At 70.1% G+C, this 53,965-nt stretch carries 58 protein-coding genes, 1 pseudogene and 1 riboswitch (2 of these 60 running past the window's edge); of the genes and pseudogenes, 32 read left to right on the top strand and 27 right to left on the bottom strand.

Features of this window, described 5'->3' with window-relative positions; all coding sequences use genetic code 11:
* The 6 genes from OC550_RS12140 to bioB all read right to left on the bottom strand — a co-directional run.
* Nucleotides 1–626 carry the 5' portion of a LysM peptidoglycan-binding domain-containing C40 family peptidase gene (locus OC550_RS12140; RefSeq protein WP_262106022.1) on the bottom strand. It extends 244 nt beyond the left edge of the window, so the window shows 626 of its 870 coding nt (coding positions 1–626); it begins with the start codon at nt 624–626; its stop codon lies beyond the left edge, outside the window.
* A 3-nt stretch (nt 627–629) separates the two neighbouring features.
* A riboswitch (cyclic di-AMP (ydaO/yuaA leader) is annotated at nt 630–801 on the bottom strand.
* Nucleotides 802–860: 59 nt separating this feature from the next.
* Nucleotides 861–1,664 (bottom strand): dethiobiotin synthase, encoded by an 804-nt coding sequence (gene bioD / locus OC550_RS12135; RefSeq protein WP_262106021.1) that lies wholly within the window; start codon nt 1,662–1,664, stop codon nt 861–863.
* A complete protein-coding gene (locus OC550_RS12130) occupies nt 1,661–2,731 on the bottom strand; it encodes a cytochrome P450 (RefSeq protein ID WP_262106020.1) in 1,071 nt (356 codons plus the stop codon). Before OC550_RS12130 ends, bioD begins: the two co-directional genes overlap by 4 nt.
* Entirely contained in the window at nt 2,728–3,936 is a 1,209-nt protein-coding gene (locus tag OC550_RS12125) for an 8-amino-7-oxononanoate synthase (protein WP_262106337.1), read from the bottom strand. The genes OC550_RS12130 and OC550_RS12125 overlap by 4 nt, the downstream gene beginning before the upstream one ends.
* 8 nt (nt 3,937–3,944) lie before the next feature.
* Entirely contained in the window at nt 3,945–5,249 is a 1,305-nt protein-coding gene (locus tag OC550_RS12120; RefSeq protein WP_262106336.1) for an adenosylmethionine--8-amino-7-oxononanoate transaminase, read from the bottom strand.
* A gap of 82 nt (nt 5,250–5,331) precedes the next feature.
* Nucleotides 5,332–6,468 carry a biotin synthase BioB gene (bioB, locus tag OC550_RS12115; RefSeq protein ID WP_262106019.1) on the bottom strand — a complete coding sequence of 379 codons (1,137 nt, stop codon included), beginning with the start codon at nt 6,466–6,468 and terminating at the stop codon, nt 5,332–5,334.
* 70 nt (nt 6,469–6,538) lie between these two features.
* On the opposite strand from bioB, the gene OC550_RS12110 reads away from it, so the two are divergent.
* A complete protein-coding gene (locus OC550_RS12110) occupies nt 6,539–7,237 on the top strand; it encodes a TetR/AcrR family transcriptional regulator C-terminal domain-containing protein (RefSeq protein WP_262106018.1) in 699 nt (232 codons plus the stop codon).
* A 138-nt stretch (nt 7,238–7,375) separates the two neighbouring features.
* Here OC550_RS12110 and OC550_RS12105 read toward each other — a convergent pair whose 3' ends face one another.
* From OC550_RS12105 to OC550_RS12095, 3 genes are all read right to left on the bottom strand, one after another.
* On the bottom strand, nt 7,376–7,522 hold the full coding sequence (locus tag OC550_RS12105; RefSeq protein WP_262106017.1) for a hypothetical protein: 147 nt from the start codon (nt 7,520–7,522) through the stop codon (nt 7,376–7,378).
* Between the two features lie 228 nt (nt 7,523–7,750).
* Nucleotides 7,751–8,824, bottom strand: coding sequence for an alkene reductase (locus OC550_RS12100; protein WP_262106016.1), 1,074 nt, complete (start codon nt 8,822–8,824; stop codon nt 7,751–7,753).
* 102 nt (nt 8,825–8,926) lie between these two features.
* Entirely contained in the window at nt 8,927–9,643 is a 717-nt protein-coding gene (locus OC550_RS12095; RefSeq protein ID WP_262106015.1) for an MIP/aquaporin family protein, read from the bottom strand.
* A gap of 46 nt (nt 9,644–9,689) precedes the next feature.
* Here OC550_RS12095 and OC550_RS12090 point away from each other — a divergent pair, with 46 nt between their 5' ends.
* The 4 genes from OC550_RS12090 to OC550_RS12075 are packed head-to-tail and all read left to right on the top strand — an operon-like array spanning nt 9,690 to nt 12,532.
* Nucleotides 9,690–10,373, top strand: a complete 684-nt coding sequence (locus OC550_RS12090; protein ID WP_262106014.1) for a helix-turn-helix domain-containing protein — start codon at nt 9,690–9,692, stop codon at nt 10,371–10,373.
* A gap of 50 nt (nt 10,374–10,423) precedes the next feature.
* Complete coding sequence (locus OC550_RS12085; RefSeq protein WP_262106013.1) at nt 10,424–10,843, top strand: arsenate reductase ArsC; 420 nt, start codon at nt 10,424–10,426, stop codon at nt 10,841–10,843.
* 26 nt (nt 10,844–10,869) lie between these two features.
* Nucleotides 10,870–11,844: a thioredoxin-disulfide reductase gene (trxB, locus tag OC550_RS12080; RefSeq protein WP_262106012.1), complete on the top strand. Its 975-nt coding sequence runs from the start codon at nt 10,870–10,872 to the stop codon at nt 11,842–11,844.
* Between the two features lie 25 nt (nt 11,845–11,869).
* Nucleotides 11,870–12,532 carry a three-helix bundle dimerization domain-containing protein gene (locus tag OC550_RS12075; RefSeq protein ID WP_262106011.1) on the top strand — a complete coding sequence of 221 codons (663 nt, stop codon included), beginning with the start codon at nt 11,870–11,872 and terminating at the stop codon, nt 12,530–12,532.
* A 73-nt stretch (nt 12,533–12,605) separates the two neighbouring features.
* Here OC550_RS12075 and OC550_RS12070 read toward each other — a convergent pair whose 3' ends face one another.
* The gene (locus tag OC550_RS12070) at nt 12,606–12,959 is read right to left on the bottom strand and encodes a helix-turn-helix transcriptional regulator (RefSeq protein ID WP_262106010.1); all 354 of its coding nucleotides are present in this window, start codon (nt 12,957–12,959) and stop codon (nt 12,606–12,608) included.
* A gap of 128 nt (nt 12,960–13,087) precedes the next feature.
* Between OC550_RS12070 and OC550_RS12065 the strand changes: the two genes are divergently transcribed.
* Nucleotides 13,088–14,482 carry an FAD-dependent oxidoreductase gene (locus tag OC550_RS12065; protein ID WP_262106009.1) on the top strand — a complete coding sequence of 465 codons (1,395 nt, stop codon included), beginning with the start codon at nt 13,088–13,090 and terminating at the stop codon, nt 14,480–14,482.
* 72 nt (nt 14,483–14,554) lie between these two features.
* On the opposite strand, the gene OC550_RS12060 is transcribed toward OC550_RS12065, so the two are convergent.
* Nucleotides 14,555–15,736: a ParA family protein gene (locus OC550_RS12060; RefSeq protein WP_262106008.1), complete on the bottom strand. Its 1,182-nt coding sequence runs from the start codon at nt 15,734–15,736 to the stop codon at nt 14,555–14,557.
* A 154-nt stretch (nt 15,737–15,890) separates the two neighbouring features.
* Between OC550_RS12060 and OC550_RS12055 the strand changes: the two genes are divergently transcribed.
* Nucleotides 15,891–16,820: a LysR substrate-binding domain-containing protein gene (locus OC550_RS12055; protein ID WP_262106007.1), complete on the top strand. Its 930-nt coding sequence runs from the start codon at nt 15,891–15,893 to the stop codon at nt 16,818–16,820.
* A gap of 146 nt (nt 16,821–16,966) precedes the next feature.
* On the opposite strand, the gene OC550_RS12050 is transcribed toward OC550_RS12055, so the two are convergent.
* The 4 genes from OC550_RS12050 to OC550_RS12035 all read right to left on the bottom strand — a co-directional run bounded on the left by OC550_RS12050 (nt 16,967) and on the right by OC550_RS12035 (nt 21,646).
* On the bottom strand, nt 16,967–18,337 hold the full coding sequence (locus OC550_RS12050; RefSeq protein ID WP_262106006.1) for an MFS transporter: 1,371 nt from the start codon (nt 18,335–18,337) through the stop codon (nt 16,967–16,969).
* Nucleotides 18,334–19,410, bottom strand: a complete 1,077-nt coding sequence (locus OC550_RS12045; RefSeq protein ID WP_262106005.1) for an MBL fold metallo-hydrolase — start codon at nt 19,408–19,410, stop codon at nt 18,334–18,336. The genes OC550_RS12050 and OC550_RS12045 overlap by 4 nt, the downstream gene beginning before the upstream one ends.
* 213 nt (nt 19,411–19,623) lie before the next feature.
* Complete coding sequence (locus OC550_RS12040; RefSeq protein WP_262106004.1) at nt 19,624–20,733, bottom strand: CapA family protein; 1,110 nt, start codon at nt 20,731–20,733, stop codon at nt 19,624–19,626.
* A 172-nt stretch (nt 20,734–20,905) separates the two neighbouring features.
* On the bottom strand, nt 20,906–21,646 hold the full coding sequence (locus tag OC550_RS12035; RefSeq protein ID WP_262106003.1) for an N-acetyltransferase: 741 nt from the start codon (nt 21,644–21,646) through the stop codon (nt 20,906–20,908).
* Between the two features lie 716 nt (nt 21,647–22,362).
* Here OC550_RS12035 and OC550_RS12030 point away from each other — a divergent pair.
* Together OC550_RS12030 and OC550_RS12025 are read left to right on the top strand one after the other, a co-directional pair.
* Nucleotides 22,363–22,743, top strand: coding sequence for a VOC family protein (locus OC550_RS12030; protein WP_262106002.1), 381 nt, complete (start codon nt 22,363–22,365; stop codon nt 22,741–22,743).
* Between the two features lie 60 nt (nt 22,744–22,803).
* On the top strand, nt 22,804–23,364 hold the full coding sequence (locus OC550_RS12025) for a GNAT family N-acetyltransferase (protein ID WP_262106001.1): 561 nt from the start codon (nt 22,804–22,806) through the stop codon (nt 23,362–23,364).
* Between the two features lie 66 nt (nt 23,365–23,430).
* Here the strand turns inward: OC550_RS12025 and OC550_RS12020 are convergent, their stop codons facing one another.
* Genes OC550_RS12020 through OC550_RS12010 form a run of 3 tightly spaced genes read right to left on the bottom strand, consistent with a single transcriptional unit; the run spans nt 23,431 to nt 27,578 of the window.
* On the bottom strand, nt 23,431–24,930 hold the full coding sequence (locus OC550_RS12020) for an acetyl-CoA carboxylase carboxyltransferase subunit alpha/beta (RefSeq protein WP_262106000.1): 1,500 nt from the start codon (nt 24,928–24,930) through the stop codon (nt 23,431–23,433).
* A gap of 1 nt (nt 24,931) precedes the next feature.
* Nucleotides 24,932–26,155, bottom strand: coding sequence for a CaiB/BaiF CoA-transferase family protein (locus tag OC550_RS12015; RefSeq protein WP_262106335.1), 1,224 nt, complete (start codon nt 26,153–26,155; stop codon nt 24,932–24,934).
* A gap of 58 nt (nt 26,156–26,213) precedes the next feature.
* Entirely contained in the window at nt 26,214–27,578 is a 1,365-nt protein-coding gene (locus OC550_RS12010; RefSeq protein ID WP_262105999.1) for an SLC13 family permease, read from the bottom strand.
* A 137-nt stretch (nt 27,579–27,715) separates the two neighbouring features.
* Between OC550_RS12010 and OC550_RS12005 the strand changes: the two genes are divergently transcribed.
* From OC550_RS12005 to OC550_RS11995, 3 genes are all read left to right on the top strand, one after another.
* Entirely contained in the window at nt 27,716–28,417 is a 702-nt protein-coding gene (locus tag OC550_RS12005) for a FadR/GntR family transcriptional regulator (RefSeq protein WP_262105998.1), read from the top strand.
* A gap of 63 nt (nt 28,418–28,480) precedes the next feature.
* Nucleotides 28,481–28,969 carry a DUF3237 family protein gene (locus OC550_RS12000; RefSeq protein ID WP_262105997.1) on the top strand — a complete coding sequence of 163 codons (489 nt, stop codon included), beginning with the start codon at nt 28,481–28,483 and terminating at the stop codon, nt 28,967–28,969.
* A 54-nt stretch (nt 28,970–29,023) separates the two neighbouring features.
* Entirely contained in the window at nt 29,024–29,623 is a 600-nt protein-coding gene (locus OC550_RS11995; protein ID WP_262105996.1) for a MarR family winged helix-turn-helix transcriptional regulator, read from the top strand.
* Here the strand turns inward: OC550_RS11995 and idi are convergent.
* Complete coding sequence (idi, locus tag OC550_RS11990; RefSeq protein ID WP_262105995.1) at nt 29,575–30,153, bottom strand: isopentenyl-diphosphate Delta-isomerase; 579 nt, start codon at nt 30,151–30,153, stop codon at nt 29,575–29,577. The genes OC550_RS11995 and idi overlap by 49 nt on opposite strands.
* A gap of 39 nt (nt 30,154–30,192) precedes the next feature.
* Between idi and OC550_RS11985 the strand changes: the two genes are divergently transcribed.
* Genes OC550_RS11985 through OC550_RS11960 form a run of 6 tightly spaced genes read left to right on the top strand, consistent with a single transcriptional unit; the run spans nt 30,193 to nt 35,466 of the window.
* Nucleotides 30,193–31,281: a polyprenyl synthetase family protein gene (locus OC550_RS11985; protein WP_262105994.1), complete on the top strand. Its 1,089-nt coding sequence runs from the start codon at nt 30,193–30,195 to the stop codon at nt 31,279–31,281.
* Nucleotides 31,281–32,231: a squalene/phytoene synthase family protein gene (locus OC550_RS11980; RefSeq protein ID WP_262105993.1), complete on the top strand. Its 951-nt coding sequence runs from the start codon at nt 31,281–31,283 to the stop codon at nt 32,229–32,231. The genes OC550_RS11985 and OC550_RS11980 overlap by 1 nt, the downstream gene beginning before the upstream one ends.
* A gap of 50 nt (nt 32,232–32,281) precedes the next feature.
* Nucleotides 32,282–33,877, top strand: coding sequence for a phytoene desaturase family protein (gene crtI, locus OC550_RS11975; RefSeq protein WP_262106334.1), 1,596 nt, complete (start codon nt 32,282–32,284; stop codon nt 33,875–33,877).
* Entirely contained in the window at nt 33,877–34,242 is a 366-nt protein-coding gene (locus tag OC550_RS11970; RefSeq protein WP_262105992.1) for a lycopene cyclase domain-containing protein, read from the top strand. Before crtI ends, OC550_RS11970 begins: the two co-directional genes overlap by 1 nt.
* Nucleotides 34,239–34,592, top strand: coding sequence for a lycopene cyclase domain-containing protein (locus tag OC550_RS11965; protein WP_262105991.1), 354 nt, complete (start codon nt 34,239–34,241; stop codon nt 34,590–34,592). Before OC550_RS11970 ends, OC550_RS11965 begins: the two co-directional genes overlap by 4 nt.
* Nucleotides 34,582–35,466, top strand: a complete 885-nt coding sequence (locus tag OC550_RS11960) for a prenyltransferase (RefSeq protein ID WP_262105990.1) — start codon at nt 34,582–34,584, stop codon at nt 35,464–35,466. Before OC550_RS11965 ends, OC550_RS11960 begins: the two co-directional genes overlap by 11 nt.
* Here OC550_RS11960 and OC550_RS11955 read toward each other — a convergent pair.
* The 3 genes from OC550_RS11955 to OC550_RS11945 are packed head-to-tail and all read right to left on the bottom strand — an operon-like array spanning nt 35,409 to nt 39,168.
* Nucleotides 35,409–36,911 (bottom strand): SDR family oxidoreductase, encoded by a 1,503-nt coding sequence (locus OC550_RS11955; protein ID WP_262105989.1) that lies wholly within the window; start codon nt 36,909–36,911, stop codon nt 35,409–35,411. The genes OC550_RS11960 and OC550_RS11955 overlap by 58 nt on opposite strands.
* Complete coding sequence (locus tag OC550_RS11950; protein WP_262105988.1) at nt 36,908–37,675, bottom strand: glycosyltransferase family A protein; 768 nt, start codon at nt 37,673–37,675, stop codon at nt 36,908–36,910. Before OC550_RS11950 ends, OC550_RS11955 begins: the two co-directional genes overlap by 4 nt.
* Complete coding sequence (locus OC550_RS11945; protein WP_262105987.1) at nt 37,675–39,168, bottom strand: deoxyribodipyrimidine photo-lyase; 1,494 nt, start codon at nt 39,166–39,168, stop codon at nt 37,675–37,677. Before OC550_RS11945 ends, OC550_RS11950 begins: the two co-directional genes overlap by 1 nt.
* Before the next feature lie 138 nt (nt 39,169–39,306).
* Here OC550_RS11945 and OC550_RS11940 point away from each other — a divergent pair, with 138 nt between their 5' ends.
* Nucleotides 39,307–40,110, top strand: a complete 804-nt coding sequence (locus OC550_RS11940; RefSeq protein ID WP_262105986.1) for a tryptophan-rich sensory protein — start codon at nt 39,307–39,309, stop codon at nt 40,108–40,110.
* A 67-nt stretch (nt 40,111–40,177) separates the two neighbouring features.
* On the opposite strand, the gene OC550_RS11935 is transcribed toward OC550_RS11940, so the two are convergent.
* Nucleotides 40,178–40,675 carry a hypothetical protein gene (locus OC550_RS11935; protein ID WP_262105985.1) on the bottom strand — a complete coding sequence of 166 codons (498 nt, stop codon included), beginning with the start codon at nt 40,673–40,675 and terminating at the stop codon, nt 40,178–40,180.
* A gap of 178 nt (nt 40,676–40,853) precedes the next feature.
* Here OC550_RS11935 and OC550_RS11930 point away from each other — a divergent pair, with 178 nt between their 5' ends.
* The 4 genes from OC550_RS11930 to OC550_RS11915 are packed head-to-tail and all read left to right on the top strand — an operon-like array spanning nt 40,854 to nt 44,880.
* Nucleotides 40,854–41,450, top strand: a complete 597-nt coding sequence (locus OC550_RS11930; RefSeq protein WP_262105984.1) for a Dps family protein — start codon at nt 40,854–40,856, stop codon at nt 41,448–41,450.
* Between the two features lie 28 nt (nt 41,451–41,478).
* A complete protein-coding gene (locus tag OC550_RS11925) occupies nt 41,479–42,504 on the top strand; it encodes an acyl-CoA dehydrogenase family protein (RefSeq protein WP_262105983.1) in 1,026 nt (341 codons plus the stop codon).
* A complete protein-coding gene (locus tag OC550_RS11920; RefSeq protein ID WP_262105982.1) occupies nt 42,498–43,961 on the top strand; it encodes a bifunctional PIG-L family deacetylase/class I SAM-dependent methyltransferase in 1,464 nt (487 codons plus the stop codon). Before OC550_RS11925 ends, OC550_RS11920 begins: the two co-directional genes overlap by 7 nt.
* Nucleotides 43,954–44,880, top strand: coding sequence for a glycosyltransferase family 2 protein (locus tag OC550_RS11915; protein WP_262105981.1), 927 nt, complete (start codon nt 43,954–43,956; stop codon nt 44,878–44,880). Before OC550_RS11920 ends, OC550_RS11915 begins: the two co-directional genes overlap by 8 nt.
* A gap of 90 nt (nt 44,881–44,970) precedes the next feature.
* Here the strand turns inward: OC550_RS11915 and OC550_RS11910 are convergent, their stop codons facing one another.
* Nucleotides 44,971–45,273 (bottom strand): hypothetical protein, encoded by a 303-nt coding sequence (locus tag OC550_RS11910; RefSeq protein ID WP_262105980.1) that lies wholly within the window; start codon nt 45,271–45,273, stop codon nt 44,971–44,973.
* Nucleotides 45,274–45,356: 83 nt separating this feature from the next.
* Between OC550_RS11910 and OC550_RS11905 the strand changes: the two genes are divergently transcribed.
* Nucleotides 45,357–45,596 (top strand): hypothetical protein, encoded by a 240-nt coding sequence (locus OC550_RS11905; protein ID WP_262105979.1) that lies wholly within the window; start codon nt 45,357–45,359, stop codon nt 45,594–45,596.
* An 84-nt stretch (nt 45,597–45,680) separates the two neighbouring features.
* Here the strand turns inward: OC550_RS11905 and OC550_RS11900 are convergent, their stop codons facing one another.
* Together OC550_RS11900 and OC550_RS11895 are read right to left on the bottom strand one after the other, a co-directional pair.
* Nucleotides 45,681–46,115: a DoxX family protein gene (locus OC550_RS11900; protein ID WP_262105978.1), complete on the bottom strand. Its 435-nt coding sequence runs from the start codon at nt 46,113–46,115 to the stop codon at nt 45,681–45,683.
* A 140-nt stretch (nt 46,116–46,255) separates the two neighbouring features.
* Nucleotides 46,256–47,452 carry an MFS transporter gene (locus tag OC550_RS11895; RefSeq protein ID WP_262105977.1) on the bottom strand — a complete coding sequence of 399 codons (1,197 nt, stop codon included), beginning with the start codon at nt 47,450–47,452 and terminating at the stop codon, nt 46,256–46,258.
* A 114-nt stretch (nt 47,453–47,566) separates the two neighbouring features.
* Between OC550_RS11895 and OC550_RS11890 the strand changes: the two genes are divergently transcribed.
* On the top strand, nt 47,567–48,640 hold the full coding sequence (locus OC550_RS11890) for an enoyl-CoA hydratase/isomerase family protein (RefSeq protein WP_262105976.1): 1,074 nt from the start codon (nt 47,567–47,569) through the stop codon (nt 48,638–48,640).
* Between the two features lie 209 nt (nt 48,641–48,849).
* A complete protein-coding gene (locus OC550_RS11885; protein ID WP_262105975.1) occupies nt 48,850–49,083 on the top strand; it encodes a hypothetical protein in 234 nt (77 codons plus the stop codon).
* 87 nt (nt 49,084–49,170) lie between these two features.
* Here OC550_RS11885 and OC550_RS11880 read toward each other — a convergent pair whose 3' ends face one another.
* Nucleotides 49,171–49,632, bottom strand: coding sequence for an SRPBCC family protein (locus OC550_RS11880; RefSeq protein WP_262105974.1), 462 nt, complete (start codon nt 49,630–49,632; stop codon nt 49,171–49,173).
* A 225-nt stretch (nt 49,633–49,857) separates the two neighbouring features.
* On the opposite strand from OC550_RS11880, the gene OC550_RS11875 reads away from it, so the two are divergent.
* The 6 genes and pseudogenes from OC550_RS11875 to ureG form a co-directional block, all read left to right on the top strand.
* Complete coding sequence (locus tag OC550_RS11875; protein WP_262105973.1) at nt 49,858–50,160, top strand: urease subunit gamma; 303 nt, start codon at nt 49,858–49,860, stop codon at nt 50,158–50,160.
* A 12-nt stretch (nt 50,161–50,172) separates the two neighbouring features.
* Nucleotides 50,173–50,475: pseudogene (locus tag OC550_RS11870) on the top strand (urease subunit beta); the annotation flags it as partial.
* Between the two features lie 275 nt (nt 50,476–50,750).
* Complete coding sequence (ureC, locus tag OC550_RS11865) at nt 50,751–52,463, top strand: urease subunit alpha (protein ID WP_262105972.1); 1,713 nt, start codon at nt 50,751–50,753, stop codon at nt 52,461–52,463.
* A gap of 90 nt (nt 52,464–52,553) precedes the next feature.
* Nucleotides 52,554–53,027: an urease accessory protein UreE gene (gene ureE / locus OC550_RS11860; RefSeq protein WP_262105971.1), complete on the top strand. Its 474-nt coding sequence runs from the start codon at nt 52,554–52,556 to the stop codon at nt 53,025–53,027.
* On the top strand, nt 53,008–53,721 hold the full coding sequence (locus tag OC550_RS11855) for an urease accessory protein UreF (RefSeq protein WP_262105970.1): 714 nt from the start codon (nt 53,008–53,010) through the stop codon (nt 53,719–53,721). Before ureE ends, OC550_RS11855 begins: the two co-directional genes overlap by 20 nt.
* 223 nt (nt 53,722–53,944) lie before the next feature.
* Nucleotides 53,945–53,965: the 5' portion of an urease accessory protein UreG gene (gene ureG / locus OC550_RS11850; protein ID WP_262105969.1), read on the top strand. It continues 594 nt past the right edge of the window; 21 of the gene's 615 nt are visible here — the first part of the coding sequence; its start codon is at nt 53,945–53,947; its stop codon lies beyond the right edge, outside the window.

Raw genomic sequence — 53,965 nt, 5'->3', positions numbered from 1 at the left:
CCGGAGCAGTCCCAGCCGGCCGGGGTGTTACCGCCCCAGACGTAGGGGGTGCCGACCATCGACTTGGCGATGCCGGCCAGGCCGGAGGTGGCGGAAGCCGGGGAGATCTCGGCGCTGGCCAGGGAGACGTTCATGCTCCCGGCCGGGGCGGCCTCGACCTGCGGGGCCGGAGCCTCGGCAGCGGGGGCCTCGGCGGCGGGGGCCGGGGCAGCCGGAGCGGCGTCGGCGGCGGCACCGGAGAGGGCGATAACGTCACCGGGGTAGATGACGGAATCCATGCCCAGGCCGTTCGCGGCGAAGACGTCTTCCAGGGCCACGCCGTGCTGGCTGGCGATGGCACCGAGGGTGTCGCCCGGCTTGACGGTGTGGGAGGTGGCGGGGGCCTCGGAAGCAGCGGCTTCGGCGGCACCGGCCGGCGCCACGTAGGCGGCGGAGTGGTCGGGGGCGCTGCCTGCGGCGTTGGCGGCGGGCATGCCCGCACCGAGCATCAGGCCTGCACCGGCGGTGACAACGGCGGCGCCGCGGCCGACCTTGCCAGCGTTGGCGGAAACGGACTTGGTGGCCTCGCTGATGAGGAAGTTGCGGGCCGGAGTAGCGCGGTGGCGCGCCGAATTGTTCGTGAACACAGTTGTGCCTCTCCCAATGCCTACGAGGTGAGCTGTCGGGTTCGGATGGGAGTCACCCGGCCGTGGAGCAGTACGGAACGTACTCCTCGGCTTAACCCCAAGGGCTTCATGGAAGCCCGAAAAACTTGGGTCCCCCGCCTCTGCCAGCGGTTACTGAACGGGGCTCGAATTGTGGTGGCAGAGTTAGGCAATCCACTCGAGCTGGCCGGGTAGGGGCCCGACGCTTCGATAACACTACATAACGGTTTGGTAACCACCAACTCGGATCCGGGCAGTTGTGGACAACGTCACATTCACATTATGTTCATCCACAGTTGGTTCTTGATCGAGCAAGTCGGCCTTGACTAGGGACGATGCTCCCGCCGGTACGGCACCAAGGAAGGGGGTATTAAGACCGTAGAAAAATTTGAGATTGTCCGTTTCAACGGGTTCGGGATCGGACGGCCAGCAGCCGATCACGAGGCCGGCCACCGGCAGCTTTCGGGTACGCAGGGCCTCGAGCGTGAGCAGCGTGTGGTTGAGGGTTCCCAGGCCGCTGCGGACAACGACGATGGTCGCCGAGTCGTCCGGGAAGCAGGCGGCCAGGTCCGCCAGGGTGTGCCCTTCGCCGTCCAGCTCGACCAGCAGCCCGCCGGCGCCCTCGACCAGCACATGGGAGGCCGTTTCGGCCTCGGCCCGGATGCGCCGGACGTGGTCGTCCAGGCCGGGCAGGACCGCCCCTTCCCGGCGCGCGGCCGCGGGCGGGGCCATCGGGTGGAGCAGCCGGACGCCCTCCGAGACCCGGTCCACGCCGGAGAGCCTGCGCACCTCGTCGATGTCGCCGGGCTCATCCGGAGCCACGCCCGTCTGCGCCGGCTTGTAGACCGCCACCGTCCCGTCCCGGTAACCGGACAGGGCTGAGGCAAGCGCCGCCGTCGTCCTGGTCTTGCCCACGCCGGTGTCCGTGCCCGTGACGAAGATGATGCGCGGCAGCCCCCGGATTCCGGTGGCGATGTCCGGGTCGAGGGGCTGTGCGGCGGAGTGTGTAGGGATGGTCATGGGGATTCGGGCTCCTGCCGGACGACGACGGTATGCGGGCTCTGGAAGGACAGCAGGCGCAGCCACGCGGGGTCCCGCCCGTGCAGCCGCACCCTGGGCAGCGCGCGGGCCGTCTCCTCGAGCACCAGCGTGGTCTCCAGCTCGGCCAGCTTCGCGCCGAGGCACCGGTGCAGCCCGTGGCCGAACGCCAGGGAGTAGGCCGTTCCACCCGCGTCGGGTGCGTGGTGGCCGCTGAGTTCCAGCACGATCTCGGCTCCGGCGGGCAGCATGGTGCCGTCCAGCTCGGTGGCGCGGGCGGCGGCGCGGCGCCAGGTATGGACCGATGATTCGGTCGCGAGCACCTGCCGAACCAGGTCCCGGGCGGAACCGCCGGCCGCGAGCAGCTGCCACCGGTCCGGGTGCTGCAGCGTGCGGTAGAGCGTGGTGGCGATCAGCTGGGCGGTCGTTTCCTGCCCGGCGATCACCAGGAAGTAGCCCAGCGAGCAGATTTCGGCGGGCTTGAGGCCCGCGCGATCCAGCACGCCGAACAGCGTGTCCGTGCCCCGGGCGGCGGCGACTTCGCCGCGGAGCCAGGTGTAGAACTCCGCGGCGCTCCCGGCCAGCGCCGGCTGGCGGTCGGCGTCCGGCCAGCCCCAGAACAGTTCCAGCGAGTCGCGGCTCCAGCGCTTCAGCGTGTCCAGATCCGGCAGGCCGGTTCCGATCAGCTCCGCCATCACCACGGGCGGGACGTGCTTGGCGACCACGTCCGCCAGGTCGACCGGCCCGCCGTGCAGCGCCGCTGCGGCCTCGGCGCAGCGCTTTTGCGCCAGCTCGCGCACCCGGGGAGTGACCGCTGCGACCTTCGCGGGGGTGAAGAAGCCGGCGACCAGGCGGCGCACGCGCAGGTGCGCCTCGCCGGTCGCGGAGGCAAGCACCGGCGGCAGCGCGAAGCGGGCGCGGCTGAGGATGCGCAGCGCTGCCGGGGTCAAGGGAACGACGGCGGTGAGCGCGTTAGTCGGGAGGAAATCTTCCGTGCGGCGCATGACCTCGCGGACCTGCGCCGGATCGGTGACGACGTGGAAGTTCATCGGACCGCCTGGGCTGCCTGGACCGCCGGTGCCAGCCCGGCCGCGACCAGCCGGGCCGTGACCAGCTCGGCGGCCCTGCTGGTCTCCTCCGCGGTGAAGTCTGCGCGGGCGGTCAGCCGCAGCCGCGAGATGCCGTCCGGCACGCTGGGCGGCCGGAAGCAGCCCACCAGCACGCCGGCCGCCTCCAGCTCCGCCGCGATGGAGGCGGCGCGCTCCGGATCGCCGCCCGGGACGGACTGCACCGCGCCGGCTGCCTGCGGGACGCCGCAGCCCAGCGCCAGGACGGCGGCGTTCGAGAGGACCCGGCCCGCCAGCTGCGGCTCGGCCGCGATGATCCGGCAGGCCTCCGCCGCCGCGGCCGCCGAGGCCGGGGCCAGCCCGGTGTCGAAGATAAAGCTGCGGGCCGTATTAACCAGATGGCCGCGGAGCGCGCCGGAGCCCAGCACGGCACCGCCCTGGGCGCCGAGCGCCTTGGACAGCGTCGCCGTGAGCACCACGTGGTCGGCTCCGGCCAGCCCTGCGGCATGCACCGCGCCGCGGCCCCCGCCGGCAACCCCGATCCCGTGCGCCTCGTCGACCACCAGCAGGGCGTCGTGCTCTGCGCAGAGCCGGGCAGTTTCGGCCAGGTCGGCGGCGTCGCCGAGCACCGAGTAGATGGACTCGACAACGACGACGGCGCGCGGCTGCGTGCGCGCGGCCAGCATGGTCCGCAGCGCGGCCAGGTCCCCGTGGGGGAAGACTTCGACCGGCGAACGCGAGAGCCGGGCGGCATCGATCAGCGAGGCGTGGCTGTGCTCGTCGCTGAGCAGCAGCGTGCCCGGGCCGCCGAGGGCCGTCAGCACGCCGAGGTTCGCGGCGTAGCCGCTGGAGAAGGCGAGGGCGGCCGGCTGCCCGGTCAGCCGGCACAGTTCGGCCTCGAGTTCGGCGTGGACGGGCAGGGTCCCGGTGACCACGCGAGACGCCCGCGCGCCGGTGCCGTAGCGGTCGATGGCCCCGATCGCCGCAGCCTTCAGCCGCGGGTCCGTCGAGAGGCCCAGGTAGTCGTTGGAGGCGAGGTCGAGTACCGGGCGGGCCGTGGGCCGACTGGCCTCGGGCGGGGCGGAACCCGAGGGCGCCGGGCCCGCGGCGCCGGTCCGGACGGCCGCCTGCCGGACGATCCCGCGCCGGCGCCGCACCCGGGCCTGGTCCTCCAGCCACCGCTGCATGGTGCCCATCAGCCGTGCACCTCTGCAATGGCGGCGGTGATTCCGGCCCCGATGGCGGCGACATCGGCCGCGGAGGAGATGTAGGGCGGCATGGTGTAAACCAAGTCCCGGAACGGGCGGACCCAGACGCCGCGTTCCAGCGCGGCCCGGGTGAGGGCGGAGACGTCCACGGGCCCGTCCAGCTGGACCACGCCGACGGCGCCGAGCACGCGCACCTCGCGCACGGAATCCAGTGCGGCGGCCGGGGCCAGCCCGGCGGCCAGGCTCTGCTCGATCCCGCGGACCTGCTGCCGCCACCCGTTGGCCTCCAGCAGGTCCAGCGATGCGGAGGCGACCGCACAGGCCAGCGGATTCCCCATGAAGGTCGGCCCGTGCAGCAGCGCCCGGAACTCCGAGTCCGTGATGGCCGAGGCGACCCGGGCGGAGCAGAGCACGGCCGCCAGCGTGAGGTAGCCGCCGGTCAGGGCCTTGCCCACGCACATGATGTCCGGCGAGACCCCGGCCCATTCCGCAGCGAAGAGCCGGCCCGTGCGGCCGAAGCCGGTGGCGATCTCGTCGAAGACCAGCAGCAGGCCGTGCTCGTCCGCCACCCGCCGCGCCGCACGCAGGCACTCCGGGGCGTAGGCGAACATGCCGCCGGCACCCTGCAGGACCGGCTCCACGATGATTCCGGCGAGCCCGCCGGCCTGCCGGGCAACGGTCTCCTCGAGCGCGGCGATCCAGCCCGCCACCTCCGCCGCATCGGCGACCAGATCGCCGTCGTTATTCAACCGCGCCGCGGGCGGACGCGGCAGGAACTCCTGCTGCGCCACCAGCCCGGGAAAGGCCGAGTGCATGCCGTCCACCGGATCGCAGACGCTCATGGCCGCAAAGGTGTCACCGTGGTAGCCGCCGCGCAGCGCGAGGAAGCGCTGCCGCTCCGGCCGCCCCGTCGCCGCCTGGTACTGCACGGTGAGCTTGAGCGCCACCTCCACCGAGACCGAGCCGGAGTCGGCGAGGAACACGTGCTCCAGCGGCTGCGGTGCGAGCCGGACCAGCTGCTCGGCCAGCCGCACCGCCGGCTCGTGCGTCAGCCCGCCGAACATGACGTGGCTGAACCGCTCGGACTGCCGCCGCAGCGCCTCGTCCAGCACCGGGTTGCGGTAGCCGTGGATCATGGACCACCACGAGCTCATCGCGTCGACGGCCTCGAAGCGCTCGCCGTCGTCCGCCTGCAGCCGCAGCCGGACGCCGGCGGCGCCCTCGACGGCGTAGGGCGCCGGGCCGTCCAGCGGGGCATAGGGGTGCCAGAGCAGGCCGCGGTCGCGCCGGATGGTTTCGGCGCCGGAAGCCGGCGTAGCGGTAAGAACGGTGCCGGGAACGACGCCGGCGGGGGACTGCACTGCCACGGCGCGCCTAGGCGTTCGGTGCGAGCTGGGTTCCGGCGCCGCGCCGGCGGATCGTGACCGGGGCGACCGCTGGATCGTCAAGGTCCGCCGCTGCCGAGGCGGGCTCGGACGCCGGAGCCGCCGCGCCGCCGTCGTGCTTCTCCTCCGCCGGTACCGCGGCACTGTCCGCGCCGAGCACCACGAAGCCGTTGTCCGAGATCATCTCGAGGTCGGCCTTCGCGGCCTGCCCCTCGCTGGTGAGGTAGTCGCCGAGGAAGAGGGAGTTGGCCACCTGCAGCGCCAGCGGCTGGAGCGAGCGCAGGTGCATTTCGCGGCCGCCGGCCATGCGCAGCTCCGTGTCCGGGCAGGCGAAGCGGACCAGCGCGAGGATGCGCAGGCAGTGCGCGGGGGTGAGCAGCCAGGTGCCCTCGAGCGGCGTGCCCTCGAACGGCATCAGGAAGTTGACCGGGATGGAGTCGGCGTCGAGGTCGCGCAGCGCGAACACCGCGTCGATCAATTCCTCGTCAGACTCGCCCATGCCGACGATCAGGCCGGAGCATGGGGAGAGCCCGGCGCCCTTGGCGTGTTCCACGGTGCGGACCCGGTCGGCGTATTCATGCGTGGTGCAGATGTCCGCGTAGTTGGACTCGCTGGTGTTGAGGTTGTGGTTGTACGCGTCGACACCGGCGGACTTGAGCCGGTCCGCCTGGCCGTCCTTGAGGATGCCCAGGCAGGCGCAGACCTCGACCTGCGGGTGCTCGTCCTTCAGGCCCTCCACCATGCCGGCCACCCGGTCCACGTCCCGGTCCGTGGGCCCCTTGCCGCTGGCCACCAGGCAGACGCGCGAGGCGCCGGCGCGGATGCCGGTCGCCGCCTGCTCCGCCGCTTCCTCCGGCTTGAGCCACGTGTACTTGAGGATCTGGGCCGCCGACCCCAGCCGCTGCGAACAGTAGGTGCAGTCCTCCGGGCAGAGGCCGGACTTCAGGTTCACCAGGTAGTTCACCTTGACGGTGTTGGCGAAGTGGGCGCGGCGGAGCCGGGCCGCGGCCGACACCACGTCGAGCAGTTGGTCGTCCGTCGAGTGCAGGATGGCGAGGGCTTCCTCGCGGGTCAGGGTGCCGCCGTCCAGCTGTTTCGCGGCCAGGTCGCTAAAGTTATTGAACACCGTTCAAGTATTGGAAGGGCCAGCGGCCGTGTCAAGACAATATTGAACAGTGTTCAGGAGCGGGGCGAATATGACGCGGCATGATGGACTGGAGCCCGCCGCTGCGGCGGATACGACCCAACAGGAGGACCCGATGGCGCTGACCCGCCGGCAGATCGAGGACGCGGCGATGGAGATCCTGCGCAGCTACGGACTGGCAGACCTGTCGATGCGGCGGCTCGCCCGCGACCTCGGCGTGCAGCCCGGGGCGCTGTACTGGCACGTCAAGAACAAGCAGGAACTGCTGGGCGTGCTGGCCGCGCAGATCCTGGCCGCCGTGCCGGAGCCGGACGGCGGCCGTCCCGACGGCCTCGACGACCAGGCCGTCGGCGCCGTCGGCGCCGTCGGCACTCCGGGGGCCGGGTCCTCCGGCGACGGCCGTGAGCCCGTCCGGCAGCTGGCCCTGGACATCCGGTCGGCCCTGCTGTCCGTGCGGGACGGTGCGGATGTCGTCTCGCTGGCGCAGGCGATGACCCCGGAGGCGCTCCCGGCCATCAGCACCCTGCGCCGGCTGCTCGAGCGCGGGGGGCTGAGCGCGCAGCACGCGGCCTGGGGCGCGCGCACGCTGACCCACTGCATCCTGGGCTCGGTGGCGGAGGAGCAGACGCATGCCGACCTCGCCGCCGCCGGCCTGCTGCCGGAAGGGGCGGAGCGAAACAACGACGACGAGGCGTTCCTCTTCGGGGTGGACGCTGTCCTCGCGGGGCTGGGTCTGGCCGGCCGATCCTGAGCCGCTTCGGCGCCGCACGGTTGCCTGGGTCCTGGCTGCAACGCACAGGACTCCTTCCGTCTGGCTGAGTTCGCCATAGACTGCGGGCCGGAGTTGGGTTGCCGCTCCTTTCAACCCGGCCAGGACGAGAGACAGGCCCTACCGCGGGGCTTCCTCGATATCCGGGCCCTCTGCCGCGTCTTGGGAGTGCGGATGCGGCATCTGCACGGACTGCTCCGGCTCGCCCTCCACGGCGTCTTCGCTGTGCCTGCGGTCGAATTCCTGCGGGATTGTTGGTTGTGCCATGGCTGCTGTCCTCCAACAGAAGCGTCCGCCGCACGGGGCGGACTTGTGCTTCCACCGTACTCCGGTTACCTCCCGTCGTCCCGGATGGCGGTCGTCGGTGGCCAGGGCAAGTTCGCCGAAGGTCAGGGCGGCGCTGAGCGTGCTGGTCCGGAGCCGGGGCTGCCACCAGGCGGGGGAAGGGCATCCCGCCAGCTTAGGTGCGCCGCGGGGGGCGGCGCACCGGGCGGCCTAGTTGGCCAGGGCGGGGTAGTCCGTGTAGCCGGAGGGTCCCTCTGTGTAGAACGTCTTCGGATCCGGCGTGTTTAGCGGCCGGTCCTCCTGCCAGCGGCGCACCAGGTCCGGGTTGGCGAGGGCCGGGCGGCCGACCACTACGCCGTCGGCCAGCCCGTCGTCGAGGATGGCGAGGGCTTCCTCGCGGGTAGTGACCACGCTGAAGCCGGTGTTGACCAGCACCGCGCCGCCGAAGCGGGCGCGCAGGTCCTGGACCAGCGGGCCTGCGGGGTCCTTGTGCAGGATGCTCAGGTAGGCCAGGCCCAGGGGCGCCAGCCGGTCCAGCAATGCGGCGTAGGTGGCGCGGGTTTCCTCCGGGTCGGCCTCCAGCACATCCTGGACGTTGTGCTCGGGCGAGATACGGATGCCAACGCGGTCCGCACCAATTTCCTGTACGACGGCGGCGGCTACTTCCGCGACGAGGCGGGCGCGGTTCTTCGGGGAACCTCCGTAGGCATCGGTCCGCTGGTTGGACGACGGCGCCAGGAATTCATGCAGCAGGTACCCGTTGGCGGAGTGCAGCTCCACGCCGTCGAGCCCGGCGTCGATGGCGTTCCTCGAGGCCCGCACGAACTCATCGATGATGCCGGGCAGCTCGTCCGTGTCCAGGGCGCGGGGGACCGGGTAGGGCTTCTTGCCCTCATAGGTATGGGTCTCGCCGTCGATCGCGATGGCGCTGGGCGCCACCACGTCGCGGCCGCCGTTGGTCGCCGGGTGGCTGACCCGGCCGGAATGCATCACCTGCGCCACGATGCGTCCGCCGTCGGCGTGCACCGCCTCGGCGACGCGCCGCCAGCCCGCGATCTGTTCCTCCGTGACCAGCCCGGGCTGGTGCGCGTAGGCCTGGCCGGCGAAGCTCGGGTACGTTCCCTCGGTCACGATCAGGCCCAGCGAGGCGCGCTGCCGGTAGTGCTCGGCCACCAGCGGGCCGGGCACACCGTCCTTGCCGGAGCGCAGGCGGGTCAGCGGGGCCATAACGAGGCGGTTCGGCAGGTCGAGGGCGCCGACGGACAGGGGAGTAAAGAGGCTCACGTGGGTTTCCCTTGGTTGCGGATGGCTTCCTAAGCGGCAACGGCCGGGCCCCGCCCGGTTATTCCGACGGCGGTAGCCGGGCGAGGAATCGGGCGGCGCGAATCAGCGGGTGCGCGCAGCCGGAATCCGGTAGAGCACCAGGACGGCGGCGGCGCCCACCGCGCCGCCGATGAGTTGGGCCAGCACGAACGGCAGGACGGAGCCGGGGTCGATGCCGGCGAAGGTGTCGCTGAAGATGCGCCCGACCGTCACGGCCGGGTTGGCAAAGGACGTGGAGCTGGTGAACCAGTACGCGGCGCCGATGTAGGCCCCCACGGCCGGACCGGCCAGCGTCGCCGCCCGCCCGGTGCGCACCAGGGCGAAGATGACCGCAACGAGTCCGGCTGTGGCGACGATCTCGGCGACGAAGACCCCGGTTCCGATGCGATCCTTGGTGGAAATGGCGGTCGGGATGTCGAACATCAGGTTGGCCAGGACTGCTCCGGCGATGCCGCCGGCCACCTGAGCGACGATGTATGCGCCCGCAGCCGGCAGCGTCAGCCCGTGGGCATGGCGCCGTCCGAGGAACCAGTCTGCCAGTGAGACCACCGGATTGAAGTGGGCCCCCGATACCGGTGCCAGCACGACGATCAGCACGGCGAGACCCAGTGTGGTGGCAATGGAGTTCTCCAGCAGTTGCAGCCCGACGTCATTCGGCGAGAGGCTCTGGGCTGCGATGCCGGAGCCGACCACGATGGCTACGAGCATTGCCGTTCCCAGGAACTCGGCGAACAGGCGGCGGCTCAGGGACGGCACGACCGCCGCTTCAGAAGTTGTCATGGAACAAAATTGACAGAAACCAGGCGCCTCAGTCAAAATTGACTCAATGGAAACTGAGCTAAATGACGGCCTGGGGCGGCGGGTGGCCCTGCACGCCGCCCTGGCCGACCCGGCCCGGCTGCGGATTGTCGACCTGCTGCTGGTGGGGGACGCCTCGCCGTCGGAGCTGGCAGGGCTGCTGTCGATGCCGTCGAACCTGATGGCGCACCACCTGAAGGTCCTCGAGGGCGTGGGGCTGGTTGTCCGCAGCCGGTCCGAAGGGGACCGGCGGCGGACCTACCTGCAGATCGTTCCCGGCGTCCTGGACGCCCTCCGCCCCGGGGCTGCACGCCCGGCTGCCCGTGTGCTGTTCGTCTGTACTGCCAATTCCGCCCGTTCCCACTTGGCCGCTGCGCTGTGGCGCCGGGCGAGCGAAGTGCCCGCGGCCTCGGCCGGGACCCACCCGGCCGCCAGCATCGCGCCCGGAGCCATCGCGGCCGCAGAACGGCATCATCTGCCACTGCCCCGGGTCAAACCCCGGCAGGTCGCCGAAGTCCGCAGCGACGCTGACCTGATCATCACCGTCTGCGACCGGGCGCACGAGGAACTGGACCTGAAAACCGACGTCCACTGGTCCATCCCGGATCCTATCCGCGCCGGCACTCCGGAAGCCTTCGACCTGGCACTGGAGGAGCTGGACCGCCGCGTGGAGAACCTCGCCCCGCTGCTCGCGCCCGCCGCCGCAAACTGACCCGCACTAACCGACCCCCACCACCTGACCCGCTACCCAAGGATCCCTTCATGACTACCGAGACCGTCAAGAAACCGTCCGTCCTGTTCGTCTGCGTGCACAACGCCGGTCGTTCCCAGATGGCCGCCGCCTACCTCACCCACCTGGCCCAGGGTGCCATCGAGGTCCGCTCTGCTGGATCCCAGCCCGCGGACCAGGTCAACCCCGCCGCCGTCGAGGCCATGCGCGAAGAAGGCATCGACATCTCCGCCGAACTGCCCAAGGTTCTGACCACCGAGGCGGTCAAGGACTCCGATGTGGTCGTGACGATGGGCTGCGGCGACGAATGCCCGTACTTCCCGGGAAAGCGCTACGAGGACTGGGTGCTCGAGGACCCGGCCGGCAAGGGCGTGGACTCCGTCCGCCCCATACGTGACGACATCAAGGGCCGCATCCAGACCCTGATCTCCGAACTCCTGCCCGCCAAGTAACCCGCTACCTCCCGAAAGAATTTCCCATGTCTGAACAGCTCATCATCGTCGGGTCCGGCCCCTCCGGTTACACTGCCGCCATCTACGCCGCCCGCGCGGGCCTGAAACCCCTCGTCCTGGCCGGTTCCGTCACCGCCGGCGGTGCCCTGATGAACACCACCGAAGTCGAGAATTTCCCCGGCTTCCCCGAAGGCATTCAGGGCCCCGAGCTGATGGAAAGCCTGCAGAAGCAGGCCGAAAAGTTCGGTGCCGTCATCGAATACGAGGACGCCACCGAGGTCGAGCTCACCGGACATCTCAAGCGCGTCACCACCGGTTCCGGCAAGACCTACGAGGCGCCGGCCGTCATCCTCTCCACCGGCTCCGCCTACAAGGAGCTCGGCCTGCCGGAGGAGAAGATGCTCTCGGGCCACGGCGTCTCCTGGTGCGCGACCTGCGACGGGTTCTTCTTCCGGGACCAGGACATCATCGTGGTCGGCGGCGGGGACTCCGCCATGGAAGAAGCGCTGTTCCTGACCCGCTTCGGCAAGACCGTCACGGTCGTGGTCCGCCGCGACGCCCTGCGCGCCTCAAAGATCATGGCGCAGCGGGCCCGCGACAACGAGAAGATCCGCTTCGCCTACAACAGCACAGTCACCGCCATCCACGGCGATGCCAAGGTCACTGGCGTCACCCTCAGCGACACCGTCACCGGCGCCACCCGCGAACTGCCCGCCTCCGGCATCTTCGTGGCCATCGGCCACCTGCCGCGCACCGACCTGGTCAAGGGCCAGGTCGAGCTCGACGACGAGGGCTACATCAAGGTTGACTCCCCGACCACCTGCACCAATCTCGACGGCGTCTTCGCCTGCGGCGACGCCGTGGACCACCGCTACCGCCAGGCCATCACCGCCGCGGGCACCGGCTGCGCAGCGGCCTTGGATGCCGAACGCTATCTAGCCGCCCTCGAGGACGCCGACAGCCTCGCCGCGGCAGCCGTCGCTGAACCCACCCACGCCTGAAGAGGTGCTGCTAAGGAGGAACACCATGGTCGAGCCCACCAGCCCCCTGCCGGGCCTGGTGCAGGACGATAACGTCTTGCACCAGAACGTCTTGCACCGGATCAGCGAGGAACTAGCCACCAGATTCCAGGGCGTCTTCACCCCGGAAACCGTCGAACGCTACGTCTTCGAGTCCTATACGGGCCTGGCCCGCAGCGCGAAGATCAGGGCCCACCTGCCGGCCATCACGTCCCGCTTCGCGAAGGACCGGCTCACTGCCCTGGCTCAGTCCAAGGGGCTCGCGGCCAAAGACGTTCCCGAAGTGCTGTTCGTCTGCGTCCATAACGCCGGACGCTCCCAAATGGCAGCGGCACTGCTGGCCCATCATGCCCAGGGCCGGATACACGTGCGTTCCGCCGGATCGATGCCTATTGAGCACCTGGAGCCATCGGCCGTCGCCGCAATGCAGGAGATCGGGCTGGGTCTGGAGGAGGAATTCCCCAAGCCCTTGACCGATGACGTGGTGCGCGCCGCGGACGTTGTCGTCACCATGGGCTGCGGGGACTCCTGCCCCGTCTACGCCGGGAAGCGCTATCTGGACTGGCACCTCGAAGACCCCGCCGGCAAAACCGTCGAACAGGCCCGAGCCATCCGCGACGACCTCGACACGCGCATCCGGGGCCTGCTCAACGACATCCTCGACCGCTGACCCGCCCGGCCGCGTAGGGAACCGCCGGGAGCGGCCCGCCACACAGGAGGATCCGAGTGCCGTCGTGCAAGGCTTACCGCGGTGCGATGACAGAGGCGGCCCGTTCCAGGGCGCCGGGAATGATGGAGTAGTAGGCCCAGACGCCGCGCTTCTCACGGTGCAGGATGCCGGCCTCGACCAGGATCTTCAGGTGGTGGGAGACTGTCGGCTGGCCTAGCCCGACGGGCTCGGTCAGGTCGCACGCGCACGCTTCGTTACCCGGCTGCGCGGCGATTAGGGAGATCAGCCGCAGCCGGGCCGGGTCCGCCAGCGCCTTGAGCAGTTGCGCGAACTTCCGTGCATCCTCGGCCCCCATAACCTCCCCGGTCAGCGGCCCGCAGGAGCAGGCGTCGAGGACGCGGACCGGGAGCGATTGCGCGGTGTTCATGCTCCCATTATGCCCACACATTGACATGCGTCGATATGTGCGACCATACTCAAGCAAGACATCGATACTCTTCGATGGATACCTGGTCTGAGTGATCCCTTTGACGGATCAATCGTGAAGGAGGCCCCATGCCCGAGGACAACAGCCTGCCGGTAGCCGTGATCGGCGCCGGTCCCGTCGGCCTGGCGGCGGCCGCGCACCTGCTTGAACGCGGACTCGTTCCGCTGATCTTCGAGGCGGGCCCCGCGGCAGGCGCCGCGATCAGTGCGTGGGGACACATCCGCCTGTTCTCGCCCTGGCGATTCAACATTGACGCCGCGTCCCGCCGCCTGCTGGAAGCGAGCGGCTGGGAGGAGCCCCGGCTGACCTCGCTGCCCTACGGGTCGGACCTGATGGAGCGCTACGTGGCACCCCTGGCCGCGCTCCCGCAGGTTGCCGCCGCTCTACATACCTCATCCCGCGTGGTCGCCGTTAGCAGGGTCGGCATGGACAAGACCCACTCCACGGGCCGCGAGGAGCGCCCCTTCCTGGTCCGGGTCGAAGCCGCGGACGGAACCCTGATCGACCACAGTGTGCGCGCCGTCATCGATGCCTCCGGCACATGGGAGCAGCCTAATCCGCTGGGACAGGCCGGGCTGCCCGCGCCGGGCGAGGTGGACGCCCGCGCCCGCAGGTTGATCACCGCACCCCTGCCCGACGTCACCGGCGCCGACCGCGCCCGCTTCGCCGGACGGCACGTGCTTGTCGTCGGAGCCGGCCACTCCGCCGCCAACACCCTGCTCGCGTTGGGCCAACTGGCCAAGAACGAACCCGGCACCCGGATCAGCTGGGCCGTCCGCGGAGCGTCGGTCACCCGGCTCTACGGCGGGGGAGACCTGGACGGCCTACCCGCCCGCGGACAGCTCGGCACCCGGCTGCGCCGGCTGGTCGAGGACGGCATTGTCGACCTGCACACGTCCTTCACCATCACCGGCTTCAAAACCGGCGACAACCTGCTGGTGCACGGCTCGACCCCCGAAGGGGATGCCGAACTGAACGTGGACCTGCTCATCCCGGCCACCGGGTTCCGCCCCGACCTGGACCCCCTGCGCGAAATCCGGCTGGAACTGGATCCGGGCGTCGAAGCGCCCCGCGCGTTGGGGCCGCTGATCGACCCGGAATTCCACAGCTGCGGCACCGTCCCGCCGCACGGGGCCAAACTGCTCGCCCACCCTGACAAGGATTTCTACATCGCCGGGATGAAGTCCTACGGCCGGGCGCCGACCTTCCTGCTGGCCACCGGATACGAGCAGGTGCGATCCATCGCCGCGGCCATCGCCGGCGACCACGACTCCGCCGACCGGGTCCAGCTGGCCCTGCCCGAAACAGGCGTCTGCTCGTCGGACTTCGGCGGCAGCTGCGACACCACTCCAGCTACCGCCGCCGAACAGGAAGCGGCATGCTGCCCGCCTGGACCCCAAGCGGTCACGCTCGGCTTCGCCACCGGCACCGCGCACGGCCGCTCCGCCGATCCGGACCACTAGATCCAGCGGGGGACCGGAACCCGGGCACTTGGCGGGAGCACCGACGTCGTTGGCGTTCCGCGCAACCGCCGCCTAGAACCCCTTCGCCACCGCGGCCGCCGCGCGCAGCCAGGCGCGCTGCGTGGCCGGCTGCAGCATGGCGTACCGGATGGGCCCGTTGACCAGCGCCGGATCGTAGGGAATCCGCACCACTTCGCGGACAAACGGGCGGAAGCCCTCCTCGATCCGTTCCGCCTCGATCTTGGCGCGCTTGCGTGCCTCTCCGGTCATGCCGCGGCCGGCGTCCGTGGACTCGGAGACCACAACGACGGCGTTGCGCGCGAGCTTCGCTTCGTGCTCGCCGCGCGACTCGAGCGTCTGCAGGGTCAGCCGCGCCGCCTCGGCACGGTCCTCCATGGCCGTCACCGGCACCACCAGCTGGTTGCTGTGGTCGATCATCCGCCGCCAGTTGGCCGAGCGCGAGGTGTTGCCGGAGTCCATCACGATCAGCCGGTAGTACTTGCTGGCCACCCGGTGCGCGATGTCGACTTCTTCCGCCGTGACCTCGTGGTCGCCCTCATCGTCCTCGTCCGAGCGCAGCACATCGAACTTGTCGGCTGCCTGATGGTGCACGTAGTGCGCCAGGTCCGCGGTGTTCGACTCGGGGGAGAGGAGCTTGATGGACGAATCCACCAGGTCCAGCACACTGGAATTGTGCGGCCCCTGTTCGGTGCGCCAGCCCAGCGTGCCCTGCGACTCGTTGTTGTCCCAGGCCAGCACGGGACCGCCGCCGTAGCGGGCCAGGATCGCGCTCAGCATCACGACGGTGGGGGTTTTGTTCGCCCCGCCCTTGCGGTTGACGACGGCGACCGTCCTCGGCCCGGGCCAGTGCTGGCTGACCATGCGCACATCCTCGCGCTCGGCCAGCTCCTCCCGGGACGGCTCGATCCGCAGGCCCATCCGCGAGAGCACCCCGCGCCAGCCCTTCGTCGCAGGCTCCTGCGTGGAGCCGGTCACCAGGAACGACGTCTCGCGCAGGTCGCGGCGGCGGGCCGGAGGGGCGGACGGGATCTCCGCCGCCCGGTCCTGCCCGGTTTCCTCGGACCGCTCCGCCGGCGTCTTGGAAACCGGGGCAAGGACGGGCGCCGAGATCGGCCGCGGCGGCTGGACCGGCTGCGCGGGCGGGTTGCCGGACTGGGACTGCCGCAGCGCGCGCCGGCTGGCTGGCTGCTCCACGGCTTCAGCCGTCGGGGACTCGGGAACGTGCTTCGTCATAGTCGCTGCCAACCTCCGAAGGTGAAAGGGTTCATTGTTTATCATCCCCGCGGGCCCGCCGGAACAACAAATACGCCTCCCGCCGCGCCGCCGCTAATGGCGGGCCCTTGACAGTCGTGCCGCGGGCCGGGAGCGTGCCGCGTAGGCTGGGCCGGTGGTCAATTTCACGCTGAAGCAGCTGCAGTACTTCGTGGCCGTCGCAGACCATGGATCCATCTCGGCGGCGGCCGCCGCCAGCCACATCTCGCAGGCGGCGATGTCGCAGGCGCTAACCGATCTGGAGCGGTCCGTCGGCTCGCAGCTGGTGGTCCGCCAGCGTTCCCGCGGCATTTCGCTGACCGGCGTCGGACAGCAGTTCCTGCGGGACGCCCGCTCGCTGGTGCGCCATGCGGATGATGTCCAGGACACCATCGTGGAGCGGCAGCAGGGGCTGGTGGGTCCGCTGGCCATCGGCTGCTACACCACGCTGGCGGCGTTCTGGGTCCCGGTGATCAGCGAGAAGTTCATCAAGCCCAACCGCCGGCTCGAGGTCAGCCTGGAGGAGGGCGAAGGACGGGAGCTGCAGCAGAAGATGCTGGACGGCTACCTGGACGCGGTGCTGACCCACACCCGCCATCTGCTGCCCGGCGTGGAGGCCCGGACGGTCAAGGAAGGAAGGCCCTACGTGCTGCTTGCTGCGGACCATCCGCTGGCCGGGCGCAAGAGCCTGCGGCTGGCCGAACTCGCTGAGGAAGACTTCGTCTCGCTGGACATCCCGACGGTCCGCGACAACCAGCTGGTCAACCTCCGGCTGTCGGGCCTGGACCCCAAGATCGCTTGGCGCTCCTCCAGTTTCGAAGCCGTCCGCGGGATGGTTGCGCGGGGTCTCGGCTACACCGTGCTGGTCCAGCGCCCGCCGGTCAACACGAGCTACGACGGCTTGCCCCTGGCCACGGTGGAGATAGACGGGCCGGTCGGCCACAGCGACGTCTGCGTGGCCTACTCGTCCACGGCACGCCCGAGCCTGCGCCTGCGGGCGTTCCTCGACTTCTGCGCGGAGGCCGGCGGCGCGGCGGGCGGGCCCGCAACGCGGACGACGGCGTAGCGTGCCTTCCCCGGTCGACGCGCCGAAGGTGGCACGCGAAGGCGGCCGCTGCGCCTGGCAGCGGCCGCCTTCGCGGGGAGGGGCGCCGGTACGGGGCCGCCAGGGAGGACAGTGCTGCATCCTCCCCGGCGGCACCGCACGACCGGCTACATCTTCTCGGCGGTCAGGTCCTGGTCCCGGCCTTCCTTGACGCCAAGCAGGCAGACCGCGGCGAGCACGAATGCGCCCGCCCAGGCCGCGGCGACCATCCAGAGTTCCCCGCCGGCAGCGAGGACCAGGCCGCTGGCGATCATCGGGGTGAAGCCTGCGCCCAAGGTCGAGGAGAGCTGGTAGACCAGCGAGGCGCCGGTGTAGCGCACCCGGGTGGGGAAGAGCTCGGCCGTGAAGGCGCCGAAGGGGCCGAAGATGGTGCCCTGGATAACGCCATTGGCCAGGAACAGTCCGATGGCGAACAGCCACAGGGCGCCGAGTTCGAGCATCCACATGATCGGAAAGGCCAGGACGGCGCCGGCCAGGATACCGATCAGCATGACCGGGCGGCGGCCGATCCGATCCGAGTAGCGGGCGGCGAACCAGATGGCGACCACCGTCAGTGCGGCGCCGATCGCCTTGATGTTGAGGACTCCGGTGCGGTCCAGGCCGACTTCGTCCACCACGTAGGAGATGGCCCAGACGGTCATCAGGCCCTGCACGGTGTAGGAGCTCATGCCCACGAGGGTGCCCATGATGACGTTCTTCGGGTACTTGGTCAGCACCTCGAGGATCGGGATTTTCCGCTCCTCGGCCTTGTGCTCGAGCGCGAGGAAGAGCGGGGACTCGGCAACCTTGAGCCGGATGACGAGGCCGATGCCCACCAGCACTACGCTCAGCAGGAACGGTATGCGCCAGCCCCAGCTGAGGAAGGCTTCGTCCGGCAGGGTTGAGACGGCCGAAACGGCGAGCGTCGCCATGACGGCGCCGGCGGGGCCGCCCATATTGGCGAAGCTGGCGGCGAAGCCGCGGCGTTCCTTCGGCGCGTGCTCAAGCGCCATTAGCATGGCGCCGCCCCACTCGCCGCCGACCGCCAGGCCCTGGATGATGCGCAGGGTGATCAGTGCCAGCGGGGCGAGCATGCCGATCTGCGCTGTGGTGGGCAGCAGGCCGATCAGCGTGGTGGCCACGCCCATGAGCAGCATCGACGTGATCAGCACGCCCTTGCGGCCGAGCCGGTCGCCGAAGTGGCCGAACACAATGCCGCCCAGCGGCCGCGCGATGTACCCGACGGCGAGAGTGGCGAAGGACGCGAAGATCCCCACGGCCGGGTCCATGTTCACGAAGAACACCTTGTTGAACACCAGCGAGGCCGCCGTCGCGTACAGGATGAAGTCGTAGAACTCGATCGCGCTGCCCATGAAGCTGGAGGCCAGGATGCGCCGCATCTGCGGGGTGTTGAGGCTGGGAATCTTCAGCGGTGCGCCCTGGCCCTCGGCAGGAGGCTGGGGTAGCGAAGCCGACTTCGCCGTCGTGCGTGTGCTCATCGTGCAACCGCCATTTCGTGGTTGTCTGACGGGGCCGTCAAGCCGGCCCCGGAATGTCGGGAAGAGAACGGGATGATGTCGAGGTCGTCGGGGATGTGGAAGCCGCCCTCGAACGAGGAGCCGTGGGCTCGCCACACCGCGTCCGGCGTCGTGCCCGGCACCAGATGGTGCAGTGCCAGACTGGCGGCGCCGGCGCGTTGGGCGATGCGGATCGCGTCCTGGGGAGAGGTATGCGACCGGCGGTGGTGGTCGATGGAGGCGCGGGCCTCGTCGGTGTCGATGCTGCCGTAGGCGCGCTCTACCCACTCAAAGTCGATGGCCTCGTGCAGCAGCAGGTCGGTGCCGCGGGCGAGCCGGACCAGGTTCTCGCACGGCGCGGTGTCGCCGGAGATGGTGACCGAGCCCTCGGACGTGTCGAAACGGAAGGCGAACGCCGGGGCGATCGGCGGGTGCTCCACCAGCGTGGCGGTGACCGTGACCAGCTCGTCCCGGTAGATCTCGAACGGCTCCATCCCGGCCGGGGAGGGGTTGCCGTTGGGGTGGTAGCCCGAGGATGCCGGGATGGCGATGTCCTCCGCGGCGAAGTAGTCCAGCGGCGAGGGCCGCAGCGCGTCGATGACCCTGTCGTTGAGGTCCGTGCCGTAGGCCTGCATCAGGTGGTGGAACATCTCGCGGGTGCCGGGGGTGGGCAGGTCCGGGAACACCGGCGACGGCGGCGTCGCGGCGCGCGGCGAGGCCGGCGGTAGTTTGCCGCGGTTGCCGGGGCCGATGATCCGGATGGTGTGCTGCTCCTGCTTGAGCGTGAACATGCCGAAGATGGCCAGGCTCGCCAGATCGATCGTATGGTCCGAGTGCAGGTGGGTGAGGAAGATGCCGCGGAGCGAGGAGATCGGCAGGTCGGCCTTCATCAGCTGGCGGCCGACGCCGCTGCCCGCGTCCACCAGGTACACGGCATCGCCCACGACGACGGCGGTGGCGATGCCGGTCCGACGGCCGGCACTCTCGCCGGTCCACCAGCGCGGCCCGCCGGCGGTGCCGAGCGTGACCACATGCGGATTCAGGGAAGTCTTCATGGAATGGGAAGTCCTTAGGATGAGCTTTGCCGGCTTCGGCCGGCTGTTCTGTATTCCATGATCCGAGTCACACCCACCCATGTAAAACTGTAATAACTGCCCAAGTTCACCGGTTTTACTTATGAATGAGGCTTACCGGCCATCTGGCGCCCGACGGAGCACGGCCGGCCCGCCGCCGGCACGCGCTGGCGCCGGCACCCGCTCCACCCCCGCTCAGGGCACCCGGCAGCGGAAACCGCCCCCGCTGTCGTCCTCCACCTGTGTGCGGAAGGGGCGGCAGGCGTGTGCGAGGGTGCGCCGCAGCCACTCCGCTTCCTCCCGGCCAGCGCGTTCCAAGCGCAGCCGCAGCGCGCGTACGGGGACCAGCCGCAGCCCGCGGAGCTCGTGCGAGCTTGCGTCGAGCGTCACCAAGACCAGCAGGCGCAGGTCGTCGCGGAACTCCTCGTAGCCGCGGATGCCCTCGTAATCGTTGATGAGGTCGCCGCAGCCGTACAGCACCGGCCGGCCGCGGTAGATCTCCAGCGGGCGGGGGTGGTGCGAGGAGTGGCCGTGGATGATGTCGGCCCCGCCGTCGATGAGGCGGTGCGCGAAGCGGGTCTGCTCGGGCGGGATGCCGTAGCCCCAGTTCGAGCCCCAATGAAGCGACACGATAACGACGTCGTCGGCCCGGCGCGCGGCATGGATCCGCTCCAGCAGCGAATCCGCCGCGGCGTCGGAGAGGCCGGGCAGGAAGGCCAGGCCCGGCCGTTCCCCCTGGGCGCTGTTGCCGCGGGTGGCGCCGCTGGAGGAATGCGCGGCGGAGAAGAGCAGGACCCGGCCGCCGGGCGTGCCGAGCTCGGCCGGTGCCCACGCGTCGGCGGCGCTCCGGCCGGCGCCGGAGGTCCGCAGGCCAGCGGCCCGCAGGACGTCCAGCGTCTCCTCGAGGCCGCGCACGCCGAAGTCCAGCACGTGGTTGTTGGCCAGGACGCAGGCGTCGATCCCTGCGGCGGTGAGGCAACCGATGTTGCCGGGATGCATGCGGTAATGGATGCCCTTGCCCGGAGCGAAGCGGCCGCTGGTGGTCACGCTGGTTTCAAGGTTGATGATCCGCAGGTCCGGGGCGGCCTCGTCGAGGAGCGCCAGTGCCTCGCCCCACGGCCACTCGGGCGCGACCGGGTGGGGGATCGGGCCGTTGGCCGCTTCGGCCAGGGCGATGTAGTCCCGGGCGTCATGGATGAAGGATTCCCGGAGTTCCGGCGGATTCGGGGTGGGCAGCAACTGGTCGATGCCTCGGCCCGTCATCACGTCGCCGGCGAGGAAGATCGAGATCGAGTCGGAATCCACGGTGCCACCGGCCTCGGAGCTGCTTGCCTGCCTGGAACCAACTCTAGCCCGGGTGTCGCAGGACTGGCATCTTCATGCCGCGCCCGCGGACGAGCCGCCGTTCAGCGGGCGCCACATTGCTGGTAGCGGGCTGGCGGCGGTTTGCGTGGGACGGGGCGGCTTGCGGGCCCGGCTAGGAGAGGTCGTAGCGGTAGGTCCGGGCGAGGCTGCCGTCCCGCGAGGAATGCTCGCCCACGGGGATCCACCCCAGGCGGTCATAGAACGGGGCGGCGCTGCTCTCGCTGAGCATCGCGACCAGCTCCGCCCGCGGGGCGCCGGCGGCCCGGGCTTCCTCGAGGAACCTCTCCACCAGCAGCTGCCCGGCCCCGGAACCGCGGGCGGCGGTGTCCACGGCCACCGCGGTAATGACCGCGACCTGGTCGGACGCCGTCGTTATTGTTTCCGCCGCAGACGCTCCGGAATCAGTGGAATCCGCAGGCTGCGGCCCGCCTGCGCTGGCGTTGCCGAGGATCCGGTTCAGGTAGGCGCGGGCGCGGGTGCGGATGAAGTGCGCGGCCAGGCGAGGACGTGCCGCCAGGGCGACCAGTCCGGCGGAGGCCAGCCTGGTGCGGTGGCTGCGTACCACTTCCTCCACGTGGCGGACCTGGTCCGTGGAGCCGACCAGGAAGCCGATCGGCTCGGCAGCATCGCGACGGGCAGCAGCGCCGTCGGCTGTGGTCCCGTTGGTCGCGGACCCCTTGCCAGCGGACACGTTGGCAGCGGTGTCGGTTGTGCCGGCCGCTCCGTGGCGTTCGGCCACGAGCGCGACGCCGTAGGGGCTGTCCAGGAAACTGCCGTGCCAGCGCCGCACGAACCTCTCGCCCATCTGCGGGAAGAGGCCGTCGGGAACGTAGCGGCACTGCCAGGCGGCCATGACTGCCAGATCCGCCGGCGTGGCCGGACGGATCGTGACGGTCCCGGGATTACCGGAACGAGCTGGATCTTCGGCGGAGGGGAGCAAGGGTCCTTCGGGGTCGGCAGGCGGGCATGCTTCTACGGAGGCGCGCGGGCCTTCCAAGGGGGAGATGCAGGAGGCGCCCGCGGAAAGGGGATCAGAGTCTAGCTGTGTCAGATTCTGCCGCCTTTCGGTGGTTGACGAGTCATACTTGTCAGCCCAGTGTAGGGGACCAGCCTGAGCGGAACCCGGGCGAGTACTCGGGGAAGCGTATTGTTTCACCAAGCTTTGAGCAGGCGCGACTCGCAGCTGTTTACCTGCCGTTCATCATGGCGGCAGAACCAACAGTGACGCGGATCATTGTTCCCGCGTCGAGCCCGCAGGAGTCGCGTCGGCGGCCGAGGAGCAATCCGCCGCATCCGGCCCCTCACCGGCCGCCCCGACGACCCGAAGAAAAAGCGCGGGGCACCGCCACCGGATACCCGCCGTCGGACCCGTCGACCCGGAGCACGCCGAAGTCGTGCCCCCGCGCCAGCCAGTCCTGCCATTCGGCGGCGGAGCGCGGCGTCCCAGGGAAGCGCCATCATGCCTTGATATTTCCATGAATTTCCCGCGCGGTCAGGGGCGCCGGGCCCTACACTTGGACCTGCGGCGCGGACCGCCCGCGCCGGCCTTCGATGGAGCAGGTGAGCACAATGGCCGGACGAGTAGTGCACTTTGAGATTCCCGCCGATGACCAGAACCGGGCGCGGGACTTTTACCAGTCGGCGTTCGACTGGAACATCAGCGAGGTACCGGACATCAACTACCACATGGTCATGACTTCGCCGGTCAATGACCAGGGTATGCCGGCCGAAGCGGGCTCCATCAACGGCGGCATGTTCGCCCGCGAGGGGGACCTGGCCACGCCCGTCATCACGGTCGAGGTGGACGACATCGACGCCACGCTGGAGAAGATCGGCAGCCTGGGCGGCTCCACCGTGCTCGCCAAGCAGGCCGTGATGGACATGGGTTTCGCAGCCTACTTCCGCGACACAGAGGGCAACGTGATGGGCCTCTGGGAGAACAAGAAATAGGGCGGCGCCGAAGTCGTCGGATTCCGTCGCCCGGCCCGGGGCCGTGGCAGAATCGCTGCCATGGACGTGCAGTTGCCGCTGGAATGGCCCCGGACCCCGCCATCGCACGGTTCGGTGGTGCTGCGTCCGTTCCGGGAAGCGGACTCCGCCGTGGTGACCGAGCTGTCGCGCGACCCGTACGTTCCCTTGATCAGCACGGTCCCTGCGGATGCCTCGGAGGAAGAGGGCACGGAGTGGATCCTGCGCCAGAACGGCCGCTTCACGCAGGGGATGGGCTATTCGTTCGCCATCGCCGACGCTGCCTCCGACCAGGCGCTCGGCCAGATCGGGCTGTGGCTGAAGGCGGTTGATACGGGCCGGGCGAAGGCCGGGTATATCGTGGCGCCGTCGGCCCGCGGCCAGGGCGTGGCCGCCGCGGCCCTGACCGCACTGACCAGGTTCGCCTGGACGCTGCCCGTCCTCTACCGCGTCGAGCTGTACATCGAGCCGTGGAACGAGGCCTCCATCCGCACCGCCCTTGCTGCCGGCTACGAGCGCGAGGGCTTGCTCCGCAGCCACCAGGAGATCGGCGGCGAGCGCAAAGACGTGCTGCTTTTCGCCGCCGTGCGTCCGACGGGTTGAGACGGGCCCCGGGCGCGCGGCGGGTCCGTCCTCGGACCGCGGCGCGGCCGGAGGACGGACCGGGGTTCAGCCGCCGAGGTAGCGGAACTTCTCCCACCGGCGCTGGAGCCGCTCGTCCGTGGGAGCAGCCGCCGTGCGGGACAACTCGTACTCGATGGCGGTGGCCATCCGGCGGCAGAAATCCCGGGGCTTGTCGTCCGGGTGCTCGTCCACGATATGGTCCACCAGGCCGACCCGCCGCAGGCCGGCGACGTTGACCTCCTGGGCCGCGGCGATTGAGGGCGCGAACTCCGTGCTGCGGTGCAGGATGGCGCTCGCCCCTTCGGGTGGCAGCGGGGAAAGCCAGGCATGCTGCGCCGCGATGGTCCGGTCCGCCGGGAGGAGGGCCAAGGCCCCGCCGCCGCCGCCCTGGCCCAGCAGCACCGAGACGCTGGGGGACTCGAGCGCGATCAGGTCGAACAGCGAGCGGGCGATCTCGCTGGCCAGCCCGCCCTCCTCGGCTTCCTTCGACAGGTCGGCACCCGGGGTGTCGATGACCGTCAGGAGGGGCAGCTTGAGTTCCTCGGCCAGCCGCATTCCCCGCCTGGCTTCACGCAGCGAACCGGGGCCCATGGCGGGTCCGCCGGCATGCCGCGGCCGGTCGTGTCCGAGGACCACGCAGGACTGGCTGCCGAACCGCGCCAGCGCCAGCAGCAGGCCGGGGTCGTTTTCGCCCTGGCCGGTGCCGTTCAGCGGCAACGCGTCGTCGGCTCCCGCCGCGAGCAGCCAGCGCAGGTCCGGCCGGCGGGGATTGCGGGAGAGTTGAATGGAGGTCCAGGCATCCACGGGCGAGGGCTCGACGTCGACCGTGGCGGGGGCCGGGACGGCTTCGGCCTGCTCCGGCATCAGGATGCGCAACGCCCGGTCGAGGATGCCCGCCAGCTCCTCGGGCGGTACCACCGCGTCGACCAGTCCCTTGTCGAAGAGGTTCTCGGCGACCTGGACGCCCGGCGGGAAGGGCTCTCCGTGCAGGGCCGAGTAGACGCGCGGGCCGAGGAATCCGAGCAGCGCGCCCGGTTCGGCGACGCTCATATGTCCCAGCGAGCCCCACGATGCCATCACGCCGCCGGTAGTCGGGTGGCGCAGGTAGACAAGGTAAGGCAGCCCGGCCTGGCGGTGCCTGCGCACGGCGGCGGTGATCTTGACCATCGCCAGGAACGCCGGGGTGCCTTCCTGCATGCGCGTCCCGCCGGAGGCAGGCCCGGCCAGCAGGGGCAGGGCCTGCGCGGTTGCCCGCTCGACGGCGGCGGTGATGCGTTCGGCCGCGTCCTGGCCGATCGAGCCCGCGAGGAAATTGAACTCCGACGCAATGACGGCGACGCGGCGGCCGCGGATCAGCCCTTCGCCCGTGATGACGGACTCGTCGGTGCCGGACCTGGCGCGGGCCTTGGCCAGATCGTCGAGGTAGCCGGCATCCACCTCCCGCGCGGCGGCGGGGACGTCCCATGAGCGGAACGAGTCCGCATCGAGGACGGCGCCGATGAGTTCCAGTGCGTCCAGGCGGCGGGTCTTGTCCAGAGTGGGCATGTCAGGCGGCCTCGCCCTCGGACTCGGCCCCGGAAACCCAGCGGCGGATGGCCTCGCCGTCGGCGTCCAGCAGCGGCGGCGCCTGGTGCGCGGCCTTGGTTGTTTCGCTCGCGTCGGGAGCGAAGAACCGCAGGGGCGGCCCGGGCAAGGTGACCTTGCCGAGGACGGGATGCTCGACGTCGACAGTCAGGCCCTGGGACCTCACCTGGTCCCAGGCATAGACCTCATCCAGGGTGCGGACCTTGCCGGCGGGAACACCTGCCTCGTTGAGCTTGGCCAGCAGTTCCTCGGCGCCGTAGGCGCTGAACGCCTTCTCGACCTCTGCGATCAGTGCGGACCGGTGGGCCACGCGGCGCGCGTTGGTGGCGAAGTCCTCGCGGGTCGGGTCGATCCCGAAGGCCTGCGCGAAGGCCGTCCAGAGCTTCTCGCTGCCCACGCTGATCTGGACGTGCCCGTCGCCGCACTTAAACAGGCCGTACGGGGCGATAGACGGGTGCTGGTTGCCCTGGGCCCGCGGGGTCTCGCCGGCGACGGTGTGCCGGGTGCCCTGGAAGGCATGCACGCCGACCAATGCTGCCAGGAGCGAGGTTCGGACCACCTGGCCGCGTCCCGTGCGCTCGCGCTCAAGCAGCGCGGCCAGGGCGCCGTACGCCCCGTACATGCCGGACAGCAGGTCGGCGATCGGGACGCCGACGCGCTGCGGGTCGTCGGGACCCGAACCGGTCAGCGACATCAGGCCGGCCTCGCCCTGGAGGATCTGGTCGTAGCCGCTGCGCTGCGACTCCGGACCGTCATGGCCGAAGCCGGTGATGGAAAGGATCACCAGTCCCGGATTCAGTTCGTGCATGCGCTCGGTGCTGAATCCCAGCCGGTCCAGCACCCCGGGGCGGAAATTTTCCAGGACGACGTCGGCGCGCTCGATGAGTGCCGACAGGAGCCGTTTGCCCTCATCCGACTTCAGGTCCAGCGCGATGGATTCCTTGTTCCGGTTGCAGGAGAGGAAATACGTGGCGATCGGATCCTCCGCGGGGCCGACGAACGGCGGCCCCCAGCCGCGGGTGTCGTCGCCCTGGCCCGGATTTTCGACCTTGATCACGCGGGCCCCGAGGTCGGCCATCATCATTCCGGCGTGCGGGCCGGCCAGCGCGCGGCTCAGGTCGACGACGGTGTAACCGGTCAGCGGTCCGGCGGCGGCCGGGACGGCCGGGGCTTCAGTCTCTGGCATCGTTTCAGTGCTCAAAACGGCTCCTTCGGGTTCGATGAATGGGAAGCGTGCGGGCTGGCTACAGCAGGCCGGGAAGGACCAGCGTGGCCCACGCCAGCGGCGGTCCGGCGACCACGACGACGCCGCCGTAGGCCAGGATCTGCTTGTAGAACCGGTCCTTGTCGGTGCCCTCGGGTGCATTGGCCAGCACGAGCGCGCCGTTGGTGGAGAACGGCGAGACGTCGACGATCGTGGAGGCGATCGCCAGGGCGCACACCACGCCGACGGCGCTGATGGCGCCCGAATCCAGGAACGGGATGGCCAGCGGAATGAGGGCGGCCAGGATGGCGGTGGAGGAGGCGAAAGCCGACACCACGGCGCCGATGTAGCAGATCAGCAGGGCAGCGAGCAGCGGGGCACCCAGGTTCGCCACGCCGTCGGACACGTACTCGATGGTGCCTGCCTCCTGCAGGACGCCGACGAAGGTCAGCATGCCGCAGATCAGCAGCACCGTGGACCAGCTGATCTTGTTGACCGCACCCTTCTGCGCCTTCGGCGAGACCAGGGCGAGGAGGACGGCGATCGTGATGGAGACGAAACCGACGTCGACCTTGAAGCCCAGGGCCACGACGGCCAGGGCGATCAGCCCGAGGATGGTCATGATCTGCGGGAACTTCTCGGCCGGAGTGTTCATGGCAGGCATGCCCTCGCCGGCCGGGTCGCGCGGGCCGTAGGTGCCGGAGCCGGAGCCCTTGTAGCTCACGTCGGCGGCGTGCGAACCCACGCTGACCGCCATGCGGGCTTCGGCGACCTGTTCAACGAACTGCCCCACCCGGGAGGAGGACAGCTTGCGCCCGCCGAGGACAAAGAAGAGGACGACGGCGATGGCAAGGTTGAAGACGAGGCTGGTCAGGAACAGGGCCATCGGGCTGCCCGGGAATCCCGCGCCGCTGACCAGGTCGTTGACGATCACGCCGTAGACCGCGATGGGGGAGAAGCTGCCGGCCTGGGCGCCGTGGACCACGAGCATGCCCATCATCAGCGGATTGATCTTGTATTTTGCGGCGAAACTCAGCGCGATCGGTGCCATGATGGCCACGGCGGCGGGGCCAAGTGCGCCAACGGCGGTGATTGCGGCGGTGATGATGAACATGACCCACGGGATCAGGGCCACACGGTTGTCGACCAGCTTGACCGCCTTGCTGATCAGCAGGTTGATGGTGCCGTTGTTCTGCGCGATCGCGAACAGGTAGGTCACGCCGACCAGCGTCAGGAACAGGCCGCCGGGGAAGTTGTCCAGGATGGCATCCGGGTCCATACCCAGGAAGACCGCTCCCAGCAGGAAAGCCCCGACGAAGGCCAGGGCACCCATGTTGATGGGCAGCACCGTGGCCAACAGGAACATCGCCGCGAGGACGATGATGGAGAGAATTGGCGCGGACATCGCACTCCTCCGTGGATTAGGATAGTTGTGAAGTGAATCACTGTCTCAGTGGCCTAGCCTCTAGGAGACTCGCCGTTCTTGTCAAGAGCGCCGGGTAAAGTTCGTCAGAAGGCCTTTGACCCGAAAGGAACTGCAGCGTGGCGGAGAAGAAAGCGGCACGACCGCTGGCGCGGGTTTCGCGCCAGCGGCTCTATGAACAGCTCATGAAGCAGATCCTGGAGTACGTCGAGGACGCCCAGCTCGGTCCGGGTGACCACCTGCCGCCTGAGCGGGAGCTCGCGGACAGCCTCGGCGTTTCCCGCGCGACGCTGGCGCAGGCGCTGGTGGCCCTCGAAGTGCTCGGCGTGATCGACGTCCAGCACGGGACAGGTGCCGTGCTGGTCTACCGGCCCAGCGTGGCCAAGCTCGTCAAGGAGCTGCAGGAGCACCGGAACCGGCTGCCGGAGATCGTGGAGGCCCGCAGCGCCCTGGAGGTCAAGCTGGCCGAGCTGGCCGCGTCGCGCCGGACACCGGCGGACCTTGACGCGATCGATGGCGCCCTGTCCGCCATGGAACAGGAAATTTCGGCGGGAGACCGCGGCGCGCACGGCGATGAGCTGTTCCACCGGGCGGTCACGGAGGCGGCCCATTCGCCGGTGCTGGCCCAGATGATGACGTTCATCGCCGAGATGGTGCTCGAGACCCGGCTGGAATCGCTCGGGCAGCCGGGCCGGCCGGAGCAGTCCCTGGCGTCGCACCGCCGGATCGCCGACGCCATTCGTGCCGGCGAGGCGGACGTGGCGGCCCGCGCCATGCAGGCCCACATCGAACTGGTTTCAGATGTTGCCCTGCTCAAGTAGCCGTCGGCGCCGGCACGATCGACAGCAGAGGCGACAGCGACAGCAAAGACAGCAGCCACCGCAATGACGGGAGACCAGATGGCCGGCGCCGTGCCCCAGCCGACCCTGACCCACTTCGCGTCCGTGACCGTGGAGGTGGGCGAGGCCCTGGACCTCGGCCAGACCATCGACGGCCGGCGCCGCGTGGTTCCGATCCGCGGGGGAAGCGTTGCCGGAAACGGCTGGTCGGGCCGGGTGCTGGACGCCGGCGCCGATTTCCAGCTGTATCCCTCGGCAGACACGGCCTACCTCACGGCCACATATGTGATCGAAACCGGGGACGGCACGCGGCTCTTCGTCGACAACAAGGCGCTCCGGGCAGGGCGTCCCGAGGACCTGGCGCGGATGGTCAGCGGCGGCACCGTTGACCCTTCGCTGGTCTATTTCCGCTGCGCGCCGCGGATCACGGCCGCGATGGACAGCGCGTTCGCCTGGGTCAATTCCCGGCTCTTTATCGGAAGCGGGGTCCGCACGCCGGACTCCGTACGGCTGGAGTTCTTCGCCGTCGACTAGGCCCGTCGGCTTGCGGCGGGCGGTAAGGCCAGACGGAGGCTTAACATGGTCACTATGCCTAGCTCATCCAGTACCTCCGCGGCTGCCCCCGGCGTCGGCCGGCACGCTGGGCCGCAGGCCGAGTTCAAAGCCGGCGAGATCCGTCCCGGCGTGGACTACCGTGGCCGCGAGCTGATGCTGCTGCTGCAGAGTTTCACCACCGAGACGGACCGCTACATCGAGGCGCAGGGCCACAAATTCGGCATGCACCGAACGGACCTGAACGCGCTCACCGCAGTGATCGATGCTCGGCGCGCCGGCCTGCCGATCACGCCCGGTGTGCTGGGGGAGAAGCTGTCGCTCAGTTCGGCCGCCACGACCGCCCTGGTGGACCGGCTGAGCAAGGTTGGGCACATGGTGCGCACCCGCAGCGGCGAGGACCGGCGTCGGGTCCATTTGGACGTGACGGACAGCGCGAGGTCGCGCGGTTCGGAGATTTTCTCGCCGATGGTCGATGAGCTGCTGAAGGTGGTCGCCCGGCACACGCCCGAAGAGGTGGCGCTGCTCTCGGGCTTCATGGAGGAGCTGCGCGACGCGATGGTCACGGCGCGGGAGCGCGCACTGGATCAGTCGGAGAACAGTGCGGGCGAGGCCTCGGCCAGCAGCGGCAGCTGAAGCGCCAGCCACGGGCTGAAGGCCCACGGGGTGGCGTTGACCGCGTGCAGCAATAACGACGGCGATGCCCACTTCCACTCGGCGACTTCCGCCGGGTCCGGGGCCGGGTCGCCGTGCAGGCGGGCCACGTAGACCGGGCAGATTTCGTTCTCCACGGTCCCGGCGGCGTCGGTGGCGCGGTAGCGGAAGTCTGGAAGCGCGAGCCGCAGTTCCGCCACCTCGACGCCCAGCTCCTGCGGGGCGCGGCGCAGCACGGCGTCCGCGGTGTCTTCGCCGGGCCCGGGGTGGCCGCAGAAGGAGTTGGTCCACACACCCGGCCAGGTCTTCTTGGACAGCGCCCGCCGGGTCGCGAGGTATTCGCCGCGCTCGTTGAAGAGGTGGCAGGAGAAGGCCAGATGCAGGGGAGTGGCCGGTCCGTGCACGGTCGCCTTGTCTGCCGTCCCGACCGGCCGGCCGGCCTCGTCGACCAGGACCACTTCTTCTACGCTCTCCAGGCTGCTGTCGTTTCGCACCACGTCATCCTCCCCCATCTCTCGATTGTCGAGAAATAATCATGTTTACTATGAACCATGACGATTCCCATCGCCCGACAGTACCCTCCGGCAGCCGGAGGAATCGAGTTTGATGGGCTCGGGCTCGTAGACGAGACGCTGGACCGTTTCTTCAGCGACGGCAAGGACCGCGCCGCCCGCATGGGGGCCGGCTATGCCGGGCTGTGGCGGGCCCTGCACGCGGCCGCTCAGGGCGGCAAGCGCGTGCGGCCCGCCCTTGTCCTGGCTGCCTACACCGGGCTCGGCGGGCCGGATCCCGCCGCCGCTGCCCCGGTCGCGGCCGCCTTCGAGCTGCTGCATACCGCGCTGGTCCTCCACGACGACGTGATCGACCACGACTTCAAGCGCCGCGGCGTCCCGAACCTGGCCGGGGTCTATCGTGCCCGGGCCGCCGGGCAGGGCACCAGCCTCGAGGAAGCGGCCCACCGCGGCCAGTCCGCCGCCATCATCGCGGGCGACCTGGCCCTGACCGGCGCCTATCGGCTCATCGCCGGCGCCGACCTCGCCGCCGACCTGCGGCTCACGCTGCTGGACGAACTGGACTCGGCGGTGTTCGCCTCGGCCGGCGGCGAGCTGCTGGACGTGGAGTTCTCCGGCTCGCGCGAGCAGCCCTCCCTGCAGGAGGTCCTGCGGATGTCGCGGCTGAAGACCGCGGTCTATTCCTTCGAGGCGCCGCTGCGGGCCGGGGCGCTGATGGCGGGCGCCTCCGCGGACGCGCTCAGGACCGTGGCGACCGCGGGGCGCTGCATCGGCACGGCCTACCAGCTGGTGGACGACCTGCTGGGCATGTTCGGGGACGAGGCCGTGACCGGAAAGTCGAGCACCGGTGACCTGGCCGAGGGCAAATGCACCCCGCTGATCGCCTACGCGCGGCTCTGCCCGGAATGGGAGCAGCTGGCCGAGCTGCTCGGCGGCACGCCCAGCCGGCAGGACGCCGCCCGGGCCCGCCGCCTGCTGGAGCAGTGCGGCGCGCGGGACTACGTCGAGGACCTGGCCGAGTGCTATGCGGCCCGGGCCCGGGCCGCCCTGGCGGAATCCGTCCTGCCGGCGGCGCTGGTGGCCGAACTCGAGGGCGTGCTCGAACGTGCTGTCCAAAGGAGGCGGTAATGGATAACCGGACCCAAGCGGAACTATACGCCGCGGTCGCCCAGGAGGCGTCCGCCGTCGTTATCCGCCGCTACTCGAGTTCTTTCTCGCTGGCCACCCGGTTGCTGGAAAAGCCGGTCCGGCGGGACGTGGAGAGCATCTACGCGCTGGTGCGGATCGCCGATGAAATCGTCGACGGCGCCAGCGCCGGCTGCGGATCGGCGCCGGAGGCCATCCGCGCGTGCCTCGACAAGCTGGAACGGGAGGCGCTGGAGGCGGCGGCCGGCGCGTACAGCTCGAACCTGGTGGTGCACGCCTTCGGGATCACGGCGAAGAGGACCGGGATCGGCGCGGACCTGATCAGGCCGTTCTTCGCCTCCATGCGGGCGGACCTGGAGCGCGCCGCGCACAGCGCCGACAGCTTCGACGAGTACGTGTATGGCTCCGCTGAGGTGGTCGGGCTGATGTGCGTGCGCGCCTTCCTGCAGGGCAAGCCGGCGGACGTGGACCGCCTGGCCAGGCTGGATGCCGGGGCCCGGCGGCTCGGGGCGGCGTTCCAGAAGGTCAACTTCCTGCGCGACCTGGCGGACGACTACCGCGACCTGGGCCGCAGCTACTTTCCCGGGGTGTCCGTCGACGGGTTCACCGAAGCAGACAAGCACGCCGTGCTGGACGGGATCGACGCCGACCTCGCCGCCGCCCGCGCGGTGGTGCCGGAGCTGCCCGCGGGCAGCCGCACCGCCGTCGCCGCCGTCCACGCGCTGTTCGCCGAGCTCTCCGCGCGGCTGCGGCGCACCCCGGCCGGGGACCTGCTGCTCCAGCGGGTCCGCGTGCCGAACCAGGTCAAGCTGCGGCTGATCGCCAAGGCCTGGTACCAGCAGCAGATCCCGGCGGCGCGGCTACCCGTGCACCTTCCGGCCGCACGGCTCCGGCACTTGCCCGCCGCCGCCCTGTTCCGGAGCCACCGGTGAGGCCTCCCGCGGCGCCGCGGTTCGGCAGGTCGGCCAGCGGCGGCGCGGCCGTGGAACCGGGCGGGCGGATCACCGTCATCGGCGGCGGCATCGCCGGCCTGGCCTCGGCGGCGCTGCTGGCCCGCGACGGCTACCGGGTCACCGTCCTGGAGAAGCAGGCCGACGTGGGCGGCCGCGCCGGCAGCTGGGAGCGCGACGGGTTCCGCTTCGATACCGGCCCGTCCTGGTACCTGATGCCGGAGGTCTTCGACCATTTCTTCAGCCTGCTGGGCACCTCCGCCGCCGAGCAGCTGGACCTGAGCGTGCTGGATCCGGGCTACCGGGTGTTCTTCGAAGACGGCAGCCCCGCCGTGGACCTGCGCCGGGAACGCCGGCTGAACGAGGAGCTGTTCGAGCGGCTGGAACCCGGCGCCGGGGCCCGGCTGTCCGCGTACCTCGATTCCGCCGAGGAGACCTACGGCCTGGCCAAGAAGTACTTCCTCTACACATCCTTCGCCTCCTTCCGGCCGCTGCTCACGCAGGAGGTGCTGCGCGGCGCGCCGAAGCTGGGCCGGCTGCTGCTCGAGTCCCTGGACGCCTGGGCCGGCCGCTTCGTCACCGACCCGCGGCTGCGCCAGATCCTCGGCTACCCGGCGGTGTTCCTCGGCTCCGCGCCCAAGCTCGCGCCCAGCATGTACCACCTGATGAGCCACTTGGACCTGGACGACGGCGTGCTCTACCCGCAGGGCGGCTTCACCCGGATCATCGGGACCATCCGCGCGCTCGCCGAGGACCACGGCGTCCGCATCATCACCGGCGCCGAGGTTGACCGGATCCTGACCGAGCGCGCCGGCACCAGGACCCGGGCTTTCGGCGTCAGCTACCGGGACGGCCGCGGCGAGGCGCACGTGCTGGCCGCCGACGCCGTGGTCTCAGCGGCGGACCTGCACCATACCGAAACGACACTGCTGCCGCGCGGGCTGCAGAGCTATCCCGAACGTTACTGGCGCCGCCGCGTGCCCGGCCCGGGCGCCGTGCTCCTGATGCTCGGCGTCGACGGCCGGCTGCCCGAGCTGGCCCACCATTCGCTGATGTTCACCTCGGACTGGGACGCCAACTTCGCCGCAATTTTCGGCAAGCAGGCCCGGGTTCCGGACCCCGCCTCCGTCTACATCTGCCGGCCCAGCGCCACCGACCCGACCGTGGCCCCCGCGGGCCAGGAAAACCTCTTCGTGCTCGTCCCGGTCCCTGCCGACCCCGGGCTGGGCGGCGGCGGTATCGACGGCGGCGGCGACCGGCACGTCGAGGAAGTCGCCGACCGCGTCATCGCCCAGATCTCCCGGTGGGCCGGCATCCCGGACCTCGCCGGCAGGATCCGCGTGCGGCGGACCGTCGGCCCGGCCGACTTCGCCCGCGACTTCAACTCCTGGCGGGGCGGCGTCCTCGGCCCCGCGCACACCCTGCGGCAAAGCGCCTTCCTGCGCGGCAGCAACAGGAGCCGCAAGGTCGACGGCCTCTTCTATGCCGGCGGCAGCACCATTCCCGGCATCGGCCTGCCCATGTGCCTGATCAGCGCGGAGATCCTGCTCAAGCGCGTGCGCGGGGACATAACGACGGCGGCGCTGCCCGAACCGCTGCCGGCCTCCTCGGGCACGGGGCTGCGGTGATGGGCTTGATCTACCTGGCCGCGCTGCTCGTGTCGCTGGCGGGCATGGCCATCCTGGACTGGCGGCTGCGCCTGTTCTTCCGCGCGGCGCCGCTGCGTGCGGGCCTGGTGCTGCTGGCCGGCCTGGCGTTCTTCCTGGCGTGGGACCTGTCCGGCATTGCGCTCGGCATCTTCTACCGCGGGCAGACGGACATCATGACCGGCCTCCTGCTGGCCCCGGAGCTTCCCCTCGAGGAAGCCGTCTTCCTGACCTTCCTCTGCTACCTGACCATGAACCTGTACCTGCTCTTCACCCGCCGGCTGGCCACCGGCTCCTTCCTGCCGGATGCCGCCGGGGAACGGACGCACGAGGGGGCGCGCCCATGACGTACTGGCTGCTCAACGCCGTCTTCCTCGCCGCCGCCGCGGCCGCGGCGCTGGCCGCCGCCCTCGTCAAGGCACGCCGGCCGCGGAAGGCGGGCGCCGCCGTCGTACTCACCCTGCTGGCGCTGTGCGTGCTGACGGCGGTGTTCGACAACATCATGATCGCCGCGGGGCTCTTCGCGTACAGTGCGGAGCACACGTCGGGCTGGCGGATCGGGCTCGCGCCGCTGGAGGACTTTGCCTACGTGCTGGCCGCGGCGCTGCTGCTGCCGGCGCTGTGGACGCTGCTGCCGGCCGGACGGGCAACCGCCGGACGGCCAACCGCCGGGAGGAAGGACGCCCATGGAGAGTGACCTCAAACCCCGTTCGACACTGCGGAACCTGCTGGTCTCCTCGCGGCCGGTCTCGTGGGTCAACACCGCCTACCCGTTTGCGGCCGCCTACCTGCTCGCCGCCGGCGCGGTGGACCTGCCGCTCATCATCGGCACGCTGTTCTTCCTGATCCCGTACAACCTCGCGATGTACGGCATCAACGATGTGTTCGACTACGAGTCGGACGTGCTCAACCCGCGCAAGGGCGGGGCCGAGGGCGCCGTGCTGGACCGCTCGCTGCACCGGACCACGCTGCTGGCCGCCGTGCTCGTGCCGCTGCCGTTCGTGGCGTACCTGCTGGCGGCCGGGACCTGGCTGTCCGCGGCGGTGCTGGCGTTGAGCCTGTTCGCCGTGGTCGCCTACAGCGCGCCCGGGCTCCGGTTCAAGGAGCGGCCATTCGTGGACTCGATGACCTCGAGCTTCCACTTCGTCAGCCCGGCACTGTTCGGGCTGGTGCTCGCCGGCGCGGACTTCAGCGGCGCGCTGTGGGCGGTGCTCGGGGCGTTCTTCCTCTGGGGCATGGCCAGCCAGGCGTTCGGCGCAGTGCAGGACATCAACGCGGACCGGCAGGGCGGGGTCGGGTCCGTGGCCACCGTGCTGGGCGCCGCCGCAACGGTCAAGTACGCGCTCGCCGCCTACGCGCTGGCCGGCGTCCTGATGCTCTTCAGCGGCTGGCCGGGCGCGCTGGGCGCCCTGCTGGCGCTGCCGTACCTCGCGAACATCTGGCCGTTCCGGTCGGTGCCCGACGCGGGCGCGGAGGCCAGCAATGCCGGCTGGAAGCGGTTCCTCTGGCTGAACTACGTGACCGGGTTCTTCGTCACCATGCTGCTGCTCTGGTACGCGGCCGCACGCTGAATGATGTTGCGTGCCATGGACGGGAAGATCAGTCCGTGGAACGGCAGCACGATCCACCAGTACAGCTTGCCGGAGAGCCCGGTGGGGAAGTAGATGGCCCGCTGCCGGTAGGTGGTGCCGGTGCCATCGGGCAGCGCCGAGAGCTCCAGCCAGGCCTGGCCGGGAACCTTCATCTCCGCGTGCAGCCGCAGCACCTTGCCTTCCGGCGAGTCTTCCACGGACTCCACCCTCCACCAGTCCACCGCCTCGCCGACACTGAGCCGGTCCCCGTGCCGGCGGCCGCGGTTGTGCCCGGCCCCGCCGACCAGCTTGTCCAGCACGCCGCGGATCGCCCACGCGGCCGGCCAGGAGTACCAGCCGTTGGCCCCGCCGATCCCTTCGATCACCCGCCAGACTTGTTCAGGAGCCACGTCGGTGCTGCGCGTGCGCTCGTCCACGAACACCGTGCGGCCGGCCCAGTCCGGGTCGCTGGGGAGCGGGTCGGACGGCGGCGCCTGCGACGCATTGGTCCAGCTGGTCTCGACCTCGCCCGTGGCCATCTTGCCCAGCGCCAGCTCCACCGCCTTGCGGTAGCCGGTGAGCCCGCCGTCCGGCTGCGGGATGTAGCCGTCGATGTCGTGTTCGGCGGCCACCGCATCATGCTGCAGCGACTCCACCAGCGGCACCGCCATCGAGTGCGGGATCGGCGTGGTCAGCGCCACCCACCAGCCCGCCAGCTTGGGCGCCGGGACCGGCAGCGAAAAGACCTTGCGCCGCGTCAGCCCGGCCTGGTGCCCGTAGCCGTACATGATGCCGGCGTAGGTCAGCACCTCGCGCGAACCGATGTCGAACGTCCGGTTCAGCCCCTCCGGCAGTGCCGGCGCGTGCACCAGGTAGTGCAGCACGTCCCTGATGGCGATCGGCTCGATCTTCCGCCGCACCCAGCTCGGCGCCGGCATCACCGGCAGGTTTTCGGTCAGGTGCCGGATCATCTCGAAGGACGCGGAGCCCGAGCCGATCACGACGCCGGCCTGGAACACCACCGCGGGCACCTCGCCTTCCAGCAGCACGCGTCCGACGGCGGTCCGCGAGCGCATGTGCCGGGAGAGTTCCACCCCCTCCGGATGCAGTCCGCCGAGGTAGACGATCCGCTTCACCCCGGAGCGCGCGGTGGCGTCGGCCACGGTCCGGGCCATCGCGAGTTCCTTCTGCTCGAACCCGGCGCCCGAGCCCATCGAGTGCACCAGGTAAAAGACGGTCTCCACGCCCTCGCAGGCCTTCGCCGCGGCCTCCGCATCGCCCAGGTCCCCCTCAGCGATTTCCACGTCGTCGTGCCAGGGAACGGCCTTGAGTTTCGATGGCGACCGCACCAGCACGCGGACGGTGTAGCCCGCCTCGAGCAGCCGCGGGACGAGCCGCCCGCCGATGTAGCCGGTGGCCCCCGTGACCAGTACCCGTTGTGTCATGCGGACTGTCTCCTTCGATTGGCGGGAAGTGTGCGGCCGGCGGCAAGGCGGGCCTGCCAGCGCCGCGCCGGCGCCTGCTCCGGCCAGTGTACGGACAACGTGTGGAAGGCACGCCGGAAGCGCAGCACCAGGCTGGACCGGCTGGCGATGGCCCGCGGCGACATGCTGGCCGCCAGCCGTGGGTCGAGCCGGATCCGCCGCAGCGGCCCGAGGTGGAAGCTCAGGCACAGATCGTCATGCAGCCCGGCGTCCGAGCGGTGCACCTCGTCCCGCACCTCCAGCCAGCACGAGCGCCGCAGCGCCATGTTGGAACCGAACAGCGGCGCGTGGCCCAGCGCCGCCCCGGCGGCGAGGTAGTAGGAGCCCAGGTACAAGGCGGAAAGCACGACGGCGGCGGGCCGGGGGAGTGCGTAGAAGCGTCCGTTCCCGGTCACGGCCGCGAGGCCGGGCTCGCGGGAGAACGCGGCGGCGATCCGGCGGGTCCAGTCCGGCGGCAGGACGGAGTCTGCATCGCAGCGCGCGATGATGTGGCCTGCCGCGGCGTCGTAGCCGGCCGACGCCGCGGCCGGAATGCCGGGGGCGGGCTCGGCGACCACGCGGGCGCCGAACCTGCGGGCGACCTCGGCGCTGTTGTCCGTGCAGCCGTTGTCCACCACGATGACCTCGTCCGGCGGCTCCAGCTGGTCGGCGAGTGAGCGCAGGCAGGCCTCCAGCGGTCCCGCGTCGTTAAGGCACGGGATCACCACGGAGACGCCGAAGCCCATCAGCCGGCCCTGCCGCGACGCCCTGCCGTGCCCGGACGCCCGACCTTGTCGTGGGCCGGGGACTTGTCCTCGCGCAGCGCCTGGTACGCCTCGAGCGCCGCCTGCCGGGATTCCTTCACGTCCACGATCGGCTCCGGGTACTCCGGGCTCGCATACTCCGGCACCCAGCGCGAGACGTAGCGGGCCTCGGGATCAAATTTGGCCTGCTGGGTCAGCGGGTTGAAGATCCGGAAGAACGGCGCCGCGTCTGCCCCCGAGCCCGCCACCCACTGCCAGCTCGCCGGGTTGTTCGCCGCGTCGGCGTCCACGAGGGTGTCCCAGAACCACTGCTCGCCGACCCGCCAGTCGATGCCGAGGTTCTTGACCAGGAAACTGGCCGAGACCATCCGCACCCGGTTGTGCATCCAGCCGGTAGTCCAGAGCTCACGCTGGCCGGCGTCCACCAGCGGCACACCGGTCCTGCCCCGCTGCCAGGCGCGGACCCGTGCGGCAGGCGAGGGACCGCCGTCGTTCGCATCCCGGGCGCTAGGCGAGGGACCGCCGTCGTTCCCGGTCCGCCTGCGGCCCGGACGCTCCCACGGAAAGGCATCGAATTCCGGACGCAGGTTCCGCTCCGCCAGCAGCGGCTGGTGGTAGAGCTGGTGCCAGCAGAACTCCCGCCAGCCGAGCTCGCCGAGGTAGGTACGGACGGCCTCGCCACGCCTGGCGCCGCGCCGGGCGGCGACCGCGTGCCCGACCTGGAACGGGCTCAGATGGCCCCAGCGGAGGTAGGGGGAGAGGCGGCTCGTGCCGCGCACGGCCGGGCGGTCGCGGCCCTGCGGGTAGTCCGCCAGCGCCCCGTCGACGAAGTCCTCCAGCAGTTCGTGGCCGGCCGCGGCGCCCGGGGTCCAGGCCTCCTGCAGGCCGCCGGCCCAGTCCGGACGGTGTGGCAGCAGCTCCCAGCCGTCCAGCTCCTCGGACTCCGGGAGCCGGCCGCGGAAGCGCTGCGTTGGTTCCGGCGCATCCAGCGGACTGCGGAAGTCCAGCTCCGAAACGGTCTTCCAGAACGGCGTGAACACCTTATACGGCGTGCTTTGGCCGGTCTGGATCCGCCAAGGTTCGTGCAGCAGCGAGGCCTGGAAACTCTCCGCGTGGCGGCCGGCCTCCTCCGCCTTCGCCTTGATCTCGGCATCGACCTGGCGCTCTGGCCCACCGTAGCGCCGGTTCCAGTACACGGCCTCCGCGTCCAAGGCGTCCGCGACCTCGGCCACGATGCCGGCGGCGGCGCCGCGGCGCAGCAGCAGCGGGATGCCGAGGGCGTCCAGTTCGCCGCGCAGGTCTTCCAGCGCGTGGTGCAGCCACCAGCGGGCGGCGCCGCCGAGCGGGCGGACCCCGTCGCTCTCCTCGTCCAGGACGTACAGCGCCACCGCGGCGGAGTCCGCGACCGCGGCCAGCAGCGCCGGATTGTCCCGGACCCGCAGGTCGTCGCGGAACCACACCAGCGACGTCGCCATGGGATGCCCCTTCCTGGTGTCCCGCAGATCCGGCCGTGCCTGGCCGCGGGAAGAACAGTGGCCTTATCTCTCGATTATCGAAATGGTTATGATCGAGTCAAGCACACCGGGCAACGGGCCGCCAACCGAGGAGGAACCATGGAGACCACAACACGGGGCGGGACCGGGTTGGCGATCCCGGTGCTGGTGCTGGTCAGCGGGATCGTTGCGACCATCGGCGCCTTCCTGGGCAGCGGGGCGCTGGGCGGGACGCCGATCCAGTTCGCCGCCGGCGGCTGGCTGAACGAGGATTCCACCCCGCTCGCGCCGGCCAAGGGCGCCTTCCGGATCTGGTCGCTCATCTATCTGGGCCTGCTGGCCTACTCGGTCTGGCAGTTGCTGCCCGCCCAGCGCCGGTCCGCGCGGCAGCAGGGCCTGCGGCCGTGGGCAGCCGCGGCCATGTTGCTGAACGCCGCGTGGATCTGGGTGGTGCAGGCCGGCTGGCTGGGGTTGAGCCTGGCGGTGATCGTGGTGCTGCTGGCGGTGCTGGCCCGGATTTTCGTGCTGCTGGTCCGCGTCCGCCCGGAGGGAACGGCGGACGCGATCATTACCGATGGAACCTTCGGGCTCTACTTCGGCTGGGTCACCATTGCCATCGTCGCCAACACCTCCGCCGTCCTGGGGGCCGCGGGCTTCGACGGCTTCGGCATGCCGGTGGCTCTTGCGACCGCAGTGCTGGTGGCCGCCGCCGTCGTCGGCGTGGCCACGGCCTGGCGCAGCGGCGGACGGCTGGCTCCCGTGCTGGCCCTGTCCTGGGGGCTGGCCTGGATCAGCGTGGGCCGGCTGGACGGCGGACTGGTCTCGCCCGGGACCGCGGTGGCCGCCGGAATCTGCGCCGCCGTGGTCCTCATTGCGGGGGTTGTCCTCAGGCTGCTCCGCGGGCGGCGGACCCTGCCGGCGTAGCGGACCTCAGCTGTCACATGGACCCGGTTCCCGCCGTGGCGTTGCTTCGTCCACGGGCGCAGCGGGCTCAGCCGTCGCGCGGGCCTTTCCGGGGCGCCGCCTCGTCTTCCTGCCCCGGTTCGTGCTGCGGCCTCGCCTCGTGGTGGCGGCGCCCGTGGGTCCGGCGCGCTTCTTTCATCTCCGCCTCGAACAGGTGGCGGCGGCCCCCGGCCAGCTCATCCCGCGCGAGCGATTCCAGCTCCTTGAAGGCGGCGTAGTAGCCGTCGTCGTAATCCTCCACGATCTGGAAGGTCCACCGGCCCTCGATCACGTTGCGCCCCACAAGCTCCGTCTCGATCCGGTCGGCCAGGTCCGAATGTCCCGCCTTCCGGAGCAGTTCGGCGGCCTCGCCCAGGTCGAGGTCCGCCTTGCCGGTCAGCCGGTGGAAGCCATACAGGTAACCGCGCGCGTGCTCGACGACCTCGAGCGCCTCGGACAGTTTGCCGAGCGCTTCCACGGTCGCGTCGTCCAGTCCGGCCGGCCGCTGGTGCGCCGCGTCAGGCCCGTCGGGTAATCCATCCGTCATGCTCCGCAATCTAGCATCGGGTGGGCCGGTACGGAGGGAAACCGTGGCGATCCGACGGCGGCGTAGGTTTCGCGCTGAGCGGACTGTCTGAGGTTCGAATGGACTTCCCTAAGCATGCTGATTACGTTGGGGAACATAACGCGCCGAGAAGCGGCAGCGCCAAGTAAGGAGGTTTTTGATGGCCGGGAAGAACGGATCGAAGGCAGGCTTTACGGTACCGGGTCTGAAGCTGGAGGACGGCTACAAGGTCGGTGAGACGCTGCAAATGCGGCTGCATGCCCTGAACGATCTGCAGTTGACCCTCAAGCACGCCCACTGGAACGTCGTGGGCCGGGACTTCATCGGCGTCCACGAGATGTTGGACCCCCAGATCGAGCAGGTCCGCGCCATGATCGATGCGGTGGCCGAGCGCATGGCCACCATGGGCGTCTCGCCCAACGGCCTCCCCGGCGCACTAGTCAGCGAGCGCACTTGGGACGACTACTCGATCGGTCGCGCCGGCACTGCCGAGCACCTGGCCGCGCTGAACCTGGTCTACAACGGCGTCGTCGAGGACCACCGCAAGGCGATCGAGGAAGTCGGGGACATCGATCCGATCACCGAAGACCTGCTGATCGGCCAGACCGCCGAACTGGAGCTGTTCCAGTGGTTCATCCGCGCGCACCTCGAAAACGCCGAGGGCCGGCTGGAGTCGGAAGGCGCCAGGACGGAAAAGGACGCCGCCGGCAAGACGGAGAAGGGCAGCAAGTCCGATAAGTCCGGCAAGTCCAAGTAGTACTGTCCTGAAGTCCTCGGAGGGACAAGTGCAACACGCCTTCGGGGCCCGGCCCGCCGCCCAGCATGCCTGGGGCGCGGCCGGGCCCCTGCTCGCTGCCGCCGCCGAATGCTCCGGCGACCCGAAGCCTGTGCTCGAAGTGCTGCGCGGCAATCGACTGCCGGTGCCGCTGCCGGGAACCGGAGAGACCCTGGCACTGTGGGAGCTGTTGGCAGCGCTGGGGGCCGTGGACCTCGCGGCCGCCAGGGCCCTTGAGCCGCACCTGGACGCCGCCGCCATCCTCGACCAGGCCGGCGAGACCCTGCCGTCCGGAACGACGTGGGGCGTATTCGCCGCGGAGTCGGCCACTGAACGGCTGGAGGCAACGAACGACGGCGGGGCGCAGGGTTGGGTGCTGACCGGCACAAAACCGTGGTGCTCCCTTGCGGGGGAGCTGGACGCCGCCGTCGTCACCGCCCACGTGCCCGGCGGTCGCCGCGCCTTCGCCGTGGACCTGCGGCAGGAGGGCGTGCGGCCGGTCGAAACCGCGTGGACCAGCCCTGGCCTGCAGCAACTCCCCAGCGGCCCCGTGCGGTTCGAGCGGGCCGCGGCCCGACCGGTCGGCGGCACCGACTGGTACCTCACAAGGCCGGGCTTTGCCTGGGGCGGGATCGGCGTGGCCGCCTGCTGGTTCGGCGGCGCCGTCGGGCTGTTCCGGACCCTCGAAGCCGCCTCCCGCCGCCGCGAACCTGACCAGCTGGCGCTCGCGTGGCTGGGTGAGGCCGACCGGCTGCTGGCCGCCGGAGCCGCGGCGCTCGAGGCCGCCGCAGGCCTCGTGGACCGGGACCGCGCCGGGGCCGCCGAAGCCCACCGCGTCCGGGGGCAGATCGCCGGGCTCTGCACCCGCATGATCGGCATCTGCGGACAGGCCCTCGGCCCCGGCCCGCTCGCCTTTGACGAGGACCACGCCCGCCGCGTCGCCGACCTCACGCTCTACATCCGCCAGCATCACGCCGCCCGCGACGACGCCGCCCTGGGCCGCCTGGTCCTGGCGGAGGACGGATCCCCATGGTGACCTTTTCGCATCTGGACGCCGGTACGCCCGAGCAGAGCTGGCGGGATGCCGGCGTCGAGGCCCTGCCCGCGTTGGATCCGCACGCGCTCCCGGGCCGCGGCGGCCTGCTGGTCGTCGTCGCCGCGCATCCGGATGACGAATCCCTCGGGGCCGCGGGTCTCGTGCATCGAGCCCTGCGTGCCGGCGCGGACGTGGCCGTCCTCCTGTGCACGGCCGGCGAGGCATCCCACCCTGAATCCCCGTCGACCACCCCCGACCAGCTGGCGGCGCTGCGGCTCGCCGAATTCGGGCGGGCCATGGACACACTGTCGGCGGCAGCCCGGAACACCGCCGGCACGGCTGCTATCTCCAACGCCTCCGCGGGGAACGCTTCCACAGGGAACGCCGCCGGGAACGCCTCCGCCGGGAACGCCGCCGGTCCGGGGACCCTGACCTGGCGGTACCTGGGCCTGCCGGACAGCGGCATCGCCCAGCGGACCGCGGACCTGGACGACGCCTTGGCGGAGCTCCTCGCCGTCGGCCGCCACGCCGTCATCGTTTCCACCTACCGCGACGACGGGCACACGGACCACGAGGCCGTCGGCCGCGCGGCTGCCCGCGCGGCCCGCAAAGCCGGAGCCGGGCTGCTGGAATTCCCCATCTGGTACTGGCACTGGTCCGAGCCCGGGCACGAGGAGTGGCGCAACTGGTCCGCCGTTCCGCTGGACTCCGCCGCGCTGGATGCCAAGCAGCAGGCCCTCGCCGCGCACGAGTCCCAGACCGGACCGCTGTCACCGCAGCCGGGCGACGAAGCCCTGTTGAGCCCCGGCTTCCTTTCCTACTTTGACCGCGGCGTCGAGGTCTTCCGCTGGACACCGCCGCCGCGCGGGGCCGGCACGGCCGCCAAGGACTTCGATTCGCTCTACCGCCGCAAGGCGGACCCGTGGTCGTACCTCTCCAGCTGGTATGAGCAGCGCAAGCGGGCGGTGACCATGGCCGCCCTGCCCCGCGAACGCTACCGGCACGCCTTCGAAGCCGGCTGCTCGCTGGGCCTGCTCACCGAGGAGCTGGCCGCCCGCTGCGGCCGGGTGACCGCCGTGGACGCCAGCGAGGTCGCCCTGCAGCGCGCCAGTGAACGACTCGCCGGCAGCACGCAGGTGGAGCTGCTGCGTGCCGACCTTCCGGACGGGTGGCCGGGCGCCGCCAGGGACCTGGACCTCGTGGTGGTCTCGGAGATCGGCTACTTCCTCCAAGCCGCCGAACTGCGTGGGCTCCTGGAACGCGCCAAACGGGCGCTGGTGCCGGGCGGCCACCTGGTGCTCTGCCACTGGCTGAACCCCATCATGGGCTGGGAACTCGACGGCGAGACGGTCCATGCCATGGCCCGCGCCACGACCGGCTGGGACGTGGTGGTCGAGCACCGGGAACGCGACTTCCTGCTGGAAGTCCTGCAGGCGCCGGAGCAGGCCAATGGCTGAGCTCGCCGGCGTCCTGCCGGGAACGACGCCGGAATCCTGGCCCGGGCGCATCGCGTCACCCGAGCCTTTCGGGCCGGTGCCGGTCGGGCAGGTCCTCGTGGTGGTCCCGGTCCGGAACGAGGAGGCACTCCTCGGAGCCTGCATCGATTACATTCGGGCGGCGATGGACCGGCTGGCGGAAGCCCGCCCCGGTTGCTCCGCCGCGCTGACCCTCGTGCTGGACAGCTGCACCGACACGTCCGGCAGGATAGCCGCCGCGGCGGCAGCGCGGGACCCGCGCATTCGGATCCTCGATGCGCAGTTCGGGTCGGTCGGCGCGGCCCGGGCTGCCGGAGCCGCCGCCGCCCTGGACACCGCGCTCGGGGGAGGACCCGTGCTGGACACCGCGCTCGGGGGAGGACCCGTGCTGGACACCGCGCTCGGGGGAGGACCCGTGCTGGACAGCGCCCTCGGGGGAGGACCCGTCGCCCTCGGGGGAGAGCCTGCCGTCCTCGGCGGAGGAACCACGGCTCCCGAGGCAGCGTGGATTGCCTGCACCGACGCGGACACCCGCGTCCCCGGGCACTGGCTCAGCGTCCAGGCGACGCTGGCGGACGCGGGAGCCGACGCCGTCCTGGGCACCGTGGAACCTGATCCGGACGAGTTGGATGCGGTCCGGCTGGGCAGCTGGCGCCGGCGGTACACCCAGCAGGACCGGCACAGCCGCATCCACGGAGCCAACCTGGGCGTCCGGGCCTCGGCCTACCTCGCCGCCGGCGGCTTCGAGAGCGTGTCCGAGCACGAGGACGTCCGGCTGGTGGCCAGGCTGCGGGCCGCTGGCGCCGCCGTGCGCAGTTGCCCGGGGCTGACGACGGTCACCTCGGGGCGGCTTCAGGGCCGCACCCCGGCGGGCTTCGCCGGCTACTTGGCCGGCCTGTAAGCGCTGGCCGCGTCACCGGCTCTTCGGCACCAGGGCAGGCTGCGCGCGAAGGCCGGGCCCGGCCCTCCCGCGTTTCAGTCCTGCCTGCTGCTACGCGCGGCGGCCGCCGAAGATCGCGGCGAGCACCGCCGTCGCTCCCGTGACGGTGTAGACGGACGGCCACGCGCCGATCTTCTTGGCCAGCGGATGGGACAGCCCGAAGGCGGCCAGATACGCGGCGGTCAGCGCCGAGGCGGTGGCGGTTCCGGCGTCGCGCTTCCACAGGGTGAAGGCGGCGGCTCCGGCGGCGGCGAGGACGGCCCCGCCCAGCGGCCGGTTCTTCGTGGCGCGCGCGGTCTGGAATCCGCCGATCAGCCCCGCGCTTGTGATCAGCGGGGTCAGCAGTGAACTCATCTGTTCTCCTTGGTCGCAGGTACTCCCAGCCTACTGCCGGGCATAGACTTCCCCTACCGATAAAAACTCCTAGAGGAGCCAGGATGGCCACCATCAAGAGGCTTGCGGCGGATCTCAGGCTGGAGGATCTGGGCCGTCCGGTGAGCATAGTTGGCTTTAACGATGACGAACACGCCGGGGTGCTCGCCGGCTACATCGTCCGCCGCACCAAGAAAACCGTGGACATCCACCTGCAGGACATTCCCGAGGCCGTCTCGGTTCCGCATGACCGTCCGGTGAAGATCCTGCGCCGGGCCACCGCTCTCCAGCCCGTGCGTAGGTAGTACGACGCCGGTCGGTTGCCTTTCCGGGCGGGCGGCGTGGGCGCTGGCGGGAGGCCCGGGGATCGCGGCCGCCGCCGGCGAGCGTCAGGCCAGGGCGCTCAGCCTCGTCTTCCTGCGGCCGAACACGGCGTAGTCCAAGGACCAGCGTCCCGGGCCGGCCAGCGCGATTGTCAGGGCGGCGGCCGCCAGGATCAGCACCAGCTCGTAGCCGTTTTCGTTGACGAAGAAGCCGTTCGGTGCGTGGACGAGGACCAAGGCGCCGATCATCTCCACGGCCAGCAGGGCCGCGATGGGGCGCGACAGGAAGCCGAGGATCAGCAGGACGCCGCCGACCAGTTCGAGAACTATGACGAGGACGGCAAAGACCTCGGCATTCGGTACGCCCATTTGGCCGAACCCGGCCTGCATCCCGGCGATGCCGATGTCGTTGTACTTCTGCCAGCCGTGCACGGCAAAGATGAAGCCGAGGACAACCCGCAGGATTGCGAGGCCCAGGGTGGCCATTGCTGCATTTCTCATGGGAGTTCACCATTTCGCGGGGGAATAGGGGCCGCTTTGGACAACAGGTCGGGCGATTGGGTCCGCAAGGGTGGTGCTATAAGAAGTGTGGCCGCCAATGACGGACGTGTCGAGGCCGGGCACGCGGCATGGCCGGCTCGTCAGCCGATGAAGCGGTTCCGTCCCGACAGCACGGCGGTCACGCAGAGCACCAGCATGAGTCCCGCCCCGGCCAGCAGCGGCAGGGTCCAGCCCCCGCTCGCGTCGTGCAGCGCGCCGAAGGCCACCGGCCCGACGGCGGCAATGCCATAGCCGACGGACTGTGCCATGCCGGAAAGCTCGGCCGCCTGTCCGTGGTGCTCGGTGCGCAGGCTGAACAGCGACAGCCCGATCACGATGAGGCTGCCGCACCCGGCCGCGCCGACCACCACCCAGAGCAGGGACAGCTGAGGGGCGAGGGCCAGGCCTGTGTAGGCACAGAACGCCAGGAGGCTGCTGGCCAGCGCCACAGGCCGCTGGTCCGACGTCCGGTGCAGCACCGCGCCGGCGGTCAGGCTGGCGCCCACACCCACCAGCAGCCACACCGACGTGTGCAGTCCGGACGTGATCGCCGAAAGACCCTGGTCATGTTCGATCGCGGGCAGCCAGGTGATCATCACGAAGAATGCCAGCGACTGCAGCCCCATAAAGAGTGTGACCTGCCAGCCCAGCGCGGACTTCCACGGCGAGCGGTAGGGCACCGCCCGGCCCCCGCCGTCGTTGGTTCCCGCGCTCCGCGCGCGCAGGTGCGGCAGCAGGACCGCCAGCGCGATCAGCGCCAGCCCCGCCCACACGCCCAGCGCTAGCCGCCACCCGTAGGGCGAGGCCTGCGCTATGAGTACGACGACGGCGGCCCCCGCCGCGGAGACCGCGCCCTGGATCGCGGTGTAGACCCCGGTCACTTGGCTCACGCGCGAGGGCAGGTCCCGTTTGACCTGCGAGGGCAGCAGGACATTCAGGAACGCAATGCCGGTTCCGATCAGCACGGTGCCGGTCCAGACCGCCGCCTCCACCGGAACCGAGCGGGTGAGAATGCCGACCAGAAGGAGCAGCAGCGAGACCCACAGGGCGCGGTCCAGGCCCAGCCGGCGGGCGACCCCGGGCGCCACCGGCGAGAAGACGGCGAAACAGATCAGCGGCAGCCCGGTCAGCAGTCCCGCCGTGCTCGCGGACCAGCCAAACTCGCTGCTGATGTCGGTAAGCACCGGGCCCACGCTGACGAACGCCACCCGGAGGTTGACCGCGATGAGCACGATCCCCACGAAGACAAAACCGAGCCGCGCCGTCCGCACCGTTTTCGTCTGCTCCGACACCGCCATCCTCCAGCCTCCGTCCGCAGTATGCCGAGATTGCGGCATAGATCACACCATTCTGGCACGCTCCGGCAACCGCCCAAGGCAGGTACCAATCCACGGGCACGTTAGGCTGTGCCTGTGGACACGAACGAGATTCTGCTGCAGCGCCGCGGCCGCGTCGGGCACATCCTCCTGAACCGGCCCAAAGCGATCAACGCCCTCAACGACGCCATGATCACGGCTATTACGGCGGCGCTTGGAGACTGGGAAACGGACGACGGCGTCGCCACGGTCCTCATCTCGGGTGCGGGGGAGAGGGGCCTCTGCGCGGGCGGCGACATCGTCGCCATCTACAAGCACGTGCAGGCCGGCGCGTCCAAGGAGATCTTCTGGGAGGACGAGTACCGGATGAACTCGTACATCTCCCGCTATCCCAAGCCCGTCGTGTCACTGATGGATGGCGTGGTGCTCGGCGGCGGCATCGGCGTCTCCGCGCACGCCTCGCACCGGGTGGTCACCGAGCGGTCCACGGTCGGCATGCCGGAGACCCGGATCGGTTTCATCCCCGACGTCGGCGGCTGCTTCCTCTACTCGCGCGCGCCGGGCGAACTCGGAACCCACCTCGCCCTCACCGCAGGCACCGGCAACGGAGCCGATGCCATCAAGCTGGGCCTGGCCGACTTCTACGTGGATAGCGCAGACCTGCCGGCCCTGGCGGAGGCGCTCGCCGAAGCCCCCGCGGACGAAGCCATTGCCCGCTTCGCCCACACGGAGGTCCCGCCGTCGGACCTGGCCAGGGACCGCCGCTGGATCGATGACTGCTACCAGTACGACGACGCGGAACAGATCCTCGAGGCACTGCAGTCCAGTGCCGAACCCAAGGCGCGGGAGGCCGCCGTCGAACTCGCCGCGAAATCGCCCACCTCGGTGAAGCTCACGCTCGAAGCCCTCCGCCGCGCCCGCGGCATGGCCACGCTCGAGGAGGTGCTGGACCAGGACTACCGGCTCGGCATCCGCCTGCTGCATGCGCCCGACTTCGCCGAAGGCGTGCGTGCGCAGGTCATCGACAAGGACCGCAACCCGCGCTGGAATCCCGCCACCTTGGCCGACGTGGACCGCGCTACCGTCGAGTCCTACTTCGCCGACCTCGGCGAAGACGAACTCGGACTGAGCGAGGCAGCGGTGGCCGTCGGGGAAACGGGCCTGGGCTAGGCCGCCGGGGCGGTCGGGTAACCGGGATGCGCCCCCCTAACCGGGGGCGTCGGGTGACCGGGAAGCGGCCATACTGCGTGCCACTTGGGCGAACGCGGGGATGATCACATGGAGCAATAGCCAAAGAAACCGCCGTCGTTATCAAAACGTGATCTAGGATGGTTGATGGCCGGGGCTCAGCCTGGCTGTCGACAACGAACGGAGCAGCAATGTCCATCCGTAGCGTGATGACTCGAGCCATCGCCGCCACCACCCTGGCTACCTGCCTCGCCGCCGCGGGAGTGACCGCGGCCAACGCGGCCGGAATGACCTACGTGTACTGGGAGCCCAGCTACGTGCACTGCAAGGTCAAGCAGTGGTCCGTGCTCAACCAGTCCGACACCGCGCTGGTCCGCGACTGCACCGAGTCGGACGGCCAGTGGTACTTCACGACCGACGAATAACCGACGAGTAACCGGCGCCGTATCCATGCGGCTGCTCCGCGAGGATTGAGCAAGGAGACCCCTCGGGACTCAGCTCGCCAAGGCTCGCTACCGTTCCAGGTACGCAGCCAGATTGGCCAGCGACGAGGCCAGCCCGGCCGCATGGTCCTCGGCCGAAATTCCGGCAGGGACATCCTCGGCGCGGATCTCCACCCGTGTTCCGGAGTCGGCTGCTGAAACCTCCCACGTCATCGTCATGGTCCCGGCGTAGGCCGGATCATCCGACACGAAGTCGACGGCCTGCACCATGCGGACGCCCGGAACGATCTCGACGAAGCGGGCTTCGACGATGTCCGTGTCGCTCGTGGCCTTGCCCGCCGCCGTCGACCCGTCCGCATACGTGAGGACCAGCCGGTAGGAGCCGCCCGGCCGGGCATCGTACCGCTCGAACCTGCCGGTCATGCCCTCCGGCGGCAGCCACGCCGCGAGCGACTCCGGGTCGGTGAGCGCGGCGAAGACCCGCGCCGGTGGAGCCGCAATAACCTGTGAGGCGCTGTCCGTCCGTGCCATGGCTCCATGCTAGGTTCCGGCGGGGGCGGACGGAACCGCTGAGGTCCGGCGGCCCAGACCATACCGGCCCACGGCGGCGGGAAACACCGCGCCAAACGGCCGAGTTGCCGGCCGCGGCAGTTCTGCTACTCTTGCCATATCCACGGGCCTCCCGGTCTAGTCTCTGACCGGTTGTAGATAACGGGTGGACACCTATTTGTTCCTGACGAACCCAGGGAGTTCTGCATGCATTTAACGCCCCGTGAGCAAGAGAAACTCATGATTGTGGTCGCGGCCGACCTGGCCCGCAGACGCCAGCAGCGCGGCCTGAGACTGAACCACCCCGAGGCAGTCGCCTTGATCACCTACGAACTGATCGAGGGCGCCCGGGACGGCCGGACCGTGGCAGACCTGATGAGCTACGGCGCCACCATCCTCGGCCGTGGCGACGTGATGGACGGCGTGGCCGAAATGATCGCCGACGTGCAGGTCGAGGCCACATTCCCCGACGGCACCAAGCTAGTCACCGTCCACAACCCGATCCGCTGAGGAGGCGCACCAATGAAACCGGGAGAGTACATCCTCCGCGAGGAACCCGTGGTCTGCAACGAGGGCGCCGAAACCAGGATCATGAACGTGATCAACCGGGGCGACCGGCCCATCCAGGTCGGATCCCACTACCACTTCGCCGAGGTCAATCCGGCGCTGGACATGGACCGCGTGGCAGCCCGCGGCTTCCGCCTGGACATCCCCGCCGGCACGGCCGTGAGGTTCGAACCGGGCGACGCGCGAAGCGTGCATCTGGTGGAGATTTCCGGAAGCCGGGAGGTCCACGGCTTCCAGGACCGGGTCAACGGGGCACTGGGCGACAGCGTTCCGGCGGTCTACACCGAGGCCATCGGCGGCACCGCCGGCATCGACGCCGAGAACGAGCCGGAGGTCGCCGCGGAGTACGACATCGACCTGCCCAATGTTGGCAAGGTGAGGGAGGGCTTCCTCCCCACCTTCGGCAGCGACCCCGTGGATGCGTCACGCGGCTCCCAATCGGAGGACGACGGTGACAGTGGGGAGGCCGACGGCGATACATCCGACGGCGGCGGCCCGGCAGGGACCTCCGGCGACAGCGGGGAGGAGCAGCGATGAGCTTCGAAATGAGCCGCAGGCACTACGCCGAAATGTACGGGCCGACCACCGGCGACGCCATTCGGCTGGCCGACACCGAGCTGCTGCTGGAGATCGAACACGACTTCACCCGCTACGGCGAGGAAGCGGTCTTCGGCGGCGGCAAGGTGATCCGGGACGGCATGGGCCAGAACGGCCGGCTGACCCGGGACCAGGATATTCCGGACACCGTCATCACAAACGTGGTGGTGCTGGACTACACCGGCATCTACAAGGCCGACGTCGCCCTGCGCGACGGGCACATCTTCAAGATCGGCAAGGCCGGCAATCCGGACATTTCCGACGGCGTCGACATCACCATCGGCGTATCCACCGACGTGATCGCCGGGGAACACAAGATCCTCACCGCCGGCGGCATCGACACCCATATCCACTTCGTCAGCCCCGACCAGGTGCCGGTGGCACTGGCCAACGGCATCACCACGCTGATCGGCGGCGGGACCGGGCCGAGCGAAGGGAGCAAGGCGACCACCGTGACGCCCGGCTCCTGGCACATCGGCCGGATGCTGCAGGCAGTCGACGACCTTCCGATCAACATCGGTCTCTTCGGCAAGGGCCACGCCAGCGCGCGCGGGCCGCTGGCGGAGCAGATCCGGGCCGGGGCCATCGGCCTGAAGGTCCACGAGGACTGGGGAGCCACGGCCTCCTCGATCGACATGTCGCTGCGGATCGCCGACGAGTTCGACGTGCAGGTGGCAATCCACACGGACACCCTCAACGAATGCGGCTTCGTGGAGGACACCATCCGTGCCATCGGCGGCCGGCTCATCCACACCTTCCACACCGAGGGCGCCGGCGGCGGCCACGCCCCGGACATCATCAAGATGGCCGGGCTGCCCAACGTCCTGCCGGCGTCGACCAATCCCACGCTGCCGTACACCCGCAACACGGTCGACGAGCATCTGGACATGCTCATGGTCTGCCACCACCTGAACCCGGACATCCCCGAGGACGTCGCGTTCGCCGATTCGCGCATCCGCAAGGAAACCATCGCTGCCGAAGACGTGCTGCACGACCTCGGCGTCTTCTCCATCACCAGCTCCGACGCCCAGGCCATGGGCAGGGTCGGCGAGACCATCCTCCGCACCTGGCAGGTGGCCGATTCGATGAAGCGCCAGCGCGGCAAGTTCGAGCAGGATCCCGAACACGGGGACAACTTCCGGCTCAAGCGCTACGTCGCGAAGTACACGATCAATCCGGCGCTCGCGCACGGCATCGCGGACTCGGTCGGCAGCATCGAAGTCGGCAAGTTCGCCGACCTGGTGCTCTGGGACCCGGCGTTCTTCGGGGTCAAGCCGGAAATGGTCATCAAGGGCGGGCAGATCGTCCAGTCCATCATGGGCGACGCCAACGCCTCCATCCCGACGCCGCAGCCGCGCACGCTCCGGCCCAACTTCGGAGCCCTGGGCCGGGCGGTGCACTTGTCCTCGATTACCTTCCTGCCGCAGATCGCCATCGACGAAGGCATCCCGGAACGGCTCCAGCTGCGCCGCACTATTCGCGCCGCCAAGGGGATCCGGAACCTGACCAAGGCGGACCTGAAATACAACGGGGAGACCCCGGACATCCAGGTGGACCCCGAAACCTACACCGTCACGGTCGACGGCGAGGTCGCCACCTGCGAACCTTCCACCGTGCTTCCCATGGCCCAGCGGTACTTCTTGTTCTAGGCGGTCCCCGGTCCGGTCGGCATCCCCGCCCCGGACGAGCCTGTGCGCTTTCCCATATGAACCGAATTTTTACCCGAAAGGACGTAGCCAATGATTATTGAGCGCGTCATCGCCAACCGGCACGATCTTCCGGAAACGGAACTGGCCGGCCTGCACGAAGAGAAGGTGGCGCTGCCCAGCAGCGAACTGGTCAAACGGATCCAGCGCGTGACCACCGACCATGGCCGCGAAATCGGCATCCGGCTGGCCTCGCCGGGGGACCTGCGCGACGGCGACATCCTGTTCCGCGACGAGTCGAACGTGATCGTCATCAGCGTCCTGCCCTCGGACGTCCTGGTCATCGCCCCGCGCACCATCCCGGAGATGGGCACGGTGGCCCACAGCCTGGGCAACCGCCACCTGCAGGCGCAGTTTTTCGACGCCGGAAGCGAGTACCGCGCCGAGGTCATGGTGGTGCAGTACGACCACACCGTCGAGGACTACCTGCAGCACATGCAGGTGCCGTACTCCCGGCAGGAGCGAGTGATGCCCGTGCCCTTTCGACATGCAGAACACACGCACTGAGGCGTCCGGCGGCCACCCGTCGTCGTACTTGCTGCCCCTGCTGCAGCTGGCAGACTCCGCCCTGCCCACCGGCGCCTTCAGCCACTCGTTCGGACTCGAAACCTTCCTCGAGCGTGGCCTGGTTCGTGACGAGGAGACATTCAGGATCTGGCTGACCCAGTTTATCCACACCCAGCTGACCTACAGCGACGGCCTCGCCATCCGGCTGGCGCTGGAGGCGGCCTCAACGGCGGAGCTGCGGGAGCTGGACACGATGCTCACCGCGCAGGCCCTGCCGCGGCAAGTGCGCGAAGCCGGGGTGAAGATGGGTGCGCGGATGCTGCAGATCGCCTCCGTCATCCTCGACAGTCCGGAGATCGAGCAGTATCGCGCGGACGTGGCGGCCGGAGTGTGCAGCGGGCATCCGGCGCTGGCCTTCGCGGTCGCCGGCCGGAGGCTCCAGGTTCCGCTGCCGGAGCTCGTGGGCACCTATCTGTTTTCGACGGCGACCTCGCTGACGCAGAACGCCATCCGCGGCATCCCGATTGGCCAGGACGCGGGCCAGCGGGTGCTGCGCGGGATCCACCCGGACATCGCCGCCGCCACAGCGCGGATCGCCAAGCTGGACCGCAGCGACTTCGGCGCCACTGCACCGGGCCTGGAAATCGCGCAGATGCGCCACGAACGGCAGCGGGCCCGCATGTTCATGTCCTGACTGAAGCGGCCCGGGCTTCTACGGCCGGTCCACCACCGTCGGTCCTTCACAACAGGTCCACTCCAACCGAGCTACCCCACCCCGTCCACCCAGGCCGAGCTGCCCCGGCTGCTCCACCACTACGTCTATATCGGCCCACCGGGCCACCCGGCACCATGCCGGGTCCACCCACTCGAATCGGTCGCCGCGCGGCCCGCAGCGGCCCACAGAACAAGGAGACCCAATGGAACCCATCAAGATCGGT

It is taken from the genome of Arthrobacter sp. Marseille-P9274, assembly GCF_946892675.1.
Taxonomy (GTDB): Bacteria; Actinomycetota; Actinomycetes; order Actinomycetales; family Micrococcaceae; genus Crystallibacter.
This window is presented reverse-complemented; position numbering and strand designations above follow the sequence as displayed.

Coding starts and splice junctions, on each gene's coding strand:
- OC550_RS12065 (WP_262106009.1), top strand. CDS start 13,088: ATGCCCGAGGACAACAGCCTGCCGGTAGCCGTGATCGGCGCCGGTCCC.
- OC550_RS11995 (WP_262105996.1), top strand. CDS start 29,024: ATGCCTAGCTCATCCAGTACCTCCGCGGCTGCCCCCGGCGTCGGCCGG.
- OC550_RS11935 (WP_262105985.1), bottom strand. CDS start 40,675: ATGACGGATGGATTACCCGACGGGCCTGACGCGGCGCACCAGCGGCCG.
- OC550_RS11855 (WP_262105970.1), top strand. CDS start 53,008: ATGCAGAACACACGCACTGAGGCGTCCGGCGGCCACCCGTCGTCGTAC.
- OC550_RS11910 (WP_262105980.1), bottom strand. CDS start 45,273: ATGAGTTCACTGCTGACCCCGCTGATCACAAGCGCGGGGCTGATCGGC.
- OC550_RS12010 (WP_262105999.1), bottom strand. CDS start 27,578: ATGTCCGCGCCAATTCTCTCCATCATCGTCCTCGCGGCGATGTTCCTG.
- OC550_RS12050 (WP_262106006.1), bottom strand. CDS start 18,337: ATGAGCACACGCACGACGGCGAAGTCGGCTTCGCTACCCCAGCCTCCT.
- OC550_RS12110 (WP_262106018.1), top strand. CDS start 6,539: ATGACGCGGCATGATGGACTGGAGCCCGCCGCTGCGGCGGATACGACC.
- OC550_RS11945 (WP_262105987.1), bottom strand. CDS start 39,168: ATGGCGACGTCGCTGGTGTGGTTCCGCGACGACCTGCGGGTCCGGGAC.
- OC550_RS11970 (WP_262105992.1), top strand. CDS start 33,877: ATGGGCTTGATCTACCTGGCCGCGCTGCTCGTGTCGCTGGCGGGCATG.
- OC550_RS11905 (WP_262105979.1), top strand. CDS start 45,357: ATGGCCACCATCAAGAGGCTTGCGGCGGATCTCAGGCTGGAGGATCTG.
- OC550_RS11930 (WP_262105984.1), top strand. CDS start 40,854: ATGGCCGGGAAGAACGGATCGAAGGCAGGCTTTACGGTACCGGGTCTG.
- OC550_RS12090 (WP_262106014.1), top strand. CDS start 9,690: ATGGAAACTGAGCTAAATGACGGCCTGGGGCGGCGGGTGGCCCTGCAC.
- OC550_RS11920 (WP_262105982.1), top strand. CDS start 42,498: ATGGTGACCTTTTCGCATCTGGACGCCGGTACGCCCGAGCAGAGCTGG.
- OC550_RS11985 (WP_262105994.1), top strand. CDS start 30,193: ATGACGATTCCCATCGCCCGACAGTACCCTCCGGCAGCCGGAGGAATC.
- ureC (WP_262105972.1), top strand. CDS start 50,751: ATGAGCTTCGAAATGAGCCGCAGGCACTACGCCGAAATGTACGGGCCG.
- OC550_RS12085 (WP_262106013.1), top strand. CDS start 10,424: ATGACTACCGAGACCGTCAAGAAACCGTCCGTCCTGTTCGTCTGCGTG.
- ureE (WP_262105971.1), top strand. CDS start 52,554: ATGATTATTGAGCGCGTCATCGCCAACCGGCACGATCTTCCGGAAACG.
- OC550_RS12105 (WP_262106017.1), bottom strand. CDS start 7,522: ATGGCACAACCAACAATCCCGCAGGAATTCGACCGCAGGCACAGCGAA.
- OC550_RS12070 (WP_262106010.1), bottom strand. CDS start 12,959: ATGAACACCGCGCAATCGCTCCCGGTCCGCGTCCTCGACGCCTGCTCC.
- OC550_RS11900 (WP_262105978.1), bottom strand. CDS start 46,115: ATGAGAAATGCAGCAATGGCCACCCTGGGCCTCGCAATCCTGCGGGTT.
- OC550_RS12060 (WP_262106008.1), bottom strand. CDS start 15,736: ATGACGAAGCACGTTCCCGAGTCCCCGACGGCTGAAGCCGTGGAGCAG.
- OC550_RS11940 (WP_262105986.1), top strand. CDS start 39,307: ATGGAGACCACAACACGGGGCGGGACCGGGTTGGCGATCCCGGTGCTG.
- OC550_RS12130 (WP_262106020.1), bottom strand. CDS start 2,731: ATGAACTTCCACGTCGTCACCGATCCGGCGCAGGTCCGCGAGGTCATG.
- OC550_RS11965 (WP_262105991.1), top strand. CDS start 34,239: ATGACGTACTGGCTGCTCAACGCCGTCTTCCTCGCCGCCGCCGCGGCC.
- OC550_RS11875 (WP_262105973.1), top strand. CDS start 49,858: ATGCATTTAACGCCCCGTGAGCAAGAGAAACTCATGATTGTGGTCGCG.
- OC550_RS12075 (WP_262106011.1), top strand. CDS start 11,870: ATGGTCGAGCCCACCAGCCCCCTGCCGGGCCTGGTGCAGGACGATAAC.
- OC550_RS12035 (WP_262106003.1), bottom strand. CDS start 21,646: ATGGCCGCCTGGCAGTGCCGCTACGTTCCCGACGGCCTCTTCCCGCAG.
- OC550_RS11980 (WP_262105993.1), top strand. CDS start 31,281: ATGGATAACCGGACCCAAGCGGAACTATACGCCGCGGTCGCCCAGGAG.
- OC550_RS12095 (WP_262106015.1), bottom strand. CDS start 9,643: ATGACAACTTCTGAAGCGGCGGTCGTGCCGTCCCTGAGCCGCCGCCTG.
- OC550_RS11895 (WP_262105977.1), bottom strand. CDS start 47,452: ATGGCGGTGTCGGAGCAGACGAAAACGGTGCGGACGGCGCGGCTCGGT.
- OC550_RS12030 (WP_262106002.1), top strand. CDS start 22,363: ATGGCCGGACGAGTAGTGCACTTTGAGATTCCCGCCGATGACCAGAAC.
- OC550_RS11880 (WP_262105974.1), bottom strand. CDS start 49,632: ATGGCACGGACGGACAGCGCCTCACAGGTTATTGCGGCTCCACCGGCG.
- OC550_RS11960 (WP_262105990.1), top strand. CDS start 34,582: ATGGAGAGTGACCTCAAACCCCGTTCGACACTGCGGAACCTGCTGGTC.
- OC550_RS12015 (WP_262106335.1), bottom strand. CDS start 26,155: ATGCCAGAGACTGAAGCCCCGGCCGTCCCGGCCGCCGCCGGACCGCTG.
- idi (WP_262105995.1), bottom strand. CDS start 30,153: ATGGGGGAGGATGACGTGGTGCGAAACGACAGCAGCCTGGAGAGCGTA.
- OC550_RS12000 (WP_262105997.1), top strand. CDS start 28,481: ATGACGGGAGACCAGATGGCCGGCGCCGTGCCCCAGCCGACCCTGACC.
- trxB (WP_262106012.1), top strand. CDS start 10,870: ATGTCTGAACAGCTCATCATCGTCGGGTCCGGCCCCTCCGGTTACACT.
- OC550_RS12025 (WP_262106001.1), top strand. CDS start 22,804: ATGGACGTGCAGTTGCCGCTGGAATGGCCCCGGACCCCGCCATCGCAC.
- OC550_RS11915 (WP_262105981.1), top strand. CDS start 43,954: ATGGCTGAGCTCGCCGGCGTCCTGCCGGGAACGACGCCGGAATCCTGG.
- bioD (WP_262106021.1), bottom strand. CDS start 1,664: ATGACCATCCCTACACACTCCGCCGCACAGCCCCTCGACCCGGACATC.
- OC550_RS11885 (WP_262105975.1), top strand. CDS start 48,850: ATGTCCATCCGTAGCGTGATGACTCGAGCCATCGCCGCCACCACCCTG.
- OC550_RS11955 (WP_262105989.1), bottom strand. CDS start 36,911: ATGACACAACGGGTACTGGTCACGGGGGCCACCGGCTACATCGGCGGG.
- OC550_RS11950 (WP_262105988.1), bottom strand. CDS start 37,675: ATGGGCTTCGGCGTCTCCGTGGTGATCCCGTGCCTTAACGACGCGGGA.
- OC550_RS12020 (WP_262106000.1), bottom strand. CDS start 24,930: ATGCCCACTCTGGACAAGACCCGCCGCCTGGACGCACTGGAACTCATC.
- OC550_RS12045 (WP_262106005.1), bottom strand. CDS start 19,410: ATGAAGACTTCCCTGAATCCGCATGTGGTCACGCTCGGCACCGCCGGC.
- OC550_RS12125 (WP_262106337.1), bottom strand. CDS start 3,936: ATGCAGCGGTGGCTGGAGGACCAGGCCCGGGTGCGGCGCCGGCGCGGG.